Annotated in this window: 34 protein-coding genes; 14 read left to right on the forward strand and 20 right to left on the reverse strand. The window is 41.7% G+C overall.

Annotation, left to right across the window (positions count from 1 at the left end):
- Nucleotides 1-82: 82 nt before the first annotated feature.
- The 7 genes from DP116_RS04575 to DP116_RS04605 all read left to right on the forward strand — a co-directional run bounded on the left by DP116_RS04575 (nucleotide 83) and on the right by DP116_RS04605 (nucleotide 7,427).
- A complete protein-coding gene (locus tag DP116_RS04575) occupies nucleotides 83-1,153 on the forward strand; it encodes a sulfonate ABC transporter substrate-binding protein (protein ID WP_169154048.1) in 1,071 nt (356 codons plus the stop codon).
- 56 nt (nucleotides 1,154-1,209) lie between these two features.
- Entirely contained in the window at nucleotides 1,210-2,925 is a 1,716-nt protein-coding gene (locus tag DP116_RS04580; protein ID WP_211173076.1) for a fumarate reductase/succinate dehydrogenase flavoprotein subunit, read from the forward strand.
- Between the two features lie 183 nt (nucleotides 2,926-3,108).
- Entirely contained in the window at nucleotides 3,109-3,891 is a 783-nt protein-coding gene (locus DP116_RS04585; RefSeq protein ID WP_169154049.1) for a class I SAM-dependent methyltransferase, read from the forward strand.
- A 31-nt stretch (nucleotides 3,892-3,922) separates the two neighbouring features.
- Entirely contained in the window at nucleotides 3,923-4,150 is a 228-nt protein-coding gene (locus tag DP116_RS04590) for a 4Fe-4S dicluster domain-containing protein (protein ID WP_069348199.1), read from the forward strand.
- A gap of 54 nt (nucleotides 4,151-4,204) precedes the next feature.
- Nucleotides 4,205-5,179, forward strand: a complete 975-nt coding sequence (locus DP116_RS04595; RefSeq protein WP_169154050.1) for a HEAT repeat domain-containing protein — start codon at nucleotides 4,205-4,207, stop codon at nucleotides 5,177-5,179.
- A complete protein-coding gene (locus tag DP116_RS04600; protein WP_169154051.1) occupies nucleotides 5,172-6,209 on the forward strand; it encodes an Mrp/NBP35 family ATP-binding protein in 1,038 nt (345 codons plus the stop codon). Before DP116_RS04595 ends, DP116_RS04600 begins: the two co-directional genes overlap by 8 nt.
- A 24-nt stretch (nucleotides 6,210-6,233) precedes the next feature.
- A complete protein-coding gene (locus tag DP116_RS04605; RefSeq protein WP_169154052.1) occupies nucleotides 6,234-7,427 on the forward strand; it encodes an aminotransferase class I/II-fold pyridoxal phosphate-dependent enzyme in 1,194 nt (397 codons plus the stop codon).
- Here DP116_RS04605 and DP116_RS04610 read toward each other — a convergent pair.
- Complete coding sequence (locus DP116_RS04610; protein WP_169154053.1) at nucleotides 7,420-7,572, reverse strand: aldo/keto reductase; 153 nt, start codon at nucleotides 7,570-7,572, stop codon at nucleotides 7,420-7,422. The genes DP116_RS04605 and DP116_RS04610 overlap by 8 nt on opposite strands.
- 490 nt (nucleotides 7,573-8,062) lie before the next feature.
- Here DP116_RS04610 and DP116_RS04615 point away from each other — a divergent pair, with 490 nt between their 5' ends.
- The gene (locus DP116_RS04615) at nucleotides 8,063-8,944 is read left to right on the forward strand and encodes an HIT family protein (protein ID WP_169154054.1); all 882 of its coding nucleotides are present in this window, start codon (nucleotides 8,063-8,065) and stop codon (nucleotides 8,942-8,944) included.
- Nucleotides 8,945-10,985: 2,041 nt separating this feature from the next.
- Here the strand turns inward: DP116_RS04615 and DP116_RS04620 are convergent.
- Nucleotides 10,986-12,221 (reverse strand): HhoA/HhoB/HtrA family serine endopeptidase, encoded by a 1,236-nt coding sequence (locus tag DP116_RS04620; protein WP_246275480.1) that lies wholly within the window; start codon nucleotides 12,219-12,221, stop codon nucleotides 10,986-10,988.
- A gap of 560 nt (nucleotides 12,222-12,781) precedes the next feature.
- On the opposite strand from DP116_RS04620, the gene DP116_RS04625 reads away from it, so the two are divergent.
- The gene (locus tag DP116_RS04625; RefSeq protein WP_169154056.1) at nucleotides 12,782-14,905 is read left to right on the forward strand and encodes a caspase, EACC1-associated type; all 2,124 of its coding nucleotides are present in this window, start codon (nucleotides 12,782-12,784) and stop codon (nucleotides 14,903-14,905) included.
- 201 nt (nucleotides 14,906-15,106) lie between these two features.
- Nucleotides 15,107-15,292 carry an SUMF1/EgtB/PvdO family nonheme iron enzyme gene (locus tag DP116_RS04630; RefSeq protein WP_246275482.1) on the forward strand — a complete coding sequence of 62 codons (186 nt, stop codon included), beginning with the start codon at nucleotides 15,107-15,109 and terminating at the stop codon, nucleotides 15,290-15,292.
- Nucleotides 15,293-15,401: 109 nt separating this feature from the next.
- Here DP116_RS04630 and DP116_RS04635 read toward each other — a convergent pair whose 3' ends face one another.
- Both DP116_RS04635 and DP116_RS04640 read right to left on the reverse strand, forming a co-directional pair.
- A complete protein-coding gene (locus DP116_RS04635) occupies nucleotides 15,402-15,989 on the reverse strand; it encodes a Uma2 family endonuclease (protein ID WP_169154057.1) in 588 nt (195 codons plus the stop codon).
- A 351-nt stretch (nucleotides 15,990-16,340) separates the two neighbouring features.
- Complete coding sequence (locus DP116_RS04640; protein WP_169154058.1) at nucleotides 16,341-17,180, reverse strand: prephenate/arogenate dehydrogenase; 840 nt, start codon at nucleotides 17,178-17,180, stop codon at nucleotides 16,341-16,343.
- A 186-nt stretch (nucleotides 17,181-17,366) separates the two neighbouring features.
- On the opposite strand from DP116_RS04640, the gene DP116_RS04645 reads away from it, so the two are divergent.
- Both DP116_RS04645 and DP116_RS04650 read left to right on the forward strand, forming a co-directional pair.
- Complete coding sequence (locus tag DP116_RS04645; RefSeq protein WP_169154059.1) at nucleotides 17,367-17,960, forward strand: DUF1517 domain-containing protein; 594 nt, start codon at nucleotides 17,367-17,369, stop codon at nucleotides 17,958-17,960.
- Nucleotides 17,961-18,029: 69 nt separating this feature from the next.
- Nucleotides 18,030-18,917, forward strand: coding sequence for a hypothetical protein (locus DP116_RS04650; RefSeq protein WP_169154060.1), 888 nt, complete (start codon nucleotides 18,030-18,032; stop codon nucleotides 18,915-18,917).
- Between the two features lie 177 nt (nucleotides 18,918-19,094).
- Here the strand turns inward: DP116_RS04650 and aroF are convergent, their stop codons facing one another.
- The 6 genes from aroF to DP116_RS04680 form a co-directional block, all read right to left on the reverse strand.
- Nucleotides 19,095-20,153, reverse strand: a complete 1,059-nt coding sequence (gene aroF / locus DP116_RS04655) for a 3-deoxy-7-phosphoheptulonate synthase (RefSeq protein WP_169154061.1) — start codon at nucleotides 20,151-20,153, stop codon at nucleotides 19,095-19,097.
- Between the two features lie 256 nt (nucleotides 20,154-20,409).
- Entirely contained in the window at nucleotides 20,410-20,877 is a 468-nt protein-coding gene (locus DP116_RS04660; RefSeq protein ID WP_169154062.1) for a PAM68 family protein, read from the reverse strand.
- A 12-nt stretch (nucleotides 20,878-20,889) separates the two neighbouring features.
- Nucleotides 20,890-21,159 (reverse strand): 30S ribosomal protein S15, encoded by a 270-nt coding sequence (gene rpsO, locus DP116_RS04665; protein ID WP_048871072.1) that lies wholly within the window; start codon nucleotides 21,157-21,159, stop codon nucleotides 20,890-20,892.
- 199 nt (nucleotides 21,160-21,358) lie between these two features.
- On the reverse strand, nucleotides 21,359-23,029 hold the full coding sequence (locus tag DP116_RS04670) for an alpha-amylase family glycosyl hydrolase (RefSeq protein WP_169154063.1): 1,671 nt from the start codon (nucleotides 23,027-23,029) through the stop codon (nucleotides 21,359-21,361).
- 271 nt (nucleotides 23,030-23,300) lie between these two features.
- Nucleotides 23,301-24,143 (reverse strand): cyanophycinase, encoded by an 843-nt coding sequence (locus DP116_RS04675; RefSeq protein WP_169154064.1) that lies wholly within the window; start codon nucleotides 24,141-24,143, stop codon nucleotides 23,301-23,303.
- Nucleotides 24,144-25,511: 1,368 nt separating this feature from the next.
- Entirely contained in the window at nucleotides 25,512-25,739 is a 228-nt protein-coding gene (locus tag DP116_RS04680) for a hypothetical protein (protein ID WP_169154065.1), read from the reverse strand.
- Between the two features lie 383 nt (nucleotides 25,740-26,122).
- Between DP116_RS04680 and DP116_RS04685 the strand changes: the two genes are divergently transcribed.
- On the forward strand, nucleotides 26,123-28,033 hold the full coding sequence (locus tag DP116_RS04685) for an ATP-binding protein (protein WP_169154066.1): 1,911 nt from the start codon (nucleotides 26,123-26,125) through the stop codon (nucleotides 28,031-28,033).
- Nucleotides 28,034-28,223: 190 nt separating this feature from the next.
- Nucleotides 28,224-28,916, forward strand: coding sequence for a hypothetical protein (locus DP116_RS04690; protein ID WP_169154067.1), 693 nt, complete (start codon nucleotides 28,224-28,226; stop codon nucleotides 28,914-28,916).
- 49 nt (nucleotides 28,917-28,965) lie between these two features.
- On the opposite strand, the gene DP116_RS04695 is transcribed toward DP116_RS04690, so the two are convergent.
- The 10 genes from DP116_RS04695 to DP116_RS04735 form a co-directional block, all read right to left on the reverse strand.
- On the reverse strand, nucleotides 28,966-29,691 hold the full coding sequence (locus DP116_RS04695; RefSeq protein ID WP_169154068.1) for a LysM peptidoglycan-binding domain-containing protein: 726 nt from the start codon (nucleotides 29,689-29,691) through the stop codon (nucleotides 28,966-28,968).
- A 164-nt stretch (nucleotides 29,692-29,855) separates the two neighbouring features.
- Entirely contained in the window at nucleotides 29,856-29,987 is a 132-nt protein-coding gene (locus DP116_RS29920; RefSeq protein WP_281357361.1) for a hypothetical protein, read from the reverse strand.
- A 187-nt stretch (nucleotides 29,988-30,174) separates the two neighbouring features.
- Entirely contained in the window at nucleotides 30,175-30,324 is a 150-nt protein-coding gene (locus tag DP116_RS04700; RefSeq protein ID WP_169154069.1) for a hypothetical protein, read from the reverse strand.
- Nucleotides 30,325-30,369: 45 nt separating this feature from the next.
- The gene (locus tag DP116_RS04705) at nucleotides 30,370-33,102 is read right to left on the reverse strand and encodes an HAD-IC family P-type ATPase (protein ID WP_169154078.1); all 2,733 of its coding nucleotides are present in this window, start codon (nucleotides 33,100-33,102) and stop codon (nucleotides 30,370-30,372) included.
- A gap of 79 nt (nucleotides 33,103-33,181) precedes the next feature.
- The gene (locus tag DP116_RS04710; protein WP_169154070.1) at nucleotides 33,182-33,520 is read right to left on the reverse strand and encodes a PepSY domain-containing protein; all 339 of its coding nucleotides are present in this window, start codon (nucleotides 33,518-33,520) and stop codon (nucleotides 33,182-33,184) included.
- A 959-nt stretch (nucleotides 33,521-34,479) separates the two neighbouring features.
- On the reverse strand, nucleotides 34,480-35,892 hold the full coding sequence (locus DP116_RS04715; protein WP_169154071.1) for a sensor histidine kinase: 1,413 nt from the start codon (nucleotides 35,890-35,892) through the stop codon (nucleotides 34,480-34,482).
- Nucleotides 35,889-36,569, reverse strand: coding sequence for a response regulator transcription factor (locus DP116_RS04720; RefSeq protein WP_169154072.1), 681 nt, complete (start codon nucleotides 36,567-36,569; stop codon nucleotides 35,889-35,891). The genes DP116_RS04715 and DP116_RS04720 overlap by 4 nt, the downstream gene beginning before the upstream one ends.
- A 760-nt stretch (nucleotides 36,570-37,329) precedes the next feature.
- Nucleotides 37,330-38,988: an alpha-amylase family glycosyl hydrolase gene (locus DP116_RS04725; protein ID WP_169154073.1), complete on the reverse strand. Its 1,659-nt coding sequence runs from the start codon at nucleotides 38,986-38,988 to the stop codon at nucleotides 37,330-37,332.
- Nucleotides 38,989-39,395: 407 nt separating this feature from the next.
- Nucleotides 39,396-40,325, reverse strand: coding sequence for an N-acetylmuramic acid 6-phosphate etherase (gene murQ / locus DP116_RS04730; protein ID WP_169154074.1), 930 nt, complete (start codon nucleotides 40,323-40,325; stop codon nucleotides 39,396-39,398).
- 111 nt (nucleotides 40,326-40,436) lie between these two features.
- The gene (locus DP116_RS04735) at nucleotides 40,437-40,847 is read right to left on the reverse strand and encodes a DUF3110 domain-containing protein (RefSeq protein ID WP_211173078.1); all 411 of its coding nucleotides are present in this window, start codon (nucleotides 40,845-40,847) and stop codon (nucleotides 40,437-40,439) included.
- Nucleotides 40,848-41,065 lie beyond the last annotated feature (218 nt).

Here is a 41,065-nt window from a genome sequence, read left to right on the forward strand (position 1 = left end):
ACTATTAATTAAGTGTATGTTTGGAAAAATATAGTGTTATCAGCAGTAAGACTTTTCCATAAATCCTTTATTCTATGCATCTATGTTGATTCAACTCTTAAAAACTAGGATTTTGGGTATTAGACAACTTTTATACTCAAATTTCCGACAACGGAAAAGCCGTTCCTTGTCTGTGCTATTTGCCGTGGGGTTGGGCTTAAGCCTAGTTGTGTCTGCCTGTTCTTCCAATGCCACTAAACCAGAAGCAGTCAATTCACCTACTAGCAAGCAAAATGTGACTGGCAGTATTACAGTTAATATTGGCTTTCAAAAGGCGGCAACTATCCTCAATGCCCTAAAGAGCAAAAGCAGCCTAGACCAAGCAATAGCAGCTTCTGGTGGAACTGTAAAATGGACTGAATTCCCTGCAGGTCTACCCATGCTGGAAGCCATGAACGCGGGTAGTGTTGACTTTGGTTACACAGGTGAATCACCGCCCATCTTTGCCCAAGCCGCAGGTAATCCTTTAGTTTACGTCGCCTACGATCCTTGGGGACCGAAGGCAGAAGCGATTATAGTACAGAAAAATTCACCAATAAAAAGTGTGGCTGAACTTAAAGGCAAAAAAGTTGCCTTTGCCAAAGGTTCAAATACCAACTATCTCGTTGTCAAAGCCTTAGAATCTGCCGGATTAAAGTACAGTGACATCAAGCCAGCCTTTCTCACACCAGCAGATGCTCGTGCTGCCTTTGAAGGTGGTAACGTTGATGCCTGGGCAATTTGGGACCCCTATCTAGCAGCAGCCCAAGAAGCAACAGGGGCTAGAACCATAACAGATGCAACAAATTTAGCACCAAATCGCGGTTATTACCTTGCCCGCAAATCATTTGTGGAAGAACATCCTGATGTTTTGAAAACAATTTTGGATGAAGTCAGTAAAGTAGACAAATGGGCAGCAAGTAATCCAGCAGAAGTTGCGAAGTTTTTAGAACCACAATTAGGCATCAAAGCAGCGGCGCTGGAAGTTGCAGAAAAACGGCGAAAGTATGGTGTTTTACCCTTGACAGAAGAAGTCATTGCTAAACAACAAGAAGTTGCTGATACTTTCCAAAAAATCAAGCTGCTTCCCAAGCAAATCCAGGTAAAGGAAATCGTTTGGAAAGGCAATAAGTAAAGGATGAAAAATCGTTTTTAATTTCATACTGTTTTGTATTGGGACTTTCAAACGCTATGGTGACGAATGCGACTACCCAGTGGATAAAAACTGATGTGCTGGTTATTGGTGGCGGGACAGCAGGGACAATGGCTGCTATTAAAGCCAAGCAAGCAAATCCTGATGCTGAGGTGCTGATTTTAGAAAAGGCTAACATTCGTCGGAGTGGGGCGATCGCAATGGGTATGGATGGCGTTAATACTGCTGTCATTCCCGGTCATTCCACCCCAGAAAAATACGTTCGTGAAGTCACTCTTGCCAACGATGGTATTCTCAATCAAAAAGCCGTTTATCAAACAGGCAAATTAGGCTACGAAGTCATCCAAGAACTAGAAAGCTGGAGTGTGAAATTTCAGAAAGATGCTCAAGGTAACTACGACTTAAAACAAGTGCATCGTGTTGGGAAATATGTTCTGCCCATGCCAGAAGGCAAAGACCTCAAGCCAATTCTGACCCGACAAGTCAAACGCCACAAAGTCAAAGTCACCAATCGCGTCATGGCAACCCGCGTTTTAGTAGGAGAAAAACGTGCTATTGGTGCTGTAGGATTTGATGTTAGAAACGGTGATTTTATTGTCATTCAAGCCAAAGCAGTCATCCTATGTACAGGAGCATGTGGACGTTTAGGATTACCTGCTTCTGGTTATCTCTACGGCACTTATGAAAATCCTACTAATGCCGGAGATGGCTACTCAATGGCTTATCATGCTGGTGCAGAACTCAGCAACATTGAGTGCTTTCAAATCAATCCTTTAATTAAAGATTATAACGGTCCTGCTTGCGCCTATGTAGCTGGACCTTTCGGTGCTCATACTGCTAACGCCGAAGGAAATCGCTTCATCAGTTGCGACTATTGGAGTGGACAAATGATGCTGGAAATCTGGAAAGAATTAAACTCCGGCAAGGGACCTGTTCAACTCAAAATGACCCACCTTGATGAAGATACGATTTCTGAAATTGAATCCATACTTTGGTCAAATGAACGACCAAGCCGCGAACGCTTTCATCAAGGTAGAGGCGAAGACTATCGCACCCACGGCGTTGAAATGAACATATCAGAAATTGGCTTGTGTAGCGGACATAGTGCTTCTGGCGTTTGGGTGAATGAAAAAGCTGAAACAACTGTCCCAGGTTTGTATGCCGCTGGAGACATGGCAAGCGTTCCTCATAATTATATGATTGGGGCATTTGTCTTCGGTCGTCTAGCAGGAACTCATGCCATTGAGTATATCCAGGATTTAGATCATGTCGAGCCAGAGAAAGATTTTTTAGAACAAGAAAAATTGCGAATTTATACACCTTTAACTCGACCAAATGGTATTCCTCACACCCAGGTGGAATATAAATTACGGCGCTTAGTTAATGATTATCTGCAACCACCGAAAGCGGGAAACAAAATAGAGATTGGCTTGAGAAATTTTGTCTACTATCAAGAAACATTAGATTTAATGGGTGCTCGCGATCCCCATGAATTGATGCGCTGTATGGAAGTTCATTTTATTCGCGACTGTGCAGAAATGGCAGCCAGAGCATCATTATATCGTCAAGAAAGTCGCTGGGGTCTTTATCATTACCGATTAGATTATCCAGAAAAGAACGATGATGAGTGGTTTTGTCATGTCAATTTAAAGAAAGATGAATCAGGGGAAATGGTGCTGTTCAAGCGTCCAGTTGAACCTTATATTGTGGAGGTTGATTCAGCAAAAGATGTTTATGATGTCGCTGTGAGGTAGGATATTCAAAATGAATCCGAAGCAAGTCTTACAGAAAGTGAGACAATTCTCACACACATTCTAAATCAAGACTCTTTATGCCATAGCTTTCATATCAGACCAAGAAGGCTTGCTGCTGGTAGAGAATCATTTATTAAGAGATTGCTTGAAGAGTTAAGTCATCTAAATTTCAACATTCTACCAATGCCTATCTACAATTCAATTGGTCAACAATACTCCAAAACCCGTGTCCCTGATCCTCGCATTATTAATACATTAATTGACCTACTCAATTTACCCAAAGGTAGCATTATCGCTGATATTGGAGCGGGGACTGGTAGTTACAGTCTAGCGCTTGCTAACCAAGGATTTTCTGTGAATGCTATTGAACCTTCTGCGGTGATGCAAAAACAAGCAGTAGAACATCCACAAGTTAACTGGTTCACTGGCTATGCAGAAGATTTACCTTTAGCAGATAATTCTGTTGATGCAGTCATCAGTATCCTCACAATTCATCATTTTTCTAACTTAGAAAAATCATTTCAAGAAATGCATCGAGTAGTCAGGAACGGAGCAATAGTTTTGCTGACATTTGATATCAGATTAGCTCAGAAGATATGGCTTTATGATTACTTTCCATTTTTGTGGCAAGATGCTCTACGATTTTTACCACTTAACGAACTTGCTAACCTAATTCAAGCTAGTACCGGAAGACATATTGAAACTATACCTTTTTTGTTGCCTCCTGATTTGTCTGATTTATTTGCAGCTTCGGCTTGGAAGCGTCCTAAGTTATATCTTCAACAAGAAGTACGTGCTGGAATATCATCTTTCGCTTTAGCAGATCCGAATTTAGTCAAGCAAGGAGTGAAATTACTCGCAGCAGATTTAAGTAGTGGGGAATGGGATGCAAAGTATGCTGATATTGAGAATTTAACAGAAATTGATGTGGGTTATCGTTTTATCCGTGCTACGCTTGATAACTAAAAGACGAGATAGTAAAAGAGAGTTATATACTATGGCTTTAATAAATCAAAGAATTGATGTCCCTGTTATCGTCGATGAATCAAAATGTTTAGAAAAATGCAACGCTTGTATTGAAGTTTGTCCACTCGATGTACTCGCAAAAAACCCAGAAACAGGAAAAGCCTACATGAAATATGACGAGTGCTGGTTCTGTCTACCTTGCGAAAAAGAATGTCCAACCAATGCCATTACTGTACAGATTCCATTCTTATTGCGCTAATTTATTTGTAAAAATTATTACTCTGTGCTCTGTGCGTCTCTGCGGTTTTAAAAAATGTATAATAACACTCATAATAACTCCAATGATTGGATCGAAATGCTGCGATCGCCAGAAGTTGATGACCGCTTAGTTGCTGTCAAAGCTTTACAACATCTTGGTGAAGAAGAAGCAATAGAACCCCTAATTTATGCTCTACAAGATGAAAACTTGAATGTTCAAAAAATAGCCATCTCTGCTCTTTGGGAAATTGCGAACCCTGTTGCTGTACCAGCTTTACTAAAATACCTTGGTTCATCAAATGCAGAAATTCGTACGGAAGCATTATCAGCTTTAAATGACTTAGTTTCACCTACAGATTTATCATTGTTGCTAGATAGTCTCAGTCATAACAATATCTACCTACAATTGAATATCCTAATTCTTCTCCGCAAAATTCATGATATTCAGTCTTTACCATATATTATACAATTTTTTAATTCAGAAAATGCAGATTTAAGAGAAGCCGCAATCACAACACTCCGCTATCTCAATCAAGTTGAAAAATGTCCCCAAGCTTTAGCGTTAATATCTGATTATAATGTGACTGTGCGCCGCGCTACTGCTTTAACTTTAGGGTATTTACAAGACGCAGAAGTTATTTCAATACTTACTCACGCACTCACAAGTGACAGCGATTGGCAAGTTCGTCGCAATGCAGCAAAATCTCTTGCTATTCATGAAAATGACCAAGCAATTTCAGCATTAGAAATCGCTTTAGGTGATGAGCATTGGCAAGTACGGAAATCAGCAGCACAGACTTTACAAAAAATACCACATATAAAAGTTCTGCCAGTGTTAATTCAAGCATTAACAGATGAATATGCAGATGTACGAAAAGAAGTTGCGATCGCTCTTGGTAATTTAGGTCATCCTGATGCGATAAATCCACTCCAGCAATCATTGGATGACCTAGATAAAGAAGTTGCTATCCAATCACTCAGAGCAATTAAAAAAATTCAAGAATCGATAAAATCATCGACTCATGACTGATGAACACCTCAATTCCTTGACAGCATCTCGTCAACAGGAAGTGATTCGCTACCTGAAAACTGTCATTGAACCAATCCTTAAAAATAATGTTGTTAGCTTGGGGATGGTGCGGAATTTATGCATAGTTGATGACTATGTTTACCTGCGCCTTTATATTGGAGCACATCAGCAGGATTTCTTCAAAGAAATTCAATATGTTCTATCAAATTTAAGTTGGTGCAAGAAGACTTATATTCAAATTTGTACAATTCCCGGAGTCAAAGTAACCCTTGCTATTTCTAGTGGCAAAGGTGGTGTAGGTAAATCGACAACAGCCGTGAATATAGCCGCAGCTTTAAAATTACAAGGTGCAAAAGTTGGTTTGCTAGATGCTGATGTCTACGGTCCTAATATTCCACAAATGTTGGGTTTAGGACAAGCTGATATTCAAGTTATTCATACTCCCACCGGTGAGAAATTTTTACCCCTAGAAATCCAGGGAATTAAACTCATGTCAGTGGGTTTACTCGCAGAACCAAATCGTCCTTTAGCATGGCGAGGACCAGTATTACACAAGATTATCACTCAATTTCTGCAAGATGTAGAATGGGGCGAATTGGATTATTTATTGATTGATTTGCCGCCAGGAACAGGGGATGCTCAAATTACAATTGTACAAGAAAGCCCAATTTGTGGAGTTATTTTGGTGACGACTCCCCAACAGGTTGCTATTTCCGATGTGCGCCGTAACATACATATGTTTCGCCAAGTGGGTGTTCCTGTTCTTGGCATTGTGGAAAATATGAGTTATTTAATCTGTAGTGATTGTGGCTTACGCACACCAATTTTTGGTAGTGGTGGTGGTGAACAACTTGCAGCAGAATTGCAAGCACCTTTACTGGGACAGATTCCCATAGATCCCCGTATCTGTAGCGGTGGTGATACAGGACATCCCATTGCAGTAACCAACTCCACCTCTGCTGCAGGTGAGGTTTTTGTGCAAATTGCGACTGCACTGTTAGGGACTTTTTGCCTGATGCAGTCGATTTAATAACACTATATAGAGGATATAAATGTGACTCCGGTAAGAAAGCAGAAAATTTCAGATAAAGCAAACCAGTTCACAGAGTCAGTCATTCGAGAAATGACTAGAGTTGCCTTACAATATAGTGCGGTGAATCTGGCGCAAGGATTTCCTGATTTTCCTTGTCCGCCTGAGTTAAAACGGGCAGCTTGTGAGGCAATTGAGGAAGACGTGAATCAGTATGCTATCACATGGGGAGATAAAGCTTTCCGTCAGGCGATCGCCCAAAAAGTCCATTGGTATTTAGGCTTGAATATTGATCCTGAACGACAAATCACCGTCACCTGTGGTTCAACAGAAGCAATGGCTGCAGTGATGCTAGCAACTCTGAATCCGGGTGATGAAGTGATAGTGTTTGAGCCATATTACGAAAACTATGGTCCCGATGCAATTTTAGCCAGTGCAACTCCTCGCTATGTGTCGCTGCATCCACCTGAGTGGACATTTGATGAAGCACAACTGCGCGACTGCTTTAATGAACGTACAAAAGCCATTATCATTAACACGCCCCATAACCCAACTGGCAAAGTCTTTACTCGTGAAGAACTAACCCTCATTGCTGAACTTTGTCAGAAGTGGGATGTATTAGCATTCACAGATGAAATCTACGAACACATTCTTTATGACAGAACACAGCATATTGCAATGGCGACTTTGCCAGGAATGTCTGAGAGAACTGTCACTATCAATGGTCTTTCCAAAACCTACAGTGTGACTGGTTGGCGAGTCGGCTATATTCTAGCAAATCCAGAATTAACAGCAGCAATTCGCAAAGTTCATGATTTTCTTACCGTTGGCGCACCAGCACCCTTGCAAAGGGCTGGAGTCGCGGCGATGCAACTTAGAGTTAGCTACTACGAAGAATTGGCAAAGCTTTACCACCAAAAGCGAGACGATATTCTGCGGATTTTGGATGCAGTGGGAATTCCCTATTTTATTCCAAAAGGAGCTTACTACGTGTTTGCTGATATCTCGTCTTTTGGTTACAAAAATGATGTGGAATTTACTAGATTCTTAATTCAAGAGATAGGTGTTGCCGTAGTTCCCGGTTCCAGCTTTTTCTCGCAATCAGAGGCGGGTAAAAATTTTATCAGATTCTGCTTTAGTAAGAAACCAGAGACTTTGGCAAAGGCAGGGGAACGTTTACTGAAATTGCAATCAACTCTACAAGCTGCACCTACTTAGAAGCTAGGTTGGCTTGATAACGATTGCCCGCTAAAAAGCCTCGCGCTAAAGGACTCAAGGGAATAATCCCAATCGCCTCAGCGCGAGATAATAACACTATCTCTCGCTCTTGTTCCCGATAAACTAGGTTGTAGTAATTTTGCATGGAAACAAAGCGACTCTAAATAGATTCACGCAGATTTCAGCCTCTGGCAAAGTGCTTTTATCAAACATGTAGATTGGATAACTGGCTTAGTAAATAAGTCCAACTGGCAATGAGACAAGCAGCATCGTCACTTGCCACTGCTTTTTAGTATAGATAGCATAAGTGTTAGTGCTGATGCAATTATCATTACTTTAGTATTAAATAGCACTATAATAACCAAAGTCGTATAACAATAGCTAATACTCTTACCAATCAACAGCAGGTTGCACACTTCGCGAAACCCGACGCCAATCGCCTCGACGGAACGCGCTTGTTGCATGCACATTCGAGGGCTTTGCGGTGAGACAGCGAGTTAACTTGTGCAAACTAGCTTGAAAAAGGCAGAGGGCAAGCTATCCAGAACGAAAGAAAAACCATTATTCTTTTTTCTTTCCTTCTGGTGACGAATTCGTCATGTCGGCTACTTAATCGAAAGAAAATTTATGTTTCCATGAAAAAGCAAAAAAATCTATTCAGCCACCTTACAGCAATAGAAAGAATTCACCTATCAGTACCTGCACAGTTTTTGTTAGATAAGAATCTACTTCAAGATAAAGTCAACAACAAAAACAACATTGTCCTAGATTTTGGCTGCGGCTTGGGCAATGATGTTAAATTATTGCGAAAAAAAGGATTTGATGTCACAGGTTACGATCCTTATTATTTCCCGCAATACCCTAATGAAAAATTTGACACAATAATTTGCTTTTATGTTTTAAACGTTTTATTTCCTGAAGAACAAGGGGATGTTCTCATGAGAATATCGAACCTATTGAAGCCTGGAGGAAAAGCGTATTATGCAGTTAGAAGGGATCTAAAAAGAGAAGGCTTTCGAGAACATTATATCCACAAAAAACCTACATATCAGTGCATTGTCAAACTTCCTTTTCAATCTATCTACTTAGATGAGAATTGCGAAATTTACGAGTATATGCATTATAACTTACGAACAAACGCATCTAATAATTGTAATTGTATATTTTGTCAACCTCATAAAAATTTAACTATCCTAACCGAATCAGCTACTGCCTATGCTATGTATGATGGTTATCCTGTGAATAAAGGTCATGTTTTGGTTGTTCCAAAACGTCACGTGAGTAATTATTTTGACCTACCGTTTAAAGAGCAATCTGCTTGTTGGTTTATGGTTAACAGAGTCCAAGAAATTCTCGGCAAAGAATTTCAACCCGATGGTTTCAATGTGGGAATGAACATCAATCGAGATGCAGGTCAAAATATGATGCACGCCAGTATCCATATTATCCCTCGTTACAAAGGTGATACTGTTGGTGCTAAAGGTGGGATAAGATATGTGATTCCTAAAAGAAAATAGTTTGTAATTTATCGGTTAATATAAGCAGAACCGCAAGAATATTATCAATAGATAACTTGAAAAAATAAGTGGTCACCAGAAGGTAGCGCCAGGGTTTGCCAGCGCTGCCTTCGTGTTACCCAAAGGCTGGTAACTGACTCTCAAAGTTGGGCTAGCAGATTTTTTAGTCCTTTAATAAAGCGGCATTTCAAGCACTGCAATCTTTAGTCGAGCATTAAGTTAAGACTTTAGTTGCACTAAATATACAAGCTATTGACACAATGGGGTCATACCTGTGTCATATCCACTTGGTACTTTAAAAGTAGCCAACACTAAGGTTTTTGTCAAGAATACTGAGTTCTAGCTTCAGAATTTCTCTGAGAAACTTTAGTCAATAATACTGTTACTTAGTTGCACATTATGTTCCCTTTTTTCTTTGCTGTCTTTTTGGTAAGCTTACTAACTTTATTTGGTGGAGCTGCAATAGCTTACCTGTTCCCAGAGAATAATTCTCAAAATTAAGGGATACTCCACAAATCATTCAAAATCGCGTAGCGTTGCGTCAGCGTTGCGACGCAATCTCAAAATTCAAAAATTGAAAAATTTAGAACAGAACTACTCTACTTATGTTATCAAGCAAATAAACATTTAAAAACTGTCTTTTTGGGTACTTTAGCTTAGGCACGATTGACCCATAGTCCAAGTCCTTGTGTAGCAGAAATTTCTCTTTCCCTGCGTTGTATTGATAACGCAGGGTTTCTTTTTTATTGGGATATGTAGTACTATTATCAAGAATTATTCAACTTTTTCATCATTCAGTCTTAGTATAAAGAAAATGCATAACTGCTGATGTCCATAAAAAAATAACTGAAATTATACTTGAATTGATTCTATCTCACTGTAAATATCTTGAGATTTCAAACTGTTACTCTACTTCTGAAGTGGTAGAAATTAGCTTAGTATAAGCTTCGTTAAAGTTAACTTATGATGTATGAATTTTATTTTTTAAAATTTTAATATATACACTATATAAAAGGTGGAATAGTTTATGATTAATCAGTAAATTTTCTAACCTCTGGAGACACAAGGGTAAGATAGTTAAAACATTTCCGTAAAATTTCTATTATCTTCAATTTTTTATTAATTAGGTGTATGTACTGATTGGGAAAATTTTACGGTTCGATTAACATTTAGCTAAATTATAGAAGAATTTTATGTATGTGCTTCACCAACAGACAGCCGTTTTACAAACCTCTAGTTTGTACCGTTTAAGTTGTGTCATAAATGAATCTAAGTTATGTTTTCTGAATCTTTGATAACTAAAGGAGTTGCTACAGTGAATAAGGTGCACTTGGCTTTTCTGATTAACTACCTACTGATGACTGGCTATTTTTTCATTAATTGGTTAAGATTTTGTCGAAGTCATCCTAGTTATTCGCCAGAAGAAAAATTTTTGTCTAATGTGATACTTTTCATCACTACTGTTTTATGGCCCATCATTGTTCCTATGTCTTTTCTAAAAATATTGACGACACGGAAAGTAGAGTTTAATACTGTAATTCCTCTTATCGTCGCAGTCTTTGCGTTCAGTGTTGCACTTTATATGGGTTAGCTACTTTTATGGCATTGAACTGTGCTTTTGCGTGTCATAATTGTTATCAATAAAGCAAACTGCCATTTTGCATCTACCACTACATCTCAAAAAAATGCAGTTTGCATATAATGCTTGCTATTCACTTAATAATGATAAGAACTATCGAGGTATTTTCTAGTAAACTATGGTTTGATTGCTAGCTTAAACTGATAACAACTATACTGAAATTTATCAGATATCTAGTACGGGTTGGCATAAGTGAGCCTAACATCTGGAGTTTAGACTATGAGCAGGCGATCGCCCCCCAGTCACACTGGATGTAGTGAGTGTAAAAAAATCAAAGCTAGCGCTTACCACAACATCTCTGTTGGACTTTTAAGGCTGCGGTAGTAACTGAAGTTACAGAGATAAAAAATAGGGATGAGCATCTTGCTCATCCCGCACATAAGTTATTTTAAAGTAAAAGGCTTATTGCGTTTGAGTAGGAAAGGCACCCGGACGCACAGCTAAGTTGAGATTTTGCCCGTTGCGATGCAATTCCATACGTACATCTCCTCCAACTCGGCTATTTTCTACTGCATTTTGAACAGAGTTTGCGTCTGTCACTGCTTTACCGTTAAGTTTTTGGATGACATCACCAGCACGTATCCCTGCTTTAGCTGCTGGTGAATTGGGCATAACTTTAACAACTAAAACGCCATAATCTTGATCAACACTCAAACCGCTATTGGGGTCGGAGTTGATGTTTTGTTTCAACTCAGGCGTTAATCCTACCATCTGAATTCCTAAATAAGGATGTTGTACTTTACCTGTTGCTATCAGTTGATTGGAAATTCGTTGCGCTGTTTTGATAGGAATTGCAAAGCCCAATCCTTGTGCTCCTTGGATTATGGCTGTGTTCATCCCTATGACTTGTCCTTGGGCATTAATTAGAGGTCCGCCAGAGTTACCGGGGTTAATTGCTGCGTCTGTTTGAAGATATTCTACTCGCTTGTCGGGAGCACCAATCTGATTGCTAGTGCGACCGGTTGCACTGATGATTCCAGTAGTAACGGTGTTACCCAAACCAAGGGGATTACCAATGGCGATCGCCCAGTCTCCAGGTTGTAGCTGATCTGAGTTACCCAATGTCACTGTTGGTAGGTTATCTGCTTGAATTTTAACAACAGCCACATCTGTCAATTCATCTCTCCCCATTACTTTACCTTGATAAGTGCGCCCATCCTTGAGCGTCACTTTCACGGTATCCGCACCATTCACGACGTGAGCATTCGTAAGAATGCGACCATCAGCACTCATGATAAAACCTGAACCAGTACCCCGTTCTACCCGCTGTTGTGAATCTGGTAGTGCAGATCCAAAGAATTGACGGAAAAACGGATCCCTAAATTGCTCTGGTAACTGGGTTTTGACTGTTCGGGAAGCATCAATCCGTACAACCGCAGGTCCTACCCTTTGCACAACCTTCGTAACAAAGCTAGTAGGCTCTCCACCAGATGGTATTGGCACACCAGCATTTACCGGACTCACAGCAAGATTAGATGCGTTTTGAGTTACCTGTTGGGAGTGAGAAGCCAAGTAGCCACCCGCAAACGTCATCCCAGAGCCGAGTAACACTAGCGATAAATGAAAAGCTGTTTTTCTCCAAGGAGCAGTATTATGGTTTAAAGACTCGTGATTGTCATCACTCGGTTTTTTATACATTTTGTTTCTGTAAGATTTTCTAGATACCATTCCCAATCTAAAAAGACTTTGTGACGATGCTGTTACAGAGATATGACGGACTTGTGAAAAGTCTTACTGCATAAGTTCTATGTCTATTGAAGTTGTGTTTGTGTTCCTCAGCGAGAGCCTTTGGTGGAAAAACCCTTGAATAAAAAGTAGAAGCAACAGTAAAACATTCAAAGGAAAAATCAGCAAACAGGCACAATAGAATTGGTGCCAACACTTGAGACAACACTGAAATTATATCTATTGCAGTTAGGTTTGTGTTGCTCGGCAAGAGCCTTTCCTCAGATCTTGCATCTCCCCCTGAGTACGCCTTGAACTAAAGTTCAAGGCTGCATAGTCGAAGTCCGTTAAATCGGAGAGGGGTTGGGGGTGAGGTCAAACGAGTGATTTGTATGTTATTGAATCGATAATCATAAATAAAAAGTCGAACCAATAGTAAGACACTCAAAGGAAAACTCAGCCAACAGTCATAATAGAATTGGTGGCAACAGTCGAGACAACGCAGAAATTTGTGGAAACGTAGGTAGGCAAAGATGGGGAAGCTAGCATTGCTGATAGGGGTGAGTGAGTATCAACCCGGATTAAATCCGTTACCGTGTGCGGTGAAAGATGTTGAAGCAATGCGACGAGTACTGACACACCCAGAAATAGGAAATTTTGCTGATGATGATATCAAAGTCCTGAAAAATCCCCAAGGTCAGGAAATCCAATATGCTATTGAGAATCTGTTTGCCGATCGCCAGAAAGAAGACTTGTTATTATTTTACTTTTCTGGTCACGGGATTAAAGATGAGTCCGGCAGGCTTTACCTCTCAACTTCTACCACTCGTAAACAGAACAACAGGTTGTTCAAGGCTTCAGCAGTAGCAGCGAGTGTTCTGCACGAAAATATGAATGAGAGCCGTTCCCAAAGACAGGTGATTATCTTAGACTGTTGCTTTAGCGGGGCGATCGCCCAAGGACTAACAGTTAAAGATGATGGTACTGTAAATTTACAGGAACAGCTAGGCGGTAAAGGGCGGGCAATCCTCACCTCTTCCACATCTACCCAATACTCATTTGAACAAGAAGGTTCAGACCTTTCCATATACACCCGCTACTTGGTCGAAGGTATGGAAAAAGGTGCAGCAGATCGCGATGGCGATGGCTGGATTTCGATTGATGAACTGCACGAGTATGCTAGCGACAAGGTAAAAGAAGCAGCACCAGCCATGACTCCCAAGTTTTACCCAATTGAGGAAGGTCATAAAATTTTGCTGGCAAAATCACCAAAGGATGATCCTAAGGTGAAATATCGTAAGGAAGTAGAAACTCGTGCTAAGCAAGGTCACGAGTTTTCTGTTTTTGCTCGTAGAATTTTAGACGGAAAGCGGGATGAGTGGGGATTAACTCCGCAAGAAGCAGCTGCAATTGAAGAAGAAGTTTTGCAACCTTATCGGGAGTATGAACGTAAGCGCCATGAATATGAGCAAGCATTGATTCAGGCAATTGATCAAGAATATCCCTTTAGCAAAACAACCCAAAAAGATTTAAAAGAATATCAGCAGTATCTGGGACTGCGGGATGAAGATATCGCCTCAATTGAACAACGGATCATTACTCCGAAACAAGCAGAATATCAGCGCAACCTACAACAAGCACAGAGGTTACAGCAAGAGCAAGAAAGAACTCAGCAACAAAAGCAGCAAGCAGAATTACGAGAACTACCTGAAACTCAATCATCACCAGTTTCTCAGCCAAAATCTCCCTCTGTTATTCAAACTAATATTCAAACTGATATTCAAACTCAGCGCTTTGAGTTCGAGTATGCCACAATCATCGTCAAATCAAAATTTTTAGGTATAGAAAAAACCTGGGAAATCAACCGTCATCGGGGTCGAGCAGAATTTTTCATACAAAACTTGGGCAATGATGCGTTGCTGGAAATGGTGGCGATTCCTGGCGGTCAGTTTTTAATGGGTTCTCCAGAGAATGAGCCAGAACGCCTTGCTAATGAAAGTCCACAGCACACCGTCACCATTCAACCCTTCCATATGGGTAAGTTTCCTGTAACACAAGCTCAATGGCAAGCGGTTGCCGCTCTTCCTAAGGTCAAAATAGATTTAAATCCAGATCCATCCTCCTTTAAAGGAGCTAATCGACCTGTTGAGAAGGTATCATGGGACAATGCAATTGAATTTTGCGCTCGCTTAGCTAACAAAACTGGAAAGCCCTATCGTTTGCCCAGTGAAGCAGAATGGGAATATGCTTGTCGCGCGGGAACAACTACTCCCTTTCACTTTGGCGAAACTATTACCACAGATTTAGCAAACTACAACGGCAACTATATTTATGCTTCTGGACCAAAGGGTGAATATCGTGGGCAAACAACAGAGGTAGGAAAATTTCCATCAAATGCTTTTGGTTTGTATGATATGCATGGTAATATATGGGAGTGGTGCCAAGATGCTTGGTATGAGAGCTACGAAGGAGCGCCTGCAGATGGTACCGCTTGGATGAGTGAAAATGATAAGAATTCTCGACGCCTGCTGCGTGGGAGTTCGTGGTACGGCGATCCGTGGCGCTGTCGTTCAGGTAGTCGCAGCAGGAACGCGCGTGTCAATAGGGTTGACGACGTGGGTTTTCGGGTTGTGGTTGCGCGGTTCAGGACTTCTTAGCCCTTTACACTCTTAGCCTTTTTGCACTTTACGATTTATTCTTTTCTCTTCACTTTTGCGCGCGAAGCGCGAGCAATTTTTTTTAGATTTTTGGATGAGTTTAAATCTATCACTTTAATCATACAAAAAACTTACCGTTTAATCAAGAGGTCTGTCTTAAATATATGTTAACTTTAACAATGGGGTAGGCAATTCCGACTGCTGCGGGGCGGTTCGTGGAACAACAATCCGAGGAACTGCCGCTCGGCGAACCGCAACAGGAACGCGCGTGACAACACGAACAACAACGCGGGTTTTCGGGTTGTGGTTGCGCGGCTCAGCGCTCTTCTGTGTCAGAACTGGTGGATGGGAATTCATCGGGCGTACCAAAGAAGAGTCCAGACCTAGTCCAGTGAGGTTGATAACAACTTCCGAAAATCAAACTGAGCCGGATAGCTTGGTAGATTGCAAGATCGAACAGTTGTCCGGCTTATCATATTAAAAGCAAAAGCGCTTCCTATTCCTCACTCAACTCAAAATTCACCCGCTCATAAATATCACGAAAGCTAATTTGAAAATCTATAGAATGTAGGGCTAAAACGGCATCTTCCCCTTCATGCTCTTTAAAAGTCCATTCTCCTTCTGCTTTTTTCACATATTGTTCTACAGAGAAACTATACTGGTCAATCATAATATATTCTTGAAACTGAGGAATTGAACGGTAATATTTAAACTTGTCTGTTTTGTCATAATTTTTAGTGGAATTTGATAAAACTTCAACAATTAACATTGGATTAGTAATAGTCGTCGTATTCGTTCCTTCGTATATCGGTTCACCTTTAACGACCATCACATCAGGATAAGTGTAGAGACGGTAACGAGGTATCCATACCTTTACATCAATAATATATATTTCATAAGCTTGTCCTTGTACTGTTAAAGGAAATTTTCTACAAAAATTTAGCGCGATTTTATTATGGTTGGTTGTTCCCCCTGGCATTGGGATAATTTCTCCATCTCTATATTCACTTCTATATTCGGCTTGCTCTTCTAATTCCAGATATTCTTCTGGGGTGTAATGGCGCTTTTGTGTTTGTAATATCATATCCAGTCTCTCAATGCATAATAGCTATAGTGTTTTAACAGAAAGAACAGAGGCGTCAGTCGCCAGAATTCAGTATGAATTCTATGCGATCTCGGATGACTTAGATCTTGCACCATAATTTTAGTCCGCCAAGAAATAAATTTCTTGGCTTAAAGCCCAAGTCCGTTAAAACGGACTCTTGTTAGTCTTTTAGTCCGTTTTAACGGACTTAAGCTATTAGCCTGGAACTTAAGTTCCAGGCGTACTCCGGTTAGGTGCAAGATGTGAGATGAGTAAGTTTTAATCCCGCTATCGAAAGTGATTCTGACTCCTGACTCCTGACTCAGGAATTGCTGAATTCTTTTTTAAATCTTACTCAACAAACTTCGGTCTTGCCTTTTGAGTAGACTGTATGTGTTGTTCTAAAGCTACCCAATCTTCCTGCTCAACGAAATGAATCAATTCATCTAGATTGTGACGATATTGCTGGAGTGAATTAAGCAAGCAGGCGCGATTGTACCGCGCCATCATCAGCCCTAACTCTGGATTACCGCCACCAACACGACTTGTATCTCTAAAGCCAGAACTAGCAAACTTCTGGGCTAATTCCAGCACATTCGTGTCGGTTTCACTCATACAAGCAGCAATCAACGAGGAACTAACCATCACGGGCAAATGCGAAATCCAACTCACTGCTCGGTCGTGCTCTTCTGGAGAACAATGGTAGAGAGTCGCTCCAAGTTCATGTACAATTTTTTCTACGATTGTGATTGCATGTGGTGGTGTTGTTTGTGTTGGTGTCAGGACATAAGGTTTTTTTTCAAATAAATTGGGGATAGCTGCTTCTATACCACTATCGGTTCTTCCCGCCATTGGGTGTCCACCGATAAAATTGTCCCAGAGGGGAGCTATTGCTTGAACTATCGGTGTTTTAACTGAACCGACATCAGTGACAATTGTATGAGAAGCCAGATGAGGGATGAGCTGCTCTAATGTGGGAACAATCAACCCTATGGGTGTACAGATAAAGACTACGTCTGCTTTTGTGAGCAGCCTCATGTCAACTGACGCCTCATCTGTGCTACCTAGGGCTATTGCTCGCTGACAGGTTGATTCTCGACGGCTAACGCCTAAAACATGATGTCCTTGCGATCGCAAATCTAAACCTAAGCAGCCACCTATCAGTCCAAGTCCTAAAATACCAATATTCATCTATCTGTCATTTTGAGATTCTATATCATGTATATTTTGCACCTTGCTGCTCAAAGACTAGGAATCTGGAACTATGAAGCGGATTTTCCCATATGGGTGCTTTTTACCAGCAAGGATTACATTATATAAGTCATTACTCAGCGGTTAGTCATCAACAGCTAACAATATTCTAAAGGAGGAAGAAACATGCGTGATACCTTTAATAAAATGATCGGTAAGACCCGCTATGTGGTCTCTCGTATCATGCTACATTTAAGTGGATCTGAGGTAGCACCTATTTTGGGAGTTTTAAATCGTGCTGCCAGAGAAGCCATAGATACCGATGGTGACATAGAAATTTTGGGAGAAGGATTGGTAGAAATCTGCCAAACCTTACTGCAATACGATGAATATTGGCTTTCTGCGGCTAATGAAGGCGACGTATTTTGGAGCGAAGGGGAGGCGGGAGACTATGTGAATGAATTATTTACAGACTCCGCTCAACGTTACCTCAGTGAACCAGATTTTGGTTCTGACTCGGGATACGATCAACCTTTATCTATTCCTGTAACGCGCAATGTCGTTGTCATGATTACAATCGCTTGTGAAGGAGAAGTCCCAGATTTAGAGACTGACTTGGCTAATATTACAGCACTCAAGGAAGGCTTTAAAGCTTTAATAAACTTACACTACAAACATAAATTACGGGCAATTCAGGTGCATTTTTCACCAGCTCGATTGGGTGACGAACTCACCAACGACCAACTCTTGCAATATTACCCGGAATTAATTCCTTTGTAATTGGTTGGGTTGTCCGTACCAACCATCATAGTAAAAAATTGTTAAGCTCGGAGATAGGATGATAGTCAAATGTTCATGACAATCGTGCGTAAATTCACAGCTGTTTTTTTAGCCTTGAGTTTGTGTGTAACAACTGTCGCCTGCGGTGGCGGGGGGTCAGATAAAACCACACCTCAAGCAAGCAATACCACTCAAACGACGACAGCAACCACCAAACTGAATGATGGTCAGTATCCTGTACAACAAGCTAGCTACAACGATGCTGACGGGGAGTACACGTTGCTTTTACTCAACGCTACGCCCCCAAGTTTTAAAAGCCAAAATTTACAAATGGCGCGGCTGACGGATGATGAAATTAAGCAAGGAAAGAAAAGTTACCTAAAGGTAGAGAATGGGCAGTCAGCTTTGTATCTAACAGAAGACTTCAAAATTGATTACGTCCACAACGTTACCGAGACGAAAACGAATCCCCAAACCGGACAACAAGAAACAGTAGTCGTTCGTCAACAAAATAGCTTCTGGGCACCTTTTGCCGGATCTGTTGCTGGTTCTTTAGCCGGACAGGCTATTGGTAGTATGTTGTTTAGACCCCAACATTATGTCCCGCCTGTATACCAGCCTGGTGGAGTGCTGACTGGCTACGGTGGTTATGGTAGTAGCTATGGCGATGCGGTTAGTAGTTACCGCAGCCGCTATAATGCAGCCCCAGCAGTAGAGAGAAACCGCACTGCTTTCCGTAGCACAGGAACGATTAGAAGGTCATATCCTGGTGATTCTTCAACTCTACGACGGACTACCCCAAATACGGGCAGTCGCGCGACTGGTTCCGGCTTTGGTGGAAGTACCCTAAGACCTTCTGGTAACTCTAATGTCAGACGCAGTCCTAGCGGTAGTGGTTTTGGTAGTGGTGGTCGTTCGCGAGTCCCCCGTTCAAGTGGTTTTGGTAGAAGGCGGTAGAGAAGTCCGCACTTGTATCATGTCTGGATAAACACTTATAAAAAACGAGGAACCTCACCCCGCCCTTCGGGCACCCCTCTCCTTAATAAGGAGAGGGGATGGGGGTGAGGTCTTTTTATTGTTGTAAGTAATTAGGCGAACTTGATATTACCCACAATCATTGACTTTTTGCATCTTTTATGCTAAGGCAACAACTGGCTGCTGCCAACGCCCAACTGCCTTACCAATCACCGCAAGTTCCTGCATCAAGCGGTCGAAAAGTTCTGGTGTGAGAGATTGCGGTCCATCAGATAAGGCTTTTGCTGGGTTGGGATGAACTTCAATCATTAAAGAGTCACATCCAGAGGCGATCGCCCCTAAACACATTGAAGGGACATAGGTAGCCCAGCCCGTACCATGACTAGGGTCAACCATAATTGGTAGGTGAGTTAGCTTGCGTAAAACTGGCACAGCTGACAAATCCAAGGTATTGCGGGTGTACTGGCGGTCAAAAGTGCGAATACCGCGCTCACACAAAATCACATTTGGATTTCCGGCTGCCAAAATATATTCCGCCGCCATCAACCAATCTTCAATAGTTGCAGCCATTCCTCGCTTGAGAAGAACTGGTTTTGACTGTGCGCCTACTTTTTTCAACAGCGAGAAGTTCTGCATATTCCTTGCCCCGACCTGGACAACATCTGCGACTTCTGCGACTTTCTCCAAGTCTCCACTGTCCATGACTTCTGTAATAATGCCCAGTCCAGTTTCTTCCCGCGCCTTTACCAACAATTCCAAAGCACTCTCGCCGTGTCCTTGGAAGGCGTAAGGCGAGGTTCGGGGTTTGTATGCGCCACCACGTAAAAAGTGTGCCCCGGCTGCTTTAACTCGCCGCGCCGTCTCTACAATCATTTGTTCATTTTCTACTGAACACGGACCCGCAACAATAACCACAGGGTGATGTTCGCCAAAAGGAACTGGTCCATTAGGAGTGTTAACGACGACTTCAGAAGATTCTCCATGTCGAAATTGACGGCTAGCCCGTTTGAAAGGCTGTTCTACTCGCAGCACCTGCTCAATCCAAGGGCTAACTTCTTGAATTTGCAGGGGATCTAAGACAGCGGTCTCACCAACCAGACCAATCACTACCTTATGCTTACCAACAATTTTTTCTGCTGTCAGTCCCCAAGTGCCTAGTTCCTCGCTCAGACGGTCTATTTCCGCCTCAGGGGAACCAATTTTCATGACTATAATCATGCTAAAGTTCCTGCTTAGTTGAGTCCTAGCTGAGAATATTTTCCTAGATGAATCAGTGGTTTAAAATTATAAAGCGTGAGCAACCAAAATCCACTTTTCAATATAGCGCTCAACAGTCGCGTCATTGAAGATATTGTGTCTCAAAAAATTCATAAATTTGGAATTTGTAATGTTGAAGTTACAAAATTTAAACTTCAACATTATTTTTTTGACATTTACCCAACATCACAGTGATTTGCTCACTGAGTACTGCTTATCAAACGTTTTTTTGGCGAGTTTCACGCCAAGCTGCTATCATTCGTTCCCCATTGGTCGTGAACTCATTCCAGCCTAGCCAACCCCCAACTCTGTGTTCATCCCAAGAGGCAGAGAGAACACCATAAGTTATTCCCAATACCCCCAAACCAAAAAATCCCATGTTCACCAGTAATACGGCGATGGGAGCGAGTTTAATTCCAGCATAAGTCAACAGAAAGTAACTGGCAATCAGGGTGCTGATTCCCAAAGCTGTTGGTATTCCACAAAAAAGAGCCACTCGGCGAATCATCCGTTGGCTAACAACTTGGGGTATCGCCATCTCTTCTTTGGTAAAAGGTGGCTTCTTCTCGTCCTTTTTCCCAGATTCCTGCTTAGTTTCTGGTTGTTTGCCTTTTCCTTTTGCTGGTTTTTGGCGCTTTTTGTTTGGTTCAAAAGGCAACTGACTGCGTTCAGATTCAGCAGACATAAGCACTAGTCTCTATCCACGAATGCCGAGACGACCAATCAAAGCTTGATAACGTTCTCGGCTTTCTTCCAGAATATAAGATAAAAGACGCTTACGTTGACCAATAAGCTTCAACAATCCTCGACGTGAAGAATGGTCTTTCTTGTTTGCCTGGAGATGTTCGCTAAGACGGTTAATGCGCGCTGTGAGCATAGCGACTTGAACATCAGCAGAACCAGTGTCGGTTTCGTGAACTTGGTACTGTGTCAGTATTTCTTGTTTGCGCTGTTGCGTTAAAGCCATGAGACCAATCAACTTCTAAATGTATGCAGCAGTTTCCCATAATATCATAGCCATCCGGGAGCATCCCAACTTTCCCAAAAGACTTGGCGATGAGAAATCGCGAACAGGCGAAGTCTACTTAGGTGGACTAAATCTAGCCTGCCTCAGGCATCCTCTTTTGAGTGTGCAGTTTAGCAAGATGAGGATTTTTACGTTTTTCCTACTGCCGGACAAGAATTTTCGCTTGGAATGATTCTATATCAATTCTAATGCCGTCTTCCCCAGCTTCCACATCATAATTACCAGTCCACTCATGCCATGTCCCCGCACAGGGGAAGCGAGGAACATGATATCTACTAAGGTTTTTGTCTGAAAAATTTGCTATGACCACAACGCGAGAATCTTCTTTCTGACCGCGAACATATGCTAGTACTTTTTCGTCTAGATTCTCATGGAAAAATTCAATGTGATCACTTTGCAAAGCAGAATTTTTTTTGCGTAGGGCAATAAGTTTTTTATAATATTCAAATAAATCGCGATTCTCGTCTCTCTCTAATAAAGGCCATGCAATCTTTTTCGGCTGAGTGACAGTTTCACTTTTGCGTTTGTGTTCTCCAAATTCTTCCCCCATCCACAGCATAGGTATACCCATTGCTGTTAGCAATAGCGCTGCTGCTAACTTGGCTCGTCTAAATGCATCTTCGTCAAAGATACCGCGATCGCCCAACTCTCTAAAAATATGTTCACGGTCATGAGTCGCTAAGTAATTGACTACGTTTATACTAGTTTTATAACCCTGTTTTCTTGGATCGAAAACCTCCTTGAGCTTTTGGGGTTCAAACATTTCACCGCAAATATGCGGAATCACAAAATAGCGAAAACTTTCATGCCAACAAGCATCTAGCGGTCCCTCTGGAGTCGTCACTTTACTGGTATCAGGAATATTCTCAGCAATGTTGTAAAATGGCTTAGGGGCAGTGTTTTTTTTCGCTTGTTTAGCTACCCAATCTAGAAATTCGTAGTTCGCTAATTGACGCACCGCATCGAAGCGAATTCCATCAATGTGATACTCCTGAACCCAAAACCGTACGACATCACCAACATATTTCCATGCAGGCTTAACGTCTAACTTCTCGTCGTAATTGTCATAGTTAAACTCCGGACCCCAATAATTACCTGGATCTTCCGGATAATGCATATATTCGTAATACCAATAATTCCTGTCTATCAGCATTAACGGACATTCTTCATCAGTGTGGTTGTAGATTCCATCAAGAAAAACGCGAATACCCCTTGCATGACACTCGTCTACAAACCGCTTTAAATCTTCTGTTGAGCCGTAGCTAGATTCTGTAGCGAAGTAGTGACGTACTTTGTATCCCCAATTATAATCACCAGGGTACTCATTAACTGGCATTAATTCAATCGCGTTAATTCCTAATTCATGAAGGTAATCTAACTTTTCAATGGCATCTATATATTTTCCACGTTTCTCAGGGTCAACTTCACCACCCGTAAAATCGGCAACGTGCATTTCGTATATAACTAATTCACAATTTTCTGGTAACGGTGCATCGTCGTGTTGCCAAACATAAGTATCAACAATCTTTTTTCCATTTTTAATTCTGACGACACCGACTTTTAGCTTTTCATCGACCTCTGTCGCATAAGGATCAATAACATCTATCCATTGCTCTGGTTCAAATTGTGGACTCTTCGTTTGTATACGGAATTTATATTGATAGATATCATCCTCTAATTCTATTTGAGTACGAAAATAGCCATCTTCTCCTTTTTCCATTGGTATTTCTTGCCATTGCGAAAAAGAGCCAATTAAGGCGGCTTTTTGATTTCGAGGAGCAAATAAATTAAATACTGTTAATGTTGCCATTCCTACTAGTTAATAATCAGAATCAAGTCAAATCAATAAGACAGAAATATATTGTCATTTCCAGAAAAATTAATCTTCTCTCTTGAGTCACCTTTTTTAAAGAGTCAATAATTTTTCTCTAATATACGTCAGGAATTTGTTGTACTTTATGCAACCACTAATAAACGTTAGTTTTTTGGTCATTTGATGGGGACAAAGGAGAAAAAAGTGGGAACAAACATTTTCTAATTCCCACTTCTTTTCAATACATCTGTGAAAATATAAGTATTTTTTAACCAGCAGGTGCAGGGACAGTTGTTACAGTACGACTATCTAGGATAGGCTTGCGGGTTTTCAGGTCAAATTTGTATCCATGTGGTAAGATATGAAGCTTTGCTCCGCAAACTGCTAAAGGTTCATCCTTCAAAATCTCGTCAACGTTGCTGTGCACAACCTCTGAATCATCAACAACTGTCACACAACCTTGCCCAACGACTTCAAACTGGTCATCGGTTACTACCATAGCGGTGTTTTCATCAATACCAAATCCCAAGACAACAGGTTGCTGTGCTAAAGCTGCAACTAAGCGTCCCAAGCGTCCGCGCTGTGAGAAATGTTGGTCTATCACCACTCCTGGGAGAAAAGCTAAACCAGGACCTAAGTCTACAATTTCCATTCGAGGGTTTGTCTCGGAGTCGCCTTCCACAATCATCACATCTGGCATGACAGCGGCTCCTGCGCTTGTACCTCCTACAACTATACCTTCAGAGAAGCGCTGATGAATAGCTGCGTCCAGTTCAGTATCCTTGAGAACACTCGTGATCCGGCCTTGGTCTCCTCCAGTAAAAAATATACCTGTAGCTTTACTTACCGCTTCTAACGCTGTAGATGAAGACGCATCCTCACGGCTTTCAGTGTCAAGTATACGAACATCCTCAGCACCCAGCCGTTCAAAAACTCTAATATAATTCTGTCCTACTTCTCTTGGCAGTTCTGTCGCGGCTGTCATGATCACGATTCTGGCTTTTGTACCCCCAGCGTAGCGAACAAACTCCCGAAGAATTTGGCAATCTCCCTCCTTATCTTCCGCCCCCCCAATAATGACTAATTGTCGCTTAATCTCACTAGCTACCATAGAGCCTCCTGATAGAAGTTATTTATTTCTATAAAACATGATGATTTGAGTGGTAAAAACTACCATTTGGTAGAGAAAGATACAAAAATTTAATGCAGACTATAATAAAGAAAGTAAACAAGCAAATGTTAATATGTAAAAAAGAGTAGAATTAGAGTAAAAATGACGACTGATTTTTTTATCAGCTTTAAGTAAATAAATAAAGTCAAAAGTCAGAAACATTTGGCTGTTCTGACTTTTGAACCGTAAAAAGCTTGTATTAACTTTTGTATAAATTTTAAATGCAACTTTTCTAACTCATCCCACGGCGCGTGAAAACATTAAGACCGTTCATTTATGCCTAACGGTGAGTCCAGCGCTGCGGGAGGGGAGCCAGTGCGGTCTTGGGGTCTCACGCCACTCCCTTCAAGTCGGGAAACCCGCAAGGGTTGGGCAAACCCTCGACAAGGATGGACAACCCTTGTATTTTTGCGGCGTATCCTTTCAACTAGTTTGATTCAAATTTTTTGGTAGTGCCCTTCGGGTTCACCAGTCGCCTCAACGGGGGGGAACCCCCGCACGGCGCTGGATTCACCGCAAAAATACATCCAGATCTCGGGTTTTACGAGTAGACATTGTTGTCGGGTTGTCCATCCAAGGCTCATGAAAAATGAAGCGGCGGGGTGGCTCCCCAAGTAGAGCATCTGGCGTTCGCGTTCGCGCAGCGTGTCGCTTTGCGACTCAGCGTCTCCGTTCGCGCAGCGTGCCCGTTCGGCCTCAAGCCGTGGCGTTAGCCATAGGGCATAGAAGATACCCGGAGGGCACGCACTCGCGTTCAGAAAAAGCCGTGGAATGAAGACCATTTTTAGTTGACTTTAGTCTAACGTGATGTTTTCTTTTTGCAAGTTACGTATAAGTTCTCTCAGTACATCAGTTTGCGTTCTGCCTAGTTTTTCGCAGTAATTACGCAAGATTTCTTTCTCTCCATCATTCACTCGAAATGTAATAAAATTTGTTGGTTTTCCCATAGCACTGACATCAATATGTGGCACCCTAGAAATATAGCACAGGTAGGTAGCATAACTGCGCTTCACTTGACAACACAAATTTGTGGAGTCCAGATATGACTGGCTAGGGTGCGACTCTTTGAGAGTGAATTTATACCTCTAGGTGAGAACGCCAAGGAACACCTTGGAAAGTTCCATAACTGGCTGTTTGAATGTTGGTGCAAACCCCCGCTATACCGCTTGCGGTTAGCGGCAGGAGGATGTCACAATCAAGATGGCTCTATAAATCAAAACACCTCCCGATTTCCATAAGTTCCGGAGGTTTATCTGACTGAGTGCCGCGCACTCTTGATGGTAAATTGTGGTGTTCTGTAGTTTAACGTTAAATACTCAATTCTTCAGAATGTTGATCAACCTGTGTTTCAAACAGTAACTCGCATAAAAAAGAACGTGCCTCTTCTAAAGCGAAATGCCTGGGTTTACCCTGAAATACAATTTGGTACTCATTAGTGTCTGGACCATCTCCATACCCAGAAATGAGCTTGTGGTGAAAAGCTTCCTCAGCAAGATGCTGAACCTCTTTTCTGAGAACAGCTTTTGCGTTACTCATACTTGCCGTCTCCTTAGCGCTTCTTAGTGGTTACTATTTATAAAATTAACTAGTGTCTAATTGCACCTTTCAAAGGTTATATATTTAGCTACTAGTCAATAGCAATGGTTTAATGTTGATGCACCTGTTATTTTAACTATTGAGTATTAATTTAGTATAACAGCTTAACTATATCTTTAGATAGCTGAATGTTCTTGGTAACACTGAGTACAATGTTTCAATAAACGTAGCTATTGATGCCAGTGTTAACCAGAAAGCACAGATGTAGCGTAGGCATTAGCCCTCGCTTCCCAAAGGGTACTAAACTTATAGACAGTAAATACGTCTGGGGAAACGCTAGTATTTGTTCAGATTCCAGGGTGTTTAGTCAGAGGTAAGAGTCAATGGTTCAAGATAAAATCACCGATACGGTTCGCGTTAATGCCAGAAGAACTGATGCATTCGACATCTTCAAGTTCAAGCATTACATAGGACCAAATCCTTACTTGGACGCAGGGGCATTAGTATTTGATTTTGCTGTCACTGAGTTTACAAGACCTCTGCCGATTGAGGATTATGTGTCAATTATTAGCGATCGCTACCCACACCTGCGCGACCAAACATTTGATTCCTATGCTCATCTGTTTGCCCGCACCGTGTCAGAGGTTGGAAAGCTGGATATGGGTTTGCACCTCGACCGTTGGAGTATCAAGCCATATGAAAATTATGCGACAATTAGCATACAATCGCTTCACGAGCGTACAACTAGAGGTGTACTTTACTTTGTATGGGATTGGTTTGAAGCCATAACTCAACACAAAGACATTACTTTTGAAGAGCAACTTTTATCCCTTCAAAGTAAGTTCCGGCAATCAGTCTACGGTGGTCCTACAGTTTACGCTTTACTGCGTACAGCTGACACAAAAGGTATTCCCACCTTCTATCTATGGGATGAAGGACTGACACAGTACGGATACGGCAAAAAACAGGTTCGCGGAATAGCAACGACATTTGACAGCGATAGCCATCTAGATTCCGACTTCACCACGCGCAAAGATGACTGCAAAGCGTTTCTAAAAACCTTAGGTTTTCCAGTGCCAAAGGGTGATATTGTGAATTCCGAAAAGCAGGCTCTTGCAGTAGCTAGAGACATTAACTACCCAGTAGCAGTCAAACCTGTGGCTGGTCACAAAGGGATTGGAGTCACCGCAGAAGTACGAGACGAGTATGAACTGAAATCTGCTTTTAGAAGGGCACTTCAAGCAATTCCAGAAAACGAGCCGACCCGAATTATTGTTGAAAAAAGCATTGTGGGGTCAGACTTCCGCTTGTTGTGTGTGAATGGCAGGTTTGTTGCTGCTATTGAACGTCGTCCTGCATGGGTTGTGGGTGATGGAAAATCAACCATTGAAGAGTTAATCCGAGACGAAAACCGAAAACCTGGGCGTTTGGACACACCCACCTCGCCGATGACGAAAATTCAGTGCGACGAAGCGATGGAACAGTATCTTGAACAACAGGGCTTGTCATTGGACAGCGTCATTGAGAAAGATCGCAACGTTTCTCTTCGCAAAGTTGCTAACCTCTCGGCTGGAGGTGTGAGCATTGATGCAACCCGCACTGTTCATCCTGACAATATCATTTTGGCACAAGATATTGCTCAACACTTCCGTCTCGTTTGCCTGGGGATTGATGTTATTGCTCCAAATCTTAGTGAATCTTGGAAGTCTAACGACTTTTCTATCCTAGAAATCAATGCTGCACCAGGAATTTTGATGCATCTTAACCCCTCTATAGGTGAAAGCGTTGATGTACCCTCACACATTCTCGAAACCTTTTATAAATTGGGTACAGATGCCAGAATACCAATCATCACGTTTAACCATATCTCGGTTCACGAAATTCAAGAAACAATTGACCATATTCTTTTGCAACACCCAGACTGGAAAATAGGCGCTGTCTGTCGTGATGGTGTTTTCATAAATCGTTCAGCAAAAATTTTGAGTGAAGATTACAACACCAATATCCTCTCTTTGTTGCGTAATCCTCAGCTTGATATCCTGATTGCTGAATACAAAGAAGACATTTTGGAAAAAGAAGGAATGTTTTACTACGGGAGTAACATGGTAGTCTTAAACAATCCTACCGAAACCGAGATGACGCTAGCGCGGGATGTTTTTGATGATTCAACTGTTGTGATTAAAAATGGAGATAACATTTCTATTAGACGCAAGGGTTTGATTGAAGAATATACTCTTGGTGTGGATGAACCATTTACACGGGTTTATTTGAAGGAGATTGGAACGGTTTTGTAAGGTAATTAGCGTTCAGAGACGTTGCATTGCAACGTCTCTACATTATTCAGTGTATAAACTACAAATTTGCAGGGTTAGAACAAGATAATGCCCGTCTAAAAGCGAAACTGCAAACAATCTTTTTCAAACCACACTCAATGTCAAGAGGTTGTAAGCTTCAGCTAGATTAAGTTTAAGATCTTTTGCAAAAATGTCAGATATTTCCTGGTTAAGGTTGAGTTTACATTACGGTTATATAGACGCACAAGGTGAAGTGTACAAACGTGTACTAGAAGAACTTGGAAAAGCTATTGAAAAATCTACATCTCTAGCTAATGAGTTAGAAACAAATCAAAAACTTCTACCACAAGAAAAAGACTCTATTATTGATGATGGGTGTTTACTTATTGAATATCTCCTTGGCACTGCTTTTGTGCTCTGTCAAGCATATATAGTAGATGTTGTTTCTACTGTTGAGAAAATTCATGTTAGAGCTAAACAATCTTTGGGTAGAGATTTAAAAACAATTCCAGTTTTTAACGAAAAATCAAAAATAAGCAGAAAAGATATTCTTCGATTTGGTCAAACTCTTCCATTTTCTTATGAAGGGGATAATTTTTCACCAATTCAACTCATTAATGCTTTCGCAAATTATTTCAAGCATCGCGATGAATGGGATGTCAATTGGGAAAAGCTAGAAGGTACACAAAAAGATACTGCCAAGGTGATTCAATCGGTAGGAGCTAAGTTTGGTTGTAGTGGTAATTTACGACAAGGTTCATCCGCTTTAGGAAATCCAGAATTTACCAATACACTAATCTTCTTTGAAAAACTACAACAATGGCATATCGATCTAGCAAGTGCGTATGATAAAGAGTTAAGTAGTTATGATACTGTATTCTGATGTTTTTGTGTTTCATTTATGAGAGAAAAAATAACTTGGTAATATGCAATTACTTCAAGAAGACCTCGCCTGTTTTTTCAATTTTCATCGCAATTTTATCCTCACCAAAATTGTTCCCTTCATCCAACTTGACCTCTAACAATCCGGGTGCTGTTTCTCCTTGAAGATGAACAGTAAGCAGTCCTTTATCCTGTCGCCGGAAGCTAATAGCTACGGCGACTGGTAAGTCTTTTAAGGTGACAGTTGATTTTCCGGAAAGGGTGCGTTGTTTGGTATGTCCAATGACTTCGTATGTCAGCACAGCGTTAGTTTGGTTAGTCAGCTTCACGCTTACCTTACTATTTACAGGTACAACCTTAGCACTTGGAGTTTGTAGTTTTTCTGGCATAGGTGGGATCACAGAATCATTAGAAGTCTTGGGCGTTTGTTGAGCTTGGGCGCTTTGTGCTAGAAAAATTGGGATTGGAATTGATGATAAACCAATTAGTAAGCTTCCACAAATTGCTCCTAGCCTCACAAAATTAATTTTGATAGAATGTTTAGACTTAGTCATATTTTTACTCTGCCATAGCTGCGCATAAGTTTTTATTTTTTCATTTTTTTCTAACTCTTTATCATAAAGAGTTTGAGGAAGAGGAATAAAAAGTTTTACCCCAGGAATGAGTATAATGACTTCTGGATTAGCATCATAAATTTGTTGCCATCGACTGCGAACGCCATAAAATTTTTCGGCTATTTTTGGTAGTGTATCTCCATCTTTTACGGTGTAAAACATAAGTGCCTTCTCGTGAATCAAACTATTGACGTATTTATGATTTGAGCTACTGCATCTGAACAGGAATTGCACCTGTTCGCACAGATAGGTCGATATTTCTTCCCTGACGACGCAATTGCAAGCGCCAATTCTCGCCAACGGAGCTATTTTCTACAGTTTGTTATTTAGTTAATTGTGACAGTAGGGGCTGTGTCATGGCGAGAAGCTTGAACAGGTCTGGTTTTGAGCCATAAACTTCCTCCGAGAATCAGAGCTACTACTCCAACAGCGCCAACAATTTTTTGCTGAATTTCCATAGTTCAACCTCCCATCCATTGAGTTTATTGTTATTTGCTTATGTTTTCATGTTAAATAGGCTTTCTAAGAAAACGATGAGAGAAACAGAAAATTTTGGTTGAGTAAAAGCGCAAATTTATCAATATTAACAAGATAAATTAAGAAAATGATGAGAGGATAAATTACAGCAGTTTGTGTTTAGATAAACTATCGCAATCCTAAATAATAGCTAAAGCCAGTCAGAAAGACAAAGCGATGCAGCCCCATTGTGTCCATGATTATTTCACTGATAAACACGTAGAGGCTACCGAAAATGAGCAGGATGATGACAATATAGTCTAAGTCTGTTCGTCTCATACTCACCCATCTCCTGCTCTTGCTGATTCTTTCTATATTTTATTTTTAATTCGGAGGGTCAAAGCGATTAACAAAGGCAGCCCAAGGAATCATTGGTAAACCCACGGCCAAACAGAACAACCATTGGTCAAAGCGTAGGGGTACTGTGAAGAAAAACTCATTAATTAAAGGTACATAAGAAAAGCAAAGCTGCAAAATTATTGCGCCAATAATACCAAAACCAATGGCTGGAATATCAACATTTTCTTGAATTGTACCGTCCATTTTGGCAATCAGATTAGGCACTAATTGACTAAGGCTCAACAGATAAAAGATTCTGCCTGCAATTAAAGAATTGATTGCCATAGTACGGGCTAGATTGATATCCCCCGTAGTTTGTCGAATGTATTCAAAAACTCCAAATATCACAATCCAGTTAAACAGAGAAATCGCCAAGATGCGTTTGATTCTACTACCCGAGAGCAATGATTCATTGGGACGACGGGGCGGTTGCTGCATGACATTTTGAGGTTTCGGCTCAAAGGCTAAGGGAACTGTCATGGTAATGGAATTAATTACATTCAGCCAAAGAATTTGCAATGATAATATCGGTAATTCTCTGCCTACCAGCGTGCTGAATAAAATTGTCATCGACTCTCCACCATTGACTGGGAGAATAAAGCACATAGCTTTAACGAGATTTTTGTAAACAGCACGCCCTTCCTCAACCGCAGCTTTAATTGAAGCAAAGTTGTCATCGGTGAGTAGCATATCAGCCGCTTCCTTTGCTACCTCGGTTCCCGCCATACCCATCGCAATGCCAATATCGGCTTGTTTCAAGGCGGGTGCATCGTTAACTCCATCCCCCGTCATGGCGACAATTTCGCCTTTTGATTGTAACGCTTCCACTAGACGCAGCTTTTGTTCTGGTGCGACGCGGGCGAATACAACCCCATCTTCTGCAACTTGGGCAAGTTCTTGGTAGTCCATTTGAGCAAGTTCAGCCCCGGAAAATGCCAGCACCGAACCATTTTTATTGATGCCCATACGAGTCGCGATCGCCTGCGCTGTGACAGCATGGTCGCCAGTAATCATTTTTACCTGAACACCCGCTTCTTGACAGGCTTTCACCGCTTTCATCGCACTTTCGCGTGGTGGGTCAATCATCCCTTGCAAGCCCAAGAAAATCAACCCAGTGTCAATATCTACATGGTCTACGGTAGTTTGTTCGTTTGGTACAAGCTTTTTTGCCAACGCCAACACCCGTAAGCCTTGACGTGCCATAATATTGACTTCCCGTTCGATAGAGGAGGTATTTAATGTCTCTTGGCAGTCGATTCGTTTGAGTTGTCCCTTGCTATTTAACATGAAAGTGCAGCGCTTGGCGATCGCCTCTACTGAACCCTTAACATAAATCGTCTTACCCGTTGGAGTTCCGTGCAGAGTCGCCATGTACTGAAACTCAGACTCAAAAGGAATCCCATCCAGTCTCGGCATTTGCTGTTCTAGAAGCGGCTTGATTAACCCCAATTTATGAGCAGAGGTGATTAACGCCCCCTCAGTCGGATCGCCAAAAACTACCCATTTACCGTTTTTGGTTTCCAAGTGAGAGTCATTGCATAACAGTCCAGCGCTGAGACATTCCTGCAAACCGATATCGCCACTCAAGTCGATTGGTTTGCCATCCTGTACAATTTCCCCTTCCGGAGAATAACCCACACCAGTGACTGCATACTGATGTCCCCCCGCATAGATGGCTTGCACTGTCATTTGATTTTCCGTCAAAGTGCCAGTTTTATCGGAACAAATGACAGTAGCACTGCCGAGAGTTTCTACTGCTGGCAACTTGCGGACAATTGCGTGGCGACGAGCCATGCGGGATACACCGATAGCTAGTGTCACAGTCACTACCGCTGGTAATCCTTCCGGAATCGAGCCGACAATTAATGCCACAGTAGCTTCTATAGCATCTCTCCAAGGTTTGGTTTGCAATCCCGCCATCAAAGTCAGAGTTGCAACCCCCAAAACCATGTACAGCCAATTTTTGCTGAACTTGTCGAATTTTCGGGTTAAGGGGGTAGAAAGGTCAACTTTATTTTCTAATAGCTGAGAAATTCGCCCTGTTTCGGTAGTATTACCCGTGCCTACTACTATACCTGTCGCCTGCCCAAAAGTAACGAAACCGCCTGCATAAGCCATATTTTTGCGTTCTGCTAACGGGATATCTGGCGGTAGGGGCGGCGTCTCTACACCCGCCTCTTTTTCAACAGCTACAGACTCACCAGTCAGGGCGGATTCATCTACTTGCAGATTCCGCACCTTAATCAGTCGTAAGTCAGCAGGTACTTTGTCACCAGAAGTTAACAGCACCACATCGCCAGGAACTAACTCTCGTGAGGGAATGCGTAACTTTTGGCCCTCGCGGATAACAGTTGCTTCTGTAGTGATGGATTTAGCTAGGGCTGCGATCGCCCCTTCTGCTTTCGATTCCTGAACATATCCAATAATCGCGTTAGTTGTAGTTACACCCCAAATCACAAAGGCGTTGACAAACTCACCTATAATTGCCTTGGTTGCACCCGCAATTAGCAAGATGTACAGTAGCGGCTGGTTATATTGCAAAAGAAATTTTAACCACCAGGGTTTTCCTTTCTTTCCGGTCAATTCATTGAAACCAAAACGCGCTATTCGCTCTTTGACTTGAATACTATTCAAGCCTTGTGCTTGGTCAGTTTCTAACAAGTCGATGGTTTCTTCTATATCGAGGGAATGCCAGCTTTGAGGCAACTTGTCTTGCATTGGGCGAACTGGTTTCACTTTAACTTTATGGGTAGATACAGACTTAGTCATGAGTAAATTCCGATTACAGGGATATAAATTAATTAGGAATCCAGTTTGCTAAGAGAGGAACATCTGTCAAATTCCAGCCTTGGTCAGTTTTAACAATTTCTTTTGTGTTGGCATCGATGTACACTTCTAAATCATTGTTTAGTTCAATTTCCCACACCAAATTATTATTTTCATGCTCTAAATTGACATCAATTGCTGCTGTACCTGGGTTAGCAGCAAGAACCGTTTCTATGGCTTCAACCATTGTGACCGCAGGTGCTGTGTTGTCAGGGGAAGCTTGAACAGGTCTAATTCTAAAAAACCAACTTCCTACAAGAATCAAAGCTACTACTCCACAAGCAGCTATAATGGTTTGCTTAATTCCCATAATTAAACCTCAGAATTGAAGTTTTGATGTTATTAGCTCATACCTTCATGTTAGAGAGACTTTTTAAGAATACGATGAGAGGAAAAAGAAAGTTTTGGTATGAGAAAAGCTTCAATCAATAGACATTACCAAATTAGATTAAGAAATAGATGAGAGTCTAGAAAATAAATTTTTATATAGCAATCCAATATGAATGCTGAGAATTGAAAGTGTGAGAAACCCGGTAACTTCTGCGAAACCGGGTTTCCCATTTTTCATGATTGATGCGCGGATTGCTATATGTAAGTAAAGAGAAATATATATAATAATTGTAGGTTTGCGTGAACGTTGCGACTGTCTACGCTAACCTACAATTTATAACTATTAAAACACTAGCATTAATACGCCAATCGCACTTACCCAAAACACAATAGAGAAAAAAAGACCCCACAAAAATCCTCTCACAGCATACGGATAGCAATCAATCATATATTGACTAGCTTGAGTTTCACATATCGTGTGTTCAGGTATCTGCTGCGATTGGGATATTTGCTGTAATGAAGTTGCATTCAGTCTCATTTCACTTACTGTCATGGTCTAACCCTATTTCAACTCGCTATAATTTCAAGTTACAAAACGAAATTAAGAAAATAATGAGAGTCAACAACCATTAGTCCATATCAGGACTTACGTAAAATCATGGAAAAACGTAGACGCCCAGCGGCTTCCCGCAGGGTACCGCAAAGGACGCAAAGGACACGTTAGCGCGCAGCGTGCGCCTGCGGCGCATAGGAATAGGAGTTTGGGAGAGTTTTTGCGTAAGTCCTACATATCATTAATTTTGATACGTTACATAATTTAATGAATTACCCTTTTTTCCTCTTCTCTTGGCGCACTTGGCGACGCCAGTCGCCTCAACGGGGGGAACCCCCGCACGGCGCTGGCTCGTCTTGGCGGTTCGTTTATTTAACCCCTCAAAATTAACGAAACAGTCCACTATGTTGGGCAATCGGTAGAGTCACAGTAAAAGTAGTTTCTTTATTAGGAATGCTGTCAGCAGTAATAGTACCGCCATGCAAGCGAGCAATTTCGTGAGCGATCGCCAACCCCAACCCAGCTCCACTTTTTCCTTGAAAACGGGCTGAGTCTGCCCGATAAAACCGCTCAAATAGGTGAGGTAGATGCTCTTTTGAAATACCATACCCTGTGTTAATTATCATCACCTGCACTACATTTGAGTGCAAATTTGACCGCACCCAAACAACACCTCCTTGTGGTGTGTATTTAACGGCGTTGTCTACCAGGTTCAAAAACAAACTGGTTAACTGGTCGGGATCGCCCTGCACCCACAAATCGGGGGTCAAGTTATTTAGCAGCTTAATCTGTTGCGATTCTGCAGCATGTTGCACTTGTTCCACAATCACTTCCAACAAGTTGCTTAAGTCCACAGGTAATGGCTCAAAAGGCAACTGTCCCCGGTCAATCCTTGCTAGTAACAGTAAACCATTGCTGAGGCGAATGAGTCGGTCTACCTCTTGTTCTAAATCCTGCAAGGTTTGCTCGTATTCATCTGGAGTGCGTTCCCGACTGCGGGTTACATCTATACGTCCCTTGATAACCGTCAGGGGAGTGCGTAATTCATGGGCTGCATCAGCCGTAAACCGTTGTTCCCGCTCAAAACCTGCTTGTAAACGTTCTAACATCTGGTCAAAGGTGGTCGCCAACTGTCCCACTTCATCTTTTGCCCCTTTGTAGTTTAGACGTTGCGCGAGGTCAATGGCGCTAATAGCTTGAGCAGTCTGGGTGATTTGACTGATGGGTTGCAATGCTCTTGATGAGAGAAATAAACCACCACAACCAGCAATAATAAGTATAAATGGCAACAAAAATAAAAGCTCTGCAGATAATTTATCGGATATTTCTTCTAATGCCTCAAGAGACTTTGCTATTTGCAACCAGCCGATAATCTGACCTTGACGGATTACTGGCTGGCTAATTAGTCGCCAGTCTGCCTTATTTCTTGCCACTCTTGTGTATCCACTGGCACTTGGTATCCAGAGAGGCACTTCTTGGTATTTGCCAAAGCCGTCCACTATTTTGCCTTGGGGAGTCATCAGGCGAACTGCAAATCCAGCCTCTATCAAACGTTGTACGGTATTTTGTCGGCTTGGCTTGTCCACAAAGGCAAGGGCGTTATTCTTATCGCTTAAATAAACCAAGGACTGAGAACCTGCTATTTGCAGAGCGGTATCCGCCTGGTTAATTATTTTACGCTCAAGTCGGAAATACAAGTAGCCCGTGAACCCGCCCAGAGTCAGCCCCAACAACAGGAGATACCAGGCAGTTAATTTTATACGTACAGGGATGTGATTGAGCCACTTCAAACTAATCATGATTCAGCATCTGCGGTGAGGCAATATCCTACACCACGCACTGTGTGCAGGAGGGGTTTGTCGAAACCGTGGTCTATCTTGCGTCGCAAGTAGCCAATATAAACATCAATAACGTTGGAATTTTCGTAAAAGTCAAAATTCCAGGTATGTTCGGTGATTTGATTGCGGCTAAGTACTTGGCGAGGGTGGCGCATAAGATACTGTAGCAGTGTAAATTCACGAGGGCTAAGGTTGATACTTTTTCCAGCGCGGCGTACTTCCCTAGTAGCAACGTCCATCTCCAAGTCTCCGACTCGCAGTATTGTGTCCTGTTGCATCGGAGGACGACGTAGTAAGGCACGCAGACGCGCCAATAGTTCGCTCAAAGCAAAGGGCTTAAACAAATAGTCATCAGCACCAGCATCTAGACCTCGAACCCGGTCTTCTACAGCATCACGGGCGGTTAGAAGCAGTACAGGGGTTTTAAGACCTTGCGATCGCAGTTTCCGCAAAACCTGTAGACCGTCCATTTGAGGCAACATTATATCCAATACGATAATGTCATACTCTGCTGAAGCAGCATAATCTAGTCCCTCCTGACCATCAGTAGCTATATCTGTTGCGTAACCTGCTTCTTTCAATCCCTGACTAATAAATTGAGCAATGCCAGGTTCATCCTCTACTAGTAAGACGCGCATAAGTCAAGCAATGCATAGATTTTGAAGCCACTCCGTTGCAAACGCAGCAGAGTGCGGTGAATCATCCCTATATACTTGTATTTTCCAATAATTCCTAATTAATGGCTACACTCGCTACAATCATGCCAAGCTGTGTAAATCTTCGTGCGCGATTCTGCTACCACAAGAATGAATATTGCTCAAATTGCCTTTACTTGGTCAAAAAAATACAGACTCTTTCCGGTAAATTATCTTTGCAATCAAGTATCAGTCAGGCGTGAGCTATGACCCACGCTCACGCTCAAATTCAAAGGAGGGAATAGACCGCTGCGCTAACAAAATTCGCTCGCTCGCTGCCTACGGCACGCTACTAACACATTCAAAAAAGAAAAAAAGGATACAAGCCCAGACCGCCACGCACCGAAGAGCGGCTTGCACTTTATTTATTTATGGAAAATATAAAGAAATTTTTTCCATCGAGTAGGCGCAAGGAAAAAGGCGTCCTTATTTCAGAGCCAACAACTTATGGTATGGGGTTCTTAATTTCTCACGTTCGCGAATGAGCGAATGAACGAATTGTTTTGACGACTCTACTTCATGCATCCGTAAAAAAGCGGGAAGTATGAAGCAACTGGGACAAGCGAAGCGTCAAAAATCTAAATCTACTGGTCTGGTTACAAAAACCCAGACCTCTACGTTAGCGCAGCGGCGCGAAGCGCAGTAGGTCTGGGTAGTTCATTTCGTCGAACTCACGTTATATCACCTTTAGCTAATAACTCATTTACTGCCAAACAAACACTTTAGCTTCGTATGGTCCAATATCAATCATGATACCATCGTCGCCAGCTTCCACATCATAATTGCCTGTCCACTCATGCCATGTACCAGGACTGGGGAAGTTAGGAATCTGATATCCAGCTAGGAAGTTTTCTGAGAAATTAGCCACAACCACAACACGAGAACCTTCATCGTTCCAACGGCTGTAAGCTAGCACTTTTGTCTCTGGATTTTCGTGGATGAAGTCAACATTTTCTGTGTAGAGAGCATGATTATTTTTACGCAGGTTTATTAACCCTTTGTAGTATTCAAACAAGCTACGATTCAAATCATTACCTAGCAATCCCCATTCAATTTTAGATGATTCTTGTGTTTTCGGCTTGTACTCACCAAATTCCTGACCCATCCAAATCATGGGTATACCCATAGCTGTCAGAAGGATAGCAGCGCCCAACTTAAGCCGCTTAAAAGCTTCTTCATCAAAGATATTGTTATTACCCAGTTCTACCATTAAACGATCATGGTCATGGTTAGTGAGGTAATTCACAACATTCGTCGCACCCATAAAGCCTTGGCGCTTTGCGTCAATCACATCTTTGAGGCGTTCTAAATCAAAGGTGTTACCACAGATATGATCCTTAATACAATGATAGAAACTATCATGCCAGCAGCCATCCATTGGTCCATCAACGTTGGTAATACTAGTCGTTTCCGGAATATGTTCGGCAATATTATAAAAAGGCTTCATGCTGGCAGTATCTTTGGCTTCTTGCACAATCCAATGCATGAAATCATAGTTAGCAATTTGCCGTGCTGCATCGTAGCGAATTCCATCAAGGTGATACTCACCAACCCAATAACGAACTGTATCACCAATAAATTTGCGAGCAGGATAAGTGTCTAAATTTTTGTCATAGTGTTCGTAATTAAATTCTGGTCCCCAGTTGTTATCGGGGTCGCGAGGCTCGTGATGATACCAATAATCGTGGTCGATTTGTGTTAATGGACTTGATGATTCTGAATGGTTATAAATACCATCCATAATCACACGAATTCCTCTTGCATGGCACTCATCAACAAGATTTTTTAATCCCGATGTCGGACCGTAACTTGATTCTGGGGCGAAGAAGTGACGTGGATTGTAACCCCAACTATAATCTCCTGGATATTCTTTAACTGGCATTAACTCAACCGCGTTAATTCCCAGTTCACTCAGGTAATCTAACTTCTCAACGACGTGCTTGTACTTTCCTCGCGCATAAGGATCATCTTCACCACCAGAAAAGTCACCAACGTGCAATTCATAAATGACTAATTCGTGGTCTGCGGGTAGGGGTTTATCGTCGTGTTGCCAAACGTAAGTATCAACAATACGTTCCCCATCTTTTATGTATACAACACCGTCATCCTTCCCACTCAATTCATCAATATCAGTTGCATAGGGATCTGTCACATCTACCCATTGATCTGGTTCAAAAAACCAAGATTTTGACTGCACGCGAAATTTATATTGATAAGCACCATCTTCTAATTCAACAGTTGTGCGAAAATAACCATCATCACCTTTTTCCATTGGGATTGGTTCCCAATCAGAAAAAGAACCAATTAAAGACGCAGCTTTGTTGTAGGGTGCAAATAAATTAAATTCAATTGGCTTTGCCATAGTAACTATATCAAGATATCACAAGGAAATGTGTTGACAAAATACAGAAAAATCATTATTTAGCTAATGACTATAATGATTAATGGCTCAAAGCGATTAACTTATAGTGATTAGCCAAGTGTTGAATGAATTCTGCCAGTGATGAGTATTTTCTAATTTCTAAACAAACTAGCCAATCATCCTCTAGAGATAATCAAATACTTTTTACGTCTATCTCAAGAAGTAATTTTTATAAAAAGTATATTTTGGGGGATTTATTAATTAACTATAAAATTTTAATGATTCATCTAAAATACTTAGAAAAAATAAGTCAAAAGCTTGTTAATCAAAAAAACATAAAAATTGTAAGTGAGGAATAAGTCACTCCTCATTTCTCACTTTTTGAGTCATAACTCGAAGTAAAATTTTCAGGCTTGCTCGTTGTTTTTATAACTAGCAACAGCCGCCCTGAGATTACCCTGGTATTGTGACAAGAGTTGTAAACCCTCCTCTTTTTCCAAACCAGTCCAATGCATTAATAGCGCCAATTTTACCCATTTACCACTACGTTCCAATAAAAAACCAGCGGCTTCTCGACTTAAACCTGTGAGGTCTTGTAAAATACGCATGGCGCGATCGCGTAACTTTTGATTCGTTACCGCCACATCCACCATACGATTGCCATAAACTTTACCCAACTTGACCATCACACCCGTAGACAGGATATTTAAGGCAAGTTTAGTAACTGTACCAGCTTTGAGACGAGTTGAACCAGCAAGTATCTCTGGTCCAGTTAACAGGCGAATATCAATATCAGCCTCACACTCCACTTGTTCAACAGGGACGCAAGCTATAAATATAGTAGTCGCCCCTCGCTGACGAGCAGCACTCATCGCGCCGTGGACGAAAGGTGTTGTTCCACCCGCTGTAATACCAACGACTACATCTAGTTGCGTGATTTGTCGTTGGGCGATCGCCGCCTCACCATCTTCAGCGCTGTCCTCCAAATCTTCGGAACTGCGTACGAGTGCACCCGCACCACCCGCAATAATTCCCTGTACCATCTCTGGAGGTGTACAAAAAGTAGGTGGACACTCTGCGGCGTCTAACACTCCTAACCGACCACTTGTCCCTGCTCCGATGTAAAAAAGACGTCCTCCATGACGCAAACACTCAGCAGTACGTTCAATCGCTTCAGCCAACTGAAGTTTAGCCGCAGCTACTGCAGCCACTGCCTTTGCATCTTCGCGATTAAATAACTCTACCAGTTCAAGAGAACTCAGCTGATCTAGGTCAAGACTATCAGGATTAACCTGCTCTGTCAAAAGATGACCGCGCCCCTGCAAATTCGTCGTCATTTGTTTTTTGTCCAAAGTGGAATTGGGAGACAATACTGTGAGCGGGTTTTCCGGAAGTACTGCCGTTCATTCGTTTTTTGTCTTTAGTCGTGTCTCATGAGACATGACTCATTACAATAATCCTTCCAGTTTGCGGCGAATGCTGTCTAGTTCCGAATCAGAAAGTTCCGGTTTTTCCTGCGACTCCTGGTTGCGAGGGAGAGTTTCCTCAGCAACATCCTCCTGGGATTCTAGTTTCCAGTCTGTTTCTTCAACGTTGATTTCTGGGGGAATTGCTAAAGCACTGTCATTTTGAACCAATTCCCAATCATAGTCCGCAGCTTGACAAAACTCTTTTACTTCCTCTGAATCAATCGCCTCTACAGTTGGTGATAGGAAATCTTGAGCTTCCAGCATGAGGGCAAAGCGTGTCGCGTCGTCTTCTGACTCGAACATCAGAACTTTATTGCGCTCGCCCACCTGAATTGTGTGAATTCCCTCATTTTCTGTCCGAGCATTAAACAGTAGTACAAAAACACGCATGGGTGTAATCACTAATCTTGCATCTTGGATCTATTTTTAATTAAAGTTCTAGAAGGTGTCCAAAGAAAAGTCGAAGCAAAAATTTTCATTTTCTTATAAACTCTTAATATTCTGCTGACAAGGTAAAGACGACGATATCAATAATTTTCTTCAAGAAAGTGAGTAGTCTGTGAAGAAACACAGGGGTGTAAGGGTGTAGGGGTGTAGGGGTGTAGGGG

Source organism: Brasilonema bromeliae SPC951, assembly GCF_012912135.1.
Classification (GTDB): Bacteria; Cyanobacteriota; Cyanobacteriia; order Cyanobacteriales; family Nostocaceae; genus Brasilonema; species Brasilonema bromeliae.

What these genes read in the sequence shown, in the direction of transcription:
- DP116_RS04575 (WP_169154048.1), top strand. Translation starts at nt 83, where the DNA reads ATGTTGATTCAACTCTTAAAAACTAGGATTTTGGGTATTAGACAACTT.
- DP116_RS04580 (WP_211173076.1), top strand. Translation starts at nt 1,210, where the DNA reads ATGGTGACGAATGCGACTACCCAGTGGATAAAAACTGATGTGCTGGTT.
- DP116_RS04585 (WP_169154049.1), top strand. Translation starts at nt 3,109, where the DNA reads ATGCCTATCTACAATTCAATTGGTCAACAATACTCCAAAACCCGTGTC.
- DP116_RS04590 (WP_069348199.1), top strand. Translation starts at nt 3,923, where the DNA reads ATGGCTTTAATAAATCAAAGAATTGATGTCCCTGTTATCGTCGATGAA.
- DP116_RS04595 (WP_169154050.1), top strand. Translation starts at nt 4,205, where the DNA reads ATGTATAATAACACTCATAATAACTCCAATGATTGGATCGAAATGCTG.
- DP116_RS04600 (WP_169154051.1), top strand. Translation starts at nt 5,172, where the DNA reads ATGACTGATGAACACCTCAATTCCTTGACAGCATCTCGTCAACAGGAA.
- DP116_RS04610 (WP_169154053.1), bottom strand. Translation starts at nt 7,572, where the DNA reads ATGCAAAATTACTACAACCTAGTTTATCGGGAACAAGAGCGAGAGATA.
- DP116_RS04615 (WP_169154054.1), top strand. Translation starts at nt 8,063, where the DNA reads ATGAAAAAGCAAAAAAATCTATTCAGCCACCTTACAGCAATAGAAAGA.
- DP116_RS04620 (WP_246275480.1), bottom strand. Translation starts at nt 12,221, where the DNA reads ATGTATAAAAAACCGAGTGATGACAATCACGAGTCTTTAAACCATAAT.
- DP116_RS04625 (WP_169154056.1), top strand. Translation starts at nt 12,782, where the DNA reads ATGGGGAAGCTAGCATTGCTGATAGGGGTGAGTGAGTATCAACCCGGA.
- DP116_RS04635 (WP_169154057.1), bottom strand. Translation starts at nt 15,989, where the DNA reads ATGATATTACAAACACAAAAGCGCCATTACACCCCAGAAGAATATCTG.
- DP116_RS04640 (WP_169154058.1), bottom strand. Translation starts at nt 17,180, where the DNA reads ATGAATATTGGTATTTTAGGACTTGGACTGATAGGTGGCTGCTTAGGT.
- DP116_RS04645 (WP_169154059.1), top strand. Translation starts at nt 17,367, where the DNA reads ATGCGTGATACCTTTAATAAAATGATCGGTAAGACCCGCTATGTGGTC.
- DP116_RS04650 (WP_169154060.1), top strand. Translation starts at nt 18,030, where the DNA reads ATGTTCATGACAATCGTGCGTAAATTCACAGCTGTTTTTTTAGCCTTG.
- aroF (WP_169154061.1), bottom strand. Translation starts at nt 20,153, where the DNA reads ATGATTATAGTCATGAAAATTGGTTCCCCTGAGGCGGAAATAGACCGT.
- DP116_RS04660 (WP_169154062.1), bottom strand. Translation starts at nt 20,877, where the DNA reads ATGTCTGCTGAATCTGAACGCAGTCAGTTGCCTTTTGAACCAAACAAA.
- rpsO (WP_048871072.1), bottom strand. Translation starts at nt 21,159, where the DNA reads ATGGCTTTAACGCAACAGCGCAAACAAGAAATACTGACACAGTACCAA.
- DP116_RS04670 (WP_169154063.1), bottom strand. Translation starts at nt 23,029, where the DNA reads ATGGCAACATTAACAGTATTTAATTTATTTGCTCCTCGAAATCAAAAA.
- DP116_RS04675 (WP_169154064.1), bottom strand. Translation starts at nt 24,143, where the DNA reads ATGGTAGCTAGTGAGATTAAGCGACAATTAGTCATTATTGGGGGGGCG.
- DP116_RS04680 (WP_169154065.1), bottom strand. Translation starts at nt 25,739, where the DNA reads ATGAGTAACGCAAAAGCTGTTCTCAGAAAAGAGGTTCAGCATCTTGCT.
- DP116_RS04685 (WP_169154066.1), top strand. Translation starts at nt 26,123, where the DNA reads ATGGTTCAAGATAAAATCACCGATACGGTTCGCGTTAATGCCAGAAGA.
- DP116_RS04690 (WP_169154067.1), top strand. Translation starts at nt 28,224, where the DNA reads ATGTCAGATATTTCCTGGTTAAGGTTGAGTTTACATTACGGTTATATA.
- DP116_RS04695 (WP_169154068.1), bottom strand. Translation starts at nt 29,691, where the DNA reads ATGTTTTACACCGTAAAAGATGGAGATACACTACCAAAAATAGCCGAA.
- DP116_RS29920 (WP_281357361.1), bottom strand. Translation starts at nt 29,987, where the DNA reads ATGGAAATTCAGCAAAAAATTGTTGGCGCTGTTGGAGTAGTAGCTCTG.
- DP116_RS04700 (WP_169154069.1), bottom strand. Translation starts at nt 30,324, where the DNA reads ATGAGACGAACAGACTTAGACTATATTGTCATCATCCTGCTCATTTTC.
- DP116_RS04705 (WP_169154078.1), bottom strand. Translation starts at nt 33,102, where the DNA reads ATGCAAGACAAGTTGCCTCAAAGCTGGCATTCCCTCGATATAGAAGAA.
- DP116_RS04710 (WP_169154070.1), bottom strand. Translation starts at nt 33,520, where the DNA reads ATGGGAATTAAGCAAACCATTATAGCTGCTTGTGGAGTAGTAGCTTTG.
- DP116_RS04715 (WP_169154071.1), bottom strand. Translation starts at nt 35,892, where the DNA reads ATGATTAGTTTGAAGTGGCTCAATCACATCCCTGTACGTATAAAATTA.
- DP116_RS04720 (WP_169154072.1), bottom strand. Translation starts at nt 36,569, where the DNA reads ATGCGCGTCTTACTAGTAGAGGATGAACCTGGCATTGCTCAATTTATT.
- DP116_RS04725 (WP_169154073.1), bottom strand. Translation starts at nt 38,988, where the DNA reads ATGGCAAAGCCAATTGAATTTAATTTATTTGCACCCTACAACAAAGCT.
- murQ (WP_169154074.1), bottom strand. Translation starts at nt 40,325, where the DNA reads ATGACGACGAATTTGCAGGGGCGCGGTCATCTTTTGACAGAGCAGGTT.
- DP116_RS04735 (WP_211173078.1), bottom strand. Translation starts at nt 40,847, where the DNA reads ATGCGTGTTTTTGTACTACTGTTTAATGCTCGGACAGAAAATGAGGGA.